Raw genomic sequence first — 46,703 nt, 5'->3', positions numbered from 1 at the left:
CGCGACGCTCACACCGCGATCCTTGATCAGGCGAACCGCCTCGATCTTGAACTCACGCCCAAATCGTCTTCGCTGCATCTGCCACCTCCGGCTTCATGAAACACCCAATCTCGGTGTCCACGAAACCGGCAGCAGGCCAGTAGGGGCAGTGCAGGACGCTGACCCCCCAGCGCTCGCGGAGGCCGGGCAGCGCGGGCAGTTGATCGACGACGCCGGTCGCCAGAAGCAGTCGCGTGCCCGTCTCCGAACCGCCCTCCCAGGACACGGTGAAGCCGGACGGGCCCGGCTCGACAGCGGTGACCTCGGCTTTGAGACAGGCCACGCCGGGATAGGCGAGTAGCTGGGCGCGGGCCTCGGCGATCATGGCGAGGGGATCGCGACCATCCTGTCCGAAGAAACCGTGCGAGGCCTTGGCGAAGCGGTTGCGGGGCGAGCCCGCATCGACCACGAGCACGCGGCGCCGGGCCCTGGCGAGATAAAGCGCGGCGGACAGGCCGGCAAAGCTGCCGCCGATGATGATGGCGTCATGAGGCATCGCGAGATCCATGCGAAAAGGAGAGGGGCGGGACGGGGCGTGGCAACCGTCGGGATGACCGCAGGCGGCTCAGCCGCCCCGGCCGGTGAGGGATGTGGCGCTGCGGCAATCCTCGCATTCGCCCTGCAGCTCGATGCTGTGCCCGCGGCTGCGGAAGCCATGCGCTTCGACGGTTGCCGCCAGTGACCGGGTCACGCCGGGAAGCACGGCCTCGTCGACATCGCCGCAGCACTGGCAGATCATGAAGACCAGCGTCTCGTCCTGGGCATGGTCGTGATCGCAGACGACGAAGGCGTTCTGCGTGGCGAGGCGATGGACGATGCCGAGTTCGATCAGGAAATCCAGGCTGCGATAGACCGATATTGGAGAGATGCGCCGGGTCGGTGTGCTCAGCCGCTCGACGATCTCGTAGGCCTTCAGTGGCCGTGTGCTGGCGGCAAAGGCGGCGAGCACCTCGCGGCGCAGAGCCGTCAGCGAGCGGCCCGTCGCCGCGCATTGCGCCAGCGCGCGCGTGAACAGCGTCTCGGGAAACGCCTCTCCGAGTGCCGGGTCCTGATCGACATGCGCCGTCGTCACGTTCGAAGCCATCCCTCAGGTTGACAAGATGGTTATGTTATATCGTAACATAAACTGAAATCAATCCTGGACGGACCCTCATGACATCCGATGCCCTTCTTACCGACCGCCGCCTGCCGGTGACGGTCCTCTCCGGCTTCCTCGGCGCCGGCAAGACGACCCTGCTGAACCACATCCTCAACAACCGCGAGGGCAAGCGCGTCGCGGTGATCGTCAACGACATGAGCGAGGTCAACATCGACGCCGACCTGGTGCGCGAGGGCGGGGCAGGGCTGTCGCAGACGGAGGAGAAGCTGGTCGAGATGAGCAATGGCTGCATCTGCTGCACGCTGCGCGACGATCTCCTGAGCGAAGTCCGCCGGCTCGCCGCCGAGAAGCGCTTCGACTACCTACTGATCGAGGGCACCGGCATCGCCGAGCCGCTTCCGATCGCCGCGACCTTCTCCTTCCGCGACGAGGACGACCAGGCGCTGGACGATGTCGCGCGGCTCGACACGATGGTCACCGTCGTCGACGCGCTCAACCTCCTGGCCGATTACGACAGCCGCGACTTCCTGGCCGATCGCGGCGAGACGGCGGGCGAGGGCGATGGCCGGACGCTGGTCGATCTCCTGGTCGAGCAGATCGAGTTCGCCGACGTCGTCGTGATCAACAAGATCGGCGAGGCGACGCCCGAGCAGCGCGAGAAGGTCCGCCAGGTCGTGCGCGGCCTGAACGCCGATGCGCGGATCGTCGAGGCCGAGTTCGGCCGTGTGCCGCTGTCGGCCGTCCTCGATACGAAGCTCTACAGCGAGGAGCGCTCGCAGGAGCATCCGCTCTGGCACAAGGAGCTTTTCGGCTTCAAGGACCATGTCCCCGAGACCGAGGAATACGGCATCCGCTCCTTCGTCTACCGGGCGCGCCGCCCCTTCCACCCGCGCAAGCTCTACGATCTCCTGGAGCAGCGCCTGCCCGGCGTGATCCGCGCCAAGGGGCATTTCTGGCTGGCGACGCGGCCGCGCTGGGTCGGCGAATACTCGCTCGCCGGTCGCATCACCCGCACCGAGGGCATGGGCAGTTGGTGGGCCGCAGTGCCCAAGGAGCGCTGGCCACGCTCGGAGGAATTCGCCTCGCTGATGCGCAAACACTGGTCGCAAACCTGGGGCGACCGCCGCCAGGAACTGGTCTTCATCGGCACGCAGGAGATGGACGAGGCCGCGATTCGCGCCAGGCTCGACGCCTGCCTCACCGGCAGCCCCGCGACGGGGATGTCGAAGTCGTTGTCGTCGCTCGAGGATCCGTTTCCGGCCTGGGACCGGCAGGCGGCGTGAGGCTGCAATGCGCCCGCGCTTGCGTGCAACCCTTGCCGACCTCGGCCCCTTCGGAGAGTGTGTCGGCGACCATGCGATCTGATCACCTTGCCTTCAAACAGCCGGCGGGCCTCGGTCGGGCGATCATCCTGATCGCGCGCTCGGCCATCGCGGCGGCGCCGATCGCGGAGATGGAGCGGCTGCGGAGCCTCGCCGCCGCCCGTGCGGATGGCGCCTGGGTCGCCTATGCCTTCACCGAGCAGGGCGCGCCGTCGCTGCGCGAGGTCGTGCTCGGCCTGCTGAATGAGCCGATTACCGAGATCCTGTTCGTCCCGCTGCTGCTGCCGATGGAGCCGGCCTTCGCCGCATGGCTGACCAAGACGCTGCAGCGTTGGCGTGCCGAGCATCCCGGGCCCTGGCCTGTGCTGCGGATCGGTGCCGGCCTCAGCCAGGGCAGCGCGATCGCCGATCTGCTGACCGAGCAGATCGATGCGGCCCGGGGCGCCGCCCCGGTTTCGCATCCCCAGAAGGCGCCCCAGGCGGGTTCGCTCGTTCCGGCCCAGAAGCGGCGCGTGCTGGTCTGCCAGGGCGGCCCCTGCATGGCGGCCGGCGCGGATCTGATCTGGGGCCATCTGCGCAACGAGCAGGCACGCCTGGGCCTGCGCGAGGCCGGGGAGGGCACGATGAGCGCCAAGACGAGCTGTCTCGGGCCCTGCAATCTTGCGCCCGTCCTCCAGGTTTGGCCGGAGGGCACCGTCTATGGCGGGGTCGATGAGGCCGGTGTCGATCGGATCATCGCCTCGCATCTCCAGTCCGGCGAGCCAGTGCGTGATCTTGCCTACGAAGCCACAGGCAGGAAGCAGACGTTGCGTCCGAAAATCCTATCGGCGACCTGAGGGCATGGGTCGCGGGCGGCCATGCACAACGGTTGCAGCACCCCTGACCTTCGAAGCCTTGACGCCACAATCTCGCCATTTAGTTTGAAGGCGTCAGGGTCCTCGGATCGCATCCGAGGCTAAGAGGGAATCCGGTGCGGCGACACGCCCATGCCGGAGCTGCCCCCGCAACTGTATGCGGCGAGTTTTCGACCACCATGTCACTGGCGTTCGCGCCGGGAAGACGGTCGAGAGCGACGACCCGTGAGCCAGGAGACCTGCCTTGACGGTCTATGATGTCGCGCGGGCGGGGTGTCCGGCGGGTCGTTGATGCGTCGCGGCGGCTCTTCGGGCCCGCCTTCGCGCGTTTGCGCCTTGCTACATGCCTCTCCCGCGACAGCGAGGGGCTGAGGCGATGAACGCAAGCTGTTCCACCATTGAACCATTCCGCCTGAGACGCGCATCGTGCCGCAATCACGAGCCACCATCGGGAAAGAGATATTGCAATGTTATAACATTGCATTCATGAGACTGGGCCGATGAAGCCCATATCCTCAATCCCCTCTGGCCCGGCAGGCGGCCTTGCCGACCGTAAGCCCGAACGCGATCCGCTGGGGCTCTACGCCTCTGCGATCGACACGTCGGACTATGTCGCGCGCGTCGCGCCGCTCATCCGCCAACTCGTGCCAGATACCGGCGATCTGATCGACATCGGCGCCGGTGCCGGACAGCTCGGTGGAGCACTGGTCGATCGGGGCAGGCGCTGGACGGCGATCGAGCCCGCGCCGGTCATGCAGGCGCGGCTCCAGGCACTGCCGAACCCGCCCGCGCTGATTCCGCTCGGCTGGGATGATCCCGGTCTGGTCTGCGCGCCGGCCGCGACCGTCCTTGCGGCGACCATGCCCGGCTATCTGGCCGATCCCGCCGCCTTTCTGGCGTTCTGTCGCAGCCTGGCGCGGCATGCGATCATCTGGGTCGTGCCGGCCCAGCGCGGGCCGCGCGGGCTGATCCTAGCCGGTTGCTTGCCATCCGCCTGGCATGGCGAGGACGAGACACCGGCGATCGATCTCATCCTGCCGCAGCTGCGCGGCGACCGGCCCTCCGTCCTGGCGGAGACGGACTGGACCTTCTCGCTGGTCACCCGCGATCTGCCGGGTCTCGGCCGCTATCTCGCCGACCGTCTGGGTTGGCTTCCTGACGATCCGCGCCGAGCGGATCTGATCGCCGATCTCGCCTCACAGGCCGAAACCGTCCCTGGCGGCCTATGTCTCTCCGTTCACCGCCGCTCGGCCATCCTCGTCTGGAACCTGTCATGATCCGCCTGCCTGTCCGCACAACCAACCTGCTCGCCGCGACCTGCCTCGCCAGCGCCACCGCCACGCCCGTTTCTGCCCAGACCGAGATCAAGCTCGACGAGCTCGTGGTGACGGCAACCGGGCGGCCCGAACCGCGCAGCAGCATTCCCGGCACCGTCCAGGTGATCGACGCCGCCCAGATCGAGCGCTCCTCGGCCAAGTCGATCACCGATCTGCTCGCTGAGAACGCGGTCGGCTTCTTCAGCGAATGGACGCCCGGCCAGACCTCGATCAACATCCGCGGCGGGGCCAGCGACGGCCAGGGCAAGGATTTCCGCAGCCAGGTGCTGGTGCTGATGAATGGCCGGCGCGCCGGCACCGCCAACCTCTCCAAGCTCTCGGCAGCCGATGTCGAGCGGATTGAAGTGGTGCGCGGTCCGTCTTCGGTGATCTATGGCAGCCAGAATATCGGCGGCGTCATCAACATCATCCTCAAGACCGGCCGTACCGCGCCCGGCACGATGATCGAAGGCAGCGGCGGTTCCTGGGGCCTGCTGCAGGGCAAGGCCCAGACCGGCGGCCTATATGACAGCATCGATTATTATGCCGGCATCTCCGGCGGCCAGCGCGACGACTACCACTCCGGGCGCGGCGGCTCGACTATGGCCAATACCGGCTGGAAGCGCTTCGGCCTGACCGGCGCGCTCGGCCTCCAGATCAATCCGTACCATCGCATCGAGACGACCCTGCGCACCGACGGCGTCTATGATGTCGGCTTTCGCGGCTCCGGCGCCAACACGATCAGCCAGGAGGACCGCTACAACAACTCCTTCGATGTGACCTATCGCGGCCAGATGCCGGGCGGGCAGTACCGCTGGATGCTGCAGGGCTATGCCGTCCAGGATGTCGACAATTTCCGCTGGGCCTCGCCGATTATCCGCGGCAGCACCGGCCTGCCGGCACTGGGGACGGCGGCGGATTACAACCGTCGCGAACTCAATGTCGTGGGAACCCGCTTCCAGCCCAGCGCGACGCTCTGGGCCGGCAACGATCTGCTCGCCGGCTGGGACTGGGAGCGCAGTACCCTGCGCTCGACGCGCGACCGCATCGGCGTACCTGGCAACCCGCTCGCGCAGGTCTCGCCGCAGGACAATAATCAGTCCGAGACGGTCAACGCGCTCTATGTCGAGGATTCGCAGAAGCTCTGGGACGACCGCATCACCCTGCGGGCCGGCGTGCGCCGCACCTTCGGCACGACGAGCTTCGAATACACGCCCAACCTCGCCGGCCAGGTCCCGCGTGACGTCGATTATCAAGCGACGACATACTCGACCGGCGCGACCTTCAAGGCCACCGACCGGCTGACCTTCCGTGTCGGTTACGCGACCGGTTTCCGCGCTCCGACCGCGACCGAACTCGCCGCTGATTTCAATACGCTGGGCGGCGGCCGCATCTTCGGCAATCCCGCGCTGAAGCCAGAAACCAGCGCGCAGGTCGAGGCGGGTGCGGCCTATGCCGGCGAGGGCTGGCGCGCCGATGTCGCGCTCTTCCAGAACGTCATCTCGGATCGCATCATCACCCGCGCCCGCACCGGCGTCGCCAACACCTCCGACTATGCCAACAACAGCGGCGATGTCGTGGTGCGCGGCGTCGAACTACAGCTCGACGCCGATATCCTGAAGCTCGCCGGCCATACCGATACGCGCTGGCGCTGGTCGCTGTTCGGCAACGGCGCCTACAATTTCGACATGGAGGACAAGGGCGCGGCCGCCACCGCCAACAGTCGCAAGCCCGAGCGCATGTACCAGTATCAGGCCGCGATCGGCACGCGCTTCGGCCAGAGCGGCGGGCAATATGACTGGTCGATCCAGGTCACCGGCATCCTGCGCGGGCCGATGTGGTACAACACCGAGGAAAACCTTGTCGCCAGCGCCGAGCCGAACCGCGACTGGATCCACCGCAAGAACCCGTTCTGGGTGTGGAATGTGCGCGGCGAGGTCGAGATCGCCAAGGGCATCAAGCTCTTCGCGCTGGTCAACAACCTCTTCAACAAGAACGAGAGCCCGATTTTCATCGGCCTCGACAAGAAGCCCTACAAGCTCGATTCCCGCTTCGCCAATGGCGGCTACGGCACCTCGATGCCGGGGCTCGAGGTCCAGGCCGGCGTGCAGGCGCGCTTCTGAGTGAAGGCGCTCGCGCTCATCGCCGCTCTAGCGTGCGCGTTCTCCTGCACGCTCGCCGGTCCAGCCGCGGCCGAGCCGATCCGGCTGACGGACGCGGTCGGCCGCGATGTCGAGATCGCGCGATCGCCGCAGCGCATCGTGCCGATCTTTGCCTCGAATGCCGAACTGGTGGCAGCGCTGGGGCTGAGCGAGCGCGTCGTCGGGGTGGAGGCCTATACGCGCTTTCCGCCGGAGCTTGCGCGCAAGCCGCAGGTCGGGGGGCGCCTCGGCTTCTCGGTGGACGCCATCGTCGCACAGAGGCCGGATCTACTGATCGTGACGCCCGCCCGCCAGGCGATGCATCAGCTCATCGACCCGATGACGCGGCTGGGGATCCCCGTCATCGTCCTGCTCGCCCGCAGCGTCGCCGAGGTGATGGACAATCTGCGCCTCGTCGGACAGGCAACCGGGGTACCGGAGCATGGCGAGGCCGTGGCGCGAGCGCTGGAGGCGCGGCTCGCCGCCGTCGCTGTGATCACGCCAGCACAGCCGCCGAGCGTGGTCATGATCACCGGCCGGCTCGGCAACGGGCTCGTCCTGGTGGCCAGGGCCGATACCTATACCGGCGATGCGATCGTCCGGGCCGGCGGGCGCCATGCGCTCCCGCGCAGCGTCGTCGCCCAGGTCTCGCCCGAGGCGATCATCGCCGCCGATCCCGACATCCTGCTCTTCGCCGGGATGCAAGCCGATCTCGATGCGCTGATTGCCCAGCCCGGCTGGCGTCTGCTCCGGGCGGTGCGGGACGGGCGCACCCATCTCGTCTCGCGCGCGCAATTCCTGATCCCGGGCCCGCGCACGGTCGACGGCATCGAGACGCTGGCCGCCTTGTTACGAAAGCGTCCCTCTTGAGACACCGGTTTCTCATCCTCGGCGCTTCGCTCGCTCTCGCCCTGCTGTTCGGCGCGGCGGCCGGCCATGACTGGGCCTCGCCGCTGAAACTGGCCTCAGCATTGTCGGGCGCCTCCGATATGGAGAGCCGGCTGCTGCTGGTCTGGCGCCTCCCGCGGGTGCTGGCGGCGGCGCTGGTCGGCGCATTGCTGGGCCTCGGCGGGGCGATCTTCCAGGGCGTCTTTCGCAATCCCCTGGCCGAGCCCTATCTGCTGGGGGCCTCGGGCGGTGCCGCAATCGGCGCGACGTTGGCGCTGCTCGTGCCACTCGGCCTGCCGGGCGGCCCAGCCCTGGCCGGGCTATCCTTCCTCGGCGCCTGGGGCGCGACCTGGCTGGTGCTGGCGGTCTCGGGGCTTCACGGCCGGCCCGACACCGCCGGGCTGCTGCTGGCGGGCGTCGCGGTGGCTGCCATGCTGGGCGCGCTGCGCTCCTTCCTGATGCTCGCCCTTTCCGATGACAGCGTGAACCTGCAGGTCGTGCTGAGCTGGACACTGGGCGGCATCCAGACGCCCGATCTCGCGGGGCTGGTTTTGCTGACGGTCCTCGTCCTCGCGGGCCTGCTGCTCTCGCTGTCGCTGGCGCGCGGGCTCGATCTGCTCGGGCTCGGCGACGAGCAGGCCTTCGCCTTCGGGCTCGATCCGGTCCGGTTTGCACGTCGTGCCGTGCTGGTGGGAGCGGGAATCGTCGCGGCGGCGGTGGCCTTCGGGGGGCTCGTGGCGTTCGTCGGCCTGATCGCGCCACATCTCGCGCGCTGGTGGATCGGGCCTCGGCACCGGGCCCTGATGCCGGCGAGCGCTCTGATCGGCGCCGCACTGGTGGCATTCTGTGACGGCATCGCCCGCGCCGTGCTGCCGCCGGCCGAAATCCCGCTCGGGCTGGTCACCGCGCTGATCGGCGGGCCCTTCTTCCTCCTTCTGCTGGCTCGGAGGCTGCGGCCATGATGCGCGTCGCATGCCAGGGCCTGGGAGTGAGCGCGGGCGACACCGTGCTTCTCGACAATGTCAGCCTGTCCTTTACGGCGCCGGCTCTCGTGGGCATCCTCGGCCCCAACGGCGCCGGCAAGTCGACCCTGCTGCGTCTCCTGGCGGGTTACCGCAAACCGGACCGCGGCGCAGTCAGCTGGAATGGACGGCCGCTCTCAAACTGGACGGCCACGGAGCGCGGCGCAGCCTGCGGCTATTGTCCCCAGCAATTCGAGCCCGCCTGGAACTACGCCGTGGCGGAGATCGTCAGACTCGGCCGCGACCGCCGCCCCGGCAAGGCGGCCCCGGTGGAGGCTATCCTCGCGAGCAACGGTCTCGCGGACCTGGCAGCCCGCAGCTGGAGCCAGCTTTCGGGAGGGGAGAGAGCGCGTACGATGCTCGCCGCGACCCTGGCAACAAAGCCGCCGCTCGTGCTGGCCGACGAGCCGGGTGCGAGTCTCGATATGCGCCACCGGCTGGCCTTGCTGGAGCGGCTCAAGGCTTATGCCGGCGCGGCCCTCGTCATCGTCGTCATGCATGATCTCGATCTGGCGCTGCGCTTCTGCGACCGCCTCGTCCTCCTTGATGGCGGCCGCCTCGCGGCCGACCGGGCGGCAGGTTTGATGCTGGATGACCCCGTCTTTACGGCCACCTTCGGTCTGCGCTTGCAAGCCGAGCCGCGCCGCGCTGATCGGGACTGGGTGATCGGTTTGGGATGAAGAGCCTGGCCAGATTCTAGCCGATATGGCCGCGAATTGAGGCACGCCGACGAGGCTATTCATTTCGCTTCAACACCGGGATCAATGAGGATGCCCGGTGTCAAAGACAAGCCGAATGGTCCGACTATCGAGACGCGGCGGCTGCCAGCGGGCAGCTACCCTCGGACAAGGGCCGGAAGGCATCGCCGAAGGGAACGGTCGCAATCTGCTCGTACAGATCCCAGGCGCCGCGTGACTCCCCCGGCTTCTTGACGCGAAACAGATACATGTCGCGTTCGATCCGCCCGTCGCTGCGAATTTTGCCGTTCTTCAAGGTCGCGTCATTGATCGGCAGGCTGCGCATCGCGGCGGCGACAGCCGCAGGGTCGTCGGTCCCGGCCGATTGCACAGCCTTGAGATAGTGCAGGGTCGCGCTGTAATCGGCCGCATTCATCATGTTGGGCATGAGCTTGCGGCGGGCGAGAAAGCGGTTGGCGAAGCCGCGCGTTTCGTCCGTCTGGTCCCAGTAGAAGCCCTCCGTCAGCAGCATCCCCTGTGCCGCCTCCAGGCCGAGCGCATGGACATCCGTGATCATCAGAAGAAGACTGGCGAGGCTCTGCTGGGTGGCGCCGCCGACGAGGCCAAATTCCCGCGCCGTCTTCACCGTGTTGATCGTGTCGTTTCCGCCATTCGCCATCCCGATGATCTTGGCTCCGGATGCCTGCGCCTGGAGCAGATAGGACGAGAAGTCCGTCGAATTGATGGGCGCACGGACGCGACCGATCACGCGCCCGCCGGCTGCTTCCACGAAGCGGGCAGCATCCCGTTCGAGCACATGGCCGAAGGAATAGTCGGCCGTCACGAAGAACCAGGAGGAGCCGCCGTTCTTGACCGTGGCGGTCGCGAGCGTTTTGGCGAGAGCATAGGTGTCGTGCATCCAGTGGAACCCGGTGGGCGAGCAGGCCGGCCCGGTCAGATCCGACGATCCCGAACTGGTCGCGATGTCCAGCTTGCCCTTCTCGCGGGCGTAGGATCTTACGGCGAGCGCGACTGAAGAGGCGCCCAGCCCGACGATGACATCGACGCCGTCCTGATCGTACCACCGGCGTGCAATGGCCGAGCCGAGATCGGGCTTGTTCTGGTGATCGGCGGAGATGACCTCGATTTTCCGGCCCAGCACGCTGCCTCCGAACTCCTCGGCAGCCATCTGCACGGCCATCAGGCTCGACTGACCGGTAATGTCGGCATAGGGACCCGACATATCGTTCAGGACGCCGATCTTGACCGTGTCTCCGGACAACTGGGCGACCGAAGGCGTCGCCGCATTGGCCCAGACGAGGCACGCAGCGACCAGCGTGGCGAATTTGGAATGCGTCATGAAGCGCTCCTGTGCGATGCGGATGGGGCTATGAAGGACCGGCGGAAGACAGCCGGTGAAGTCAGGTAGCCAGCGAAGACGCGTAGGCTTTTTGCTTTGGTGCTGTAGGGAAGGCGGCTTCGATCAGGTCCCGGGCCATCGCATCGGCGATGTCCGAAGGCGACCGCCCCGTCGCCTCAGCCCGGCCGAGGATGGCGGCGAGGCGGTCTGGAATGCGATGCACGCGAATTAGAACCTCGCCCTGATCCTGTCCGAGATACTCTGCCGCCACATTGATGATGCCGCCCGCATTCACGATGTAATCGGGCGCATAGAGAATTCCGCGGCTGTGCAGGCGTGCTTCATCGGCGGCCGTGGCGAGCTGGTTGTTGGCGGCGCCGACGATCATGGCGGCTCGAATGTCCGGGATGGTCTCCTGGTTAAGGCCCCCGCCCAGCGCGCAGGGCGCGAAGAGCTCGACCTCACTGCAATAAATCCGGTCCGTGGAGACGACCTCGGCGGGGATGGCGGCGAGCAGCCGGGCGACGGCCTCCTTGCGGATGTCGGCCACGACCAGCTTCGCACCGCGTTCGTGAAGTCGGCGGCAGAGATCCGCGCCGACATGGCCGAGCCCCTGGACGGCGATCCGACATCCTGCGAGCGGCAGTCCCCGCCTGGCCAAGACGGTCTCGATACAAAGGAACACCCCGAGTGCCGTCCAGGGAGACGGATCGCCTCCCGCTGCGGTGCCGACCGGCGGCAGACCGAACACGAAGGGCGTCGCGGACCGGACGCTTTCCATGTCGCGGGGAGACGTGCCGACATCCTCTGCGGCCAGATAGTCACCCTTGAGTTCGTTCAGGACATGCCCGTAGGAGCGGAACAGAGCCTCGCGGTCGAATTCGCCCTCCGGCAGCCGGATCACGGACTTTCCGCCGCCAAAGGGCAGCCCCGCCAAGGCGTTCTTGTAGCTCATGCCGCGCGCGAGACGCCGGGCATCCAACAGCAGGCTCTTCGCGTCGTCGTAGTGCCAGAACCTGCATCCGCCGGCCGCAGGGCCCAGCGCCAGCGAGTCGATCGCGATCACACCCGACAGGGCGCAAGCCGTATCCTCGAACCAGACGAGGCGCTGGCCGTCCTCCACCGACGTCCTGATCCGCCGCGTCATCACGGCGTTCCCTGGCTGGACTCGAAATGGCCGTCCTTCAGGCGCGCGGCCGCCCGCTCGCTCGACCGAAGCCGTTCCTCGAGCATCGGACGCGCGGCCGCACGGATCTCGGCCAGCATCGTGGCGGGCGCATTCTGTTCGGTGATGTCGAAGGGGGGCTTGGGATCATATTCGAGCATGAGCTGCAGTCGCTTGGCGACCTCGTCGCCGCACAGCTCGGCTGCAACCTGAAAGGCAAAGTCGATTCCCGCCGTCACACCGCCGCCCGATATCCGGTTGCGATCCACGACGATGCGCTCGGCGACGGGAATGGCACCCAGCACGGAGAGCTGATCGCGCGACAACCAGTGGCAGGCGGATTTGTACCCGTTCAACAGCCCCGCGCCCGCCAGAATGAAACAGCCGGCGCAGACCGAGGTCACATAGCGCGCGCTTTCGCCGGCGCGGGACACGAAGCTCATCACCTCGGGATCGTCCATCAACGCCATTTGTCCTGGGCCGCCACCCACGCAGAGCACATCAAGCGGTGGGCAGTCCTCGAACGCAGTCGTCGGCATCAAGGTCAGCCCGACATCGCTCGTGATCGGCTCGACGCGCTTCCACAGCAGATGGATTCGCGCGCCGGGCAACCGCGCCAAGACTTCGAAGGGGCCCGTGACATCGAGCTGAGTCATTCCGGGAAAGAACAGGAGCCCGATCTCCAGCGTCGCTTTACTCAAGGAAGCCCCCATCTGTGCTGAGGCTTCATCTTTGAGCATGACAGTCGGGGGCGGAAACGACATTCTGACCTCCTTTTCTGCCATGCGATCCATCGCGGCTGTGGAGGGCGGCTTGCCCCAGCGTCATGTCGTCTTCGTCATGTTTCCCGATGCGCTGTTGCTGGACCTGTCGGGCCCGCTGGCCGCATTCGAGCTGTCCTGCGAAACGGCCAGCGCGGAGGGGGCGCCCTACAGGCTGACGGTCGCGTCCGCGACCGGTGGACTGATCAGGACGTCCTCCGGCATCGAATTGATGAGCCGCTCGATCCAAGATTTGAGCGACGTCGATACACTCGTCGTCGTTGGAGGCATTGGCGTCCATGAAGCGGCGGACCAGCCGCTGCTTCTCGACTGGCTGGCGGCTCATGCCGGAGGCATTCGGCGTGTCTGCTCGGTGTGCACGGGCACGTTCGTCCTGGCCGCGGCCGGGCTCCTCATCGGCCGAAGAGTCGTCACGCATTGGGGCTCCTGCCGGCTGCTGCAGGATCGCTATCCGGACGTCACGGTGTCGCCGGATGCCATCTATGTGCGCGACGGCCCGATCTGGACGTCAGCGGGCGTGACGGCGGGCATCGACCTCGCGCTGGCTCTGATCGAGGAGGATCGCGGTCACGCCGAGGCGATCCGTGTTGCGAAGCGACTGGTTGTCTTCATGAAGCGGGCCGGCGGCCAAACGCAGTTCAGCGTGCCGCTGGTTCTGCAGGAGGCGGACGATCATGGCTTTGAGACGCTGCACAGCTGGATCCAGGATCACCTGGGCGATGATCTCCGGGTCGAGGCTCTGGCAGCGCGGGTTGCCATGAGTCCGCGCACCTTTGCGCGCTTGTACCTCGAACGGACGGGCCGCACGCCCGCCAAGGTCGTCGAAGAACTGCGGCTGGAAGCGGCTCGTCGCGCACTTGAGGAAACACGGCACAGCATCAAGGAAATCGCGACCCGCAACGGCTTTCTCGACGAGGAGAGGATGCGCAGAGCCTTCCGCCGCCGGCTTGGCGTCAGTCCGCAAGATTATCGGGCCAAATTCGGAGCGGGCGACGCCAGAGAACGGATCGACCAGGACACTGACCTCGGCGTCGCCCCTATAACCTGATCTAGTCCCGGCTGCGCTCGTCAGAAATCCCGTGACGCGCGGTGAAGCGGGCCAGAAACCCGTCGTGGCTGTGGTGGCCCAATGTTCGTCGTCGTCCGTACCTCAAGATCGCCACGACGCAGCCGTTTGTTAGCGCCGAAAGGCTATGGGGACAGACAGCGAAACTGAACCGCTCCCGCCTGTCCCCCCTGGCGGTGCCGGTACCGGGCTCGCGCGGCGGATCATGGCGACAGCTTCGTGATCGAGTGCGGGATCGCCTGAAGACGTAGCTAGACGCACGGATATGACGTTGCCAGCACGATCGATCGCGAACGCGACCTGGACCGTGCCCGGCTTGGCATCTCCCGGAAAGCGCTTGTAGCGGTTGAGGTGAGAGGCGAGCTGTGCACGCCAGCTCGCAGTCGAGATCGACGTCTGCGAGCTGGCGCCCAAAGAAGACGGGCTTGGGGCCAAGGCCTGCCGCGGCGCAGGAGCCGGAGCGGCCGCCTCGCGCTGGCGAGATCGTTCGACGCGTTTGCGCTCGACGACGAGTGGTTTAGGCAGCGGCTTGCGTTCGGGAGGCTTCGTGGCCGGCTTGGCCGGCGTAGGCGGTGGCGGCGCGAGGACGGCGAGCGCGTCGGGTATGGCGGGCAGCTCCGGCAACCTGATCTCATTTTCGGGCACCTGGACCGGCATTGGCTCGGGCATTGGCTCGGGCGGCGGCGTCTCCTTCACCGGGTCGGGTGGCGCGTCGGACTCGATGCGCTCAGGAGCCAGCGGCAGGGTCTCGGCCGGGGCCTCGGGCGCTACGGAGACGGCCGCGAGGTCGATCATGATCGCGGGTTCGGGTGCGCCCGCGGCCGCCTCCGCGCTCGCCGGCTTCCAGTTCAGCGCGACCCAGCCCGCGCCGCCATGGGCCGCGGCGACGACCAGCGCGGCCGCAGCCCAGCGCAGCGCTCCATTCCAGCGGTACGGCTCGACCGTCGCCATCATGGTCGGTTAACCCCGGCAGCCGCAGCCGGGCCGCCTTGGCCAGTATCCTCGAGCCCGACTAACGCGATCTTGAGGTAACCCGCATTGCGAAGAAGGTTCATCACCTCCATCACCTCGCGATAGGCGACGGCTCCATCAGCGCGCAGGAAAATGCGTTGCTGCCGGTCGTTGCTCGTACGTTGGTCGAGCATCGCCGGGAGCGCGTCGCGCAGTACGGGCTCGTTGCCGAGCGCGAGAGACAGGTCGCCCTTCACTGTCAGGAAGACCGGCGTATCGGGCCGGGCTTGAGGCTGTGCGTTGGAGACCGGGAGGTCGACCGCGATATCCACTGTCGATAGCGGAGCCGCGACCATGAAGATAATCAGCAGAACGAGGATCACGTCGATGAACGGCGTGACGTTGATGTCGCTGACCTCCGTGAGGTCGCCATCCTGCGGACCCTTGAGCGAGACGGCCACAGCGCTACTAAGTCTGGACGAGTGGCATGCTGCCGGTTGCCGAAAGGAACGGCTGAGCAGCTTGTGGCTCGGTAGCCTGTAACTGCGGTCGCGCAGCCTGTGATGGTTGGCGGCTCCGCCGCTCCAGATCGCGCGAAAGATGGCGCAGAATCTCGCCCGATGCATCCGACAGCATGGCGCGATAGCCGGCGATCGAGCGCGCGAAGACATTGTAGATGATGACGGCAGGAATGGCGGCGACGAGGCCGATCGCGGTCGCTAGCAGCGCCTCGGCAATGCCGGGCGCGACCACGGCGAGATTGGTGGTCTTCGCTTGGCTGATGCCAATGAACGCGTTCATGATGCCCCAGACCGTGCCGAACAGGCCGACGAAGGGCGCGGTCGAACCTATCGTGGCCAGCAGCCCAGTGCCACGCGCCATCACCCGCCCGGACCGGGCCTCGATGCGCGACAGAGCGATCGAGACCCGCTCCTTAATGCCCTCCTCCCCCAGATCGGCGGAGCGCTGCGTCTCATCGAGCGCCGCACCGAGCAGGATCGCGACGTCCCCTAGCAGGCGGCCCGTCCGGCCTGCCCCCGCCTCTGCGGCCTCGACGAGACTGCCCGCCGCCTCCAGCCGGCGCAATGCCCCCCGCGCCGCCGCCTTGGCGGAGGCGAGTTCCAGCGCCTTGGCCACCCAGATCGTCCAGGTCACGACAGAGGCGAAAGCCAGCCCGATCATCACCGCCTTCACGAAGATATCGGCCGCCATGAACATGCCCCAGGGGGACAGGTCGTGAGGACCGGTGATCATGGCGAGTTTCGCTTATGAGGGCGCACGGTCCGGCTCATTTGGGCCGAGCCGCCGCTGTCGTGACGCCGGCCAGGAAACCCACCATCATGTCGCTCATCATCTTGACGACCGGCTCGGGGGCGGTCGCCGGCGTGCCGGCATTGAACGGAGGCTGAGGAGCATATTCCGCAAGCAATTGGACGCATTCGGCATACTCCCGGTCGCGTAGCTCGCCGACCAGCGTCAGCCCGAAATCGATGCCTGCGGTGACGCCGCCACCGGTCACCCTGTTGCGGTCCTGCACAATACGGCCCTCGGTCGGGATGGCCCCAAACAGCGGCAGCACCGATGTCGCAGCCCAATGCGTGGTCGCCTTGTAGCCGTCGAGCAGGCCCGCCATACCCAGGATGAGCGAGCCCGTGCAGACCGAGGTCACGCGTTTCGCGCGCGAGCCTCGGTCCTTGACGAAGGCGATCGTCGCCTCGTCCAACATCGCGGCCAGCGATCCCTGCGCCCCGCCTGGAATGCAGAGGATGTCGAGATCACGCGGACACTCGTCGAAGGTGGCCGAGGGTGTGAAGACCAGGCCTTGATCGCTCTTCACCGGCTCCTTCGTCTTCGCGACGAGATGGACGGTCGCGCCCATCAGGCTCGCCAGCATGTGATGCGGGCCGACCATGTCGAGCGCTGTGAACTCCGGATAGATCAGGAAGGCGATCTGTTCCTTGCCGACCCAGTGGGCCGGCATGGATGACATGTCATGCTCGATGGCGGGCGGGGCCGATGGCTGGGCCCGGGCCGCGCCCGCCGCACCCTCCTTGGCGAGCGCCAGGGCGATGGTCGAGGTTGCGACGGCGGCGGTGGAGAACTGCCTGCGGGTGATGGTCATTTGTCCGCCCTCCTCACTTGAAGATGTAGCTGAGCTCGGCATAGACGGTCCGCGGCGCGCCGGGAGCGACCTGTCCACCGAGCCAGGCATAGGGGGTGTAATAGCGCTCACCGGTCAGGTTCTTCACGGCGAGCGACGCCTTCCAGTTGTCGCGCTCATAGGCGATCTTGGCGTCGACGGTGAAATATGCCGAAGTCTTCCACTTGTTGGCCGGATCGACATATTGGCTCGACGCCGCATAGACACCTGCGCCGAGGCTCAAGCCAGCCAGCGTGCCCGTATCGAACTTGTAGTTCGCCCACAGACGGCCAGAACGCTCCGGCACGAAGGGCAGCTTGCTGCCGGTGGGGACCGATCCGCCGTTGTAGTCGAGGAGGGGCGAAGCGAAGGTGGCGTCCGTAAAGCCGTAACTGGCGAGGAAGCTCCAGTTGGTGTTCGGCTGCCAGATGACGTCGGCCTCAAAGCCTTGCGACTTCTGCTGAGACAAGGCGGCGACGCCAAGCGCGATCGACACCGGCACGTTGTCGCGGTGGATGTTGAAGTAGGCGAGCGTTCCCGACAGCGCGTCGCCGAGCTTGAACTTCAGGCCTGCTTCGGCCTGGCGCGACGTCTCGGGCGCGGGCCGCGTCACCGCCGTCGAAAACCCGACCCAGCGCATGCCCTCGGTGTAGCTGGCGAAGGCGGACAGGCCCTGCCACACATCGAGGACGACACCTGCACGCGGCAGCAGCTTCGTCTTCTCGGTGGTGATGCGCGCGGCCGGCGTGAGCGCATACTCGTCATATTTGATGTCGATGCTCGCGAGCCGGGCCCCGGCGAGGAGATGCACCCGCTCGAAGACCGTCGACTGGATCTGGGCGAAGGCGCCCTTGGTCACGTAGTCGTTGCGGTAGTCGAAGAACGCCGCGTATTCGCCGACGCCGCGGGTCGGTCGCGTGAATGGCGTCGTGTAAGCCGGCGACTGCAGATCGACTGTCGTCGGCGGGCACAGCACCGGATCGAAGGTCGCCATGTAGCAAAGGTTGCCCAGGTAGTCCCCGGTCATGAACCCTTTGTCTCGCACCTTGGTATAGTCCAGGCCGGCCAGGACCACGTTCTTCGTCGGGCCGAGATCGAACTTGGCCTTGACCGTCGGGTTGATGGTGAACTCCTCCTGCTTCTGGAAGAGCTGGAGGTTCTGCAGGAACCAGGTCGAGGGTCCGAAGGCAGGGACGGCGCCGGTCGCATCGCCGCCGAAGATGTTCTGGGAGAGCTGATCGAACTGCGTCTGGCTCCAGCGGGCCTTCAATTTCGCCGACCAGATATCGTTGAACTTATGGTCGAGCGTCGTCGCGATGCCGTGGTTGCGCGTATAGCTGTCGGGCAGGGTCCGCGGCCCGACGAAGGTCTCGGGTCGCAGGCGGAAGTCGCCCAGGATCGTGCCGTAAACCGGCAGGCCCTGATAGGCCTGCTGCTGCTGGCGGGAGAGGAAGCCCTGGATCGTCAGCGTGGTGCTGTCGTTGTTGGTCAGGGTCAGCGTCGGATTGATGTTGTAGCGCTTTGAATCCAGCGTATCGATGAAACTGCGGTTGCCGGTGAATTCGCCGGTCATCCGGAAGAGCGCGGAACCGTCGGCCGTCAGCTTCCTGTTGATGTCGAACCAGGGATTCCAGTAGCCGTAGCTGCCGAACCGCAGACCGCTCTGCACGAAGTTCTCGTTGCGTGGCAGCTTGGAGACGACGTTGAGGACGCCGCCGAGGGGCGAACCGACGCCGCCGCCATAGAGGATCGTGCTCGGTCCTTTGAGCACCTCGATCCGCTCGACATTGGCGAGCCCGTCACGGTCGCCGGCATTGTACAGCGTGACCAGACCGTCGCGCCACTGCTCTGCGGGAAAGCCGCGGATGCGCAAGGGGGCGATGTCCGTATTGGCGATCCCGAGCGGGTTGGCCGGCTGGGCGTTGCTGACGTTGGTGAGCGCTTCGCTGATGGTCGTCGTCGCCTGCTGCTCGATGAGCTGGCGCGGCAAGACCTGGATCGACTGCGGGAGCTGCTCGATCGGCGTGTCGGTCCGGGTCGCGGAACCCGCGGTCAGGGCGCGAATGCCTTGCACCGGCCCTGCCGTCGTATCGGTGATCCTGGCGCCGTCGCGCGGTCCCTCGACCGTGATCGTATCGAGCTGAACGGCATTGGGCTGCTGGGCGAAGGCCGGAGCTGCGAGCGGGCTAAGGCACGAGAAAGCGACTGCGCATGATGCGCCGGCTGTGGATTTAAAAGTCATGGGTGTTCCCTCGAAGGCTGAAAATCGTTGCGACGGATTTCAGGCCAGCGAGGGCGGAGCTCGGGACGGGGGCGGCGACTCGGGAACATCCGGCGGCGCGCGCTGCAAGGCGGCGGAACGGAAGCGGATCGCCGTCGATGTGCGATGCCGCGACGGCATCCATTCGATTGTCGCGATCGTGGTCAGCGGCGCGTCGAAGGCCGCCCGTTGCAATGGCAGGCAGCACGGCAGCGCATGGTCTGCGTGAGTCTGGTCGCCGGTTGGCGTGCCGCTGCTGCTGCACAGCACCATCAGGGCCTGATCCAGCGGCGACGGCGCGCGCGCGGATGCCAAGTTCAAGCTGCCCAGAATGGCCTGAAACAGGATCGCGTAGGCGAGACTGACAACGGCACAAACTCTGGCAGCGCTCATAACCGCAACATCCAGGCGCCCTCGAATGGGATGGGCAAGAAGCGCTCATGGAACGCGCGCAGTGAGGATACGGGATCGATGTCGGCGAATTGCTCGGGATAGATCTGCTTGGCGATGAACTGCAGCGAGATCCAGTCGGTCAGCGAGCGCACCAGCGAATGCTCGACCGTGTAGACGTTCCCGGTTCTGACCGCGGGCAGCGCGTCCCATCCGGGGCGACCAAGATAGGGCCGCAAGCTGGCGCGCGCCGTCTCGGGATCGACATCGTAGCCGAGGCGCACCGCATGCGGCCGGTTGGCCCAGGACGAGCCGGTGATGAAAATGTGCTCCGGCGCCGCGGCCAGCACCTTCTCGGGCGCGATCGGCACGAAACCGGCCGCCTGCGCCAGCGCCGCATTGGCGATGTTGTCGGCACCGATCGTGTCGAGCATGCGGCCCCACATCGTGTTCTTGTAGGTGCTGCCGAACTCGCCGGCGCCGAGCCAGCCGATCTCGATATAGACCTTGGGCTTGGGCCCCTTGGCCAGGGCAGCCCGACGGCGGATGTCGGCGATCTGCGTCTCGTAGAGCGAGGCCAGTTCACGCGCCCGCGCCTCGGCACCGATCGCCTGTCCGATGGCGATGGTGCTGGCGATGTGCTTCTCGAGGCTCTGCGAATTGTAGTCGGCGACGAGGATGGGAATGCCGGCCGCCTCGATCGCGGCCGTAACCGCGCTCGCCCCGGTCATCGCCCAAGGCGGCACGATCACGAGGTCGGGCCGCAGCGCGAGCACCTTCTCCGGCACAAGCACCTCGTTCTCGCCCAGCCCGACATCGGGCAGCGCGGCAAGGCGCGGGATTGCCGCGACGAAGCGCTCATAGGTCTTGGCGCGGTTGACCGCCCATTGATGCTTGCGGAAGCCGACGACGCGCTCCCAGCCGGCCGCGCCGCCTATCGCGGTGAACTCCTCCAGGTAGAAGGCGATCACGACGCGCTCGGCGGGTTTAGTCAGCTCGACCTTCCGGCCGACGGCATCGGTGATGCTGATCGCCGCCTGCGCGGGCCTTGGCAGTGTGGCGACCAGCGGGAGCGCCAACGCGGCGCGGCGGGTCAGTTGTGCGGATGGGGTGGACATAAGGGGCCTCTTCTCGGCGAAACTTGCGACAGCTCGCGGTTCAGTGCTGTGGACATCCGTCCCTTCGAAGGCGTCCTTCACGGCCGGATCTCGACTGTCTCGGTGAGGCGGATCATCTCGAAGTCCGAGATCAGAATGGCGAGCTCGACGCTCCAGCGGCCATGTCGCGGCAGGCTGAGACCCTCGATCCGCCAGACACCGTCTGCACCACGGATCGCTGGGCGCTCGATCGCCTCGATGCCGGCTGTGGGGTTGGCGAAGGAGAGCGTCAGCTCCTTCGCCGGCAGCGGCCCGAAATCGCCGTTCATCAACACGATGGCGACTACGATGGGCCCGGCTCGCCCCGGCGTCAGGGTGACGTCGGCCATCGCGGTGAGCGTGTGGATATGGATGTTCGCCGGCTGGGCGGCTGCGATGGCGAGCGCGCGCGGCGGCGGGGTGAATCGCCACAGCGCCGCCGTCCCTAAGATCGCTAGCATCAGCACGAGTTCGACGGCGACGATGCGCGCCATGAGGTGACAGGCGGAAAGCCGTCCCGCCTGGACCTGGGACGTCAGCCGCCAGCGGTTGAGGGCAGCGAGCCCCAGCACGAGCGCGACCAGCCCGAGCTTGGCCAGCAGCACGCGGCCGTAATCCGTGTCGATCAGCGCGGCGGGCCGCTCGACCTGCACCACGGCGAGCACGAGTCCGCTGCCGAGCAGCATCGCGACGATGGCGGGGATGCGCCAGGAAAAGCGCCGCAGCGTCGCGGCTGCGTCGGGCTGACGGAGGGCCCGGATCAGCGGCAGCAAGGCGCCGGCCCAGAGCGCGATGCCGGCCGCATGCAGGAACACCGCCGGCCGCATCAGCGCTTGCGGACTGGCGGCGCTGGCATGGCCGCTCGACGCTAGCGCGAGACCCGCCAGACCGACGCCAAACAGGCCGGCGATCTTTCCGAGGCCTCCTGCCAGCCGAAGCGCCAGGAGGCAGCTCGCCAGCGCGGCCGCCGCGATTGCGAGTGTCGAGGCAAGGCTGGTGCCCAGCGCCGCCCGCCAGACCGGCGGCTGGAACAGCGCCCGCAGATCCGCCCCCAATGCGTCGAGACCCTGCGCGGCCAGTGACAGTGGCAACGCGACCAGGCCTAGCAGCAGGGCGGCGGTGACGGGGCCTCGCGCCCTCGCCGGAAGCGGCGCAACCCAGGCCGCGAAGGCGGCGCCGCCACAGCCGATGAACAGGCCGAGATAGAGAGCGACGCGGCTGGCCCAGAGCAGCACCCGCACCATCGCGTCTGTCTGTGTCCCGGCGGTCGGCGCCGTCGGGCTCGGCGCGCCGATCGAGAACAGCACCGACCCGCCGACCGGGTGGCCATCGGCCGAGACCACCCGCCAGCTCAGCACATGCGTGCCCTCACCGAGGCCGGCAGGCGCCGCGATCACCAGCGTCCGGTCCCTGAGATCGGCGCGCTCCAGCGGCGTCGCCTGGCCGTCCGGCCTGATCAGCCGCAGCGCCAGCGGCGAGACCGGCTCGCTGAAGGTCAGCGTCAGCTCCGACGGTGCGGAGGGAAGGACGCTGCCATCAGCCGGGCTTGCGCCGTTCAGCGCCGCATGCGCGAACGCGCGGCTGGCCGGTGCGAGGGCAACGGCGAGCAGTCCGATCAGGACGAGGATGAGGCGAAGACGAGCGGCCATGACGGTTCCAGGCGGCCGGGCCCGAGGGCCCGGCCAAGACGAAGGTCTCGCAGCCGGGCGCTGACGCCCGGCTGCTTGGGTCGGTTCACTTCTTGGGGGTGAGCTTCAGGCCCGGAGCCGGGAACTTGTAGTCGTCGGAGACCTTGCCGGCTGCGGGGATCTCGATCCAGCGCTCGACGCCTCCGCCCTCGCATTCCTGAACGATCGGGACGTAGAGCGTGGTGTCGGGCTTGAGATCGGTGGTGAGGTAACCGCGGAAGACGAACTCGTCGTAATGCTCATCCAGGAGCTTTCCGCCGCTCCAGACCACCTCCTTGACGCCTTCGGAGGTCGGCGTGCCGTAGTAGTCGTAGGACTTCACGTAGGCGCCCTTGACGGTTTCCAGCGTCCAGCCGGCCTTTGGCATCGGCTTGACGGCGATCACCCCTTCCGGGATCTGCACGCGGACCTTGATGGTGGCGGCGCCCTTGCAGCCATGGGGCACGCGCGCCACGGCCTTGTAGGTCGAGCCGACGGGTGCCGACGGCGTCTCCAGCGTGACATGGGCGAAGGCGGGGCCGGCGGCCAGCGCGGCGAGGGTGGCGAAAACGGTACGGATCGACATGGGGATGTCCTTCGAGTGAAGTGGCCCAGAGGGGGGCGGTGTAATCAGGGCTAGAGGCCGCGGCGCGTAGGCGCCGCGGTGGATCAGTCGCGCAACAGCGCGGGCAGGATGTGCGACAGCGCGATGGCGGCGTTTCCGCCGAGCCAAAGCCACGCGATCTTGAGCTCCATTTCGAGCGGCAGAACGCGGTCGACTGCTATCAGGGCGACGGCTGCGATCAGCAGACCCGTCGCAAAACACGCACAAACGCGCGTCAGCGGATGGAAGGGCACAATGGCTGTCCATGCTACTCGGCACGGCTCGAGGTTATGATCGCGGGAGGATCAGCCTGGCGCCGGCCTTAGTTCTTGGGCTTGAGCGAGCCTGCGGGCATCCTCATGGATGCGCGCGGGCAGGATCAGGCTTTGGACGGCGGCGCGCGGGGATTAGCCGGCCAATGGCCGGCGACGTAGCCATGTGGCGCATCGAGTCGGCGCGCGAAGGCAACGAGATCGACCGTACGATGGATGACGGGAAGAAAAGCCGCTGGGGCGGCCGATGCGCCGCTGCCGAAGAACGCGCAACCTAGGACGCAGCACGTCATCTGATCGTGTCGCGCGCTACCCTGGTCCGATCTGCTGCCCGCGGGCATTTCGCCCGGTGCGCACAGCGTCATCGCCAGGGTCCGGTCGAGGCTCATGCTTCCGGCATGGGCGCCGGACGCCAGACCCGCAAAGACCGCCTGCAGCACGAGCAGATAGGCCGCGATGATCGCGACCCAACGGCGAGATGCTGCGCTCTGGCGGAATGCGGACAAGGATGGTTCTCCCAATGTGCTTCCTAGCACTGGGACGATTTCTGTCAAAGAGACCCTGTAGCTGACTGTAATGCTGAAATGAGCTCGCTGCTGAGAGGTCTACAGTGCGACTCACTCTCGCATCTGTCGGCTGCAGGTCCACACGGTGACCGAGGTCTATCGCCTGCGGCGATCGCGTTCATAGACAATGCTATCATCGTCGCGGCACGCAAACCCGACTAGCCGGCAACTCGATAGATGCGCCACTTCCTGACATTTGTGCTCCACCAAAGAGCGGACGTTCAGCGCACCGCGAGCATCCTGCTCTGTGGCGGAGATAACTGAATTTGCGGTGCGCTACGGCGCGGCGGGAGCCGCCGCGCCGTTTCGATCAGATATCCGTCTGCTCAGACAAGATCAGAGCGTCATCGACCTCGATTCCCAGGTAGCGGACTGTGCTCTCCAACTTGGAATGGCCGAGCAGGAGCTGGCAGGCTCGTAGATTTCCGGTGCGCTTGTAGATTAACGCAACCTTGGTCCGTCTCAGGCTGTGCGTCTCGTACAGAGCAGGATCGAGACCGATTAGCGAAACCCAGTCATCGAGCAGACGCCCATATTGGCGGGTGGTGACATGCTCGCCTTTATGGCTGCGGCTGGGAAACAGCCAATCGGCATCGATTGATGGTCGACGACGGAGCCAAGTGGTCAGCGCTTCGCGCGTCGGATCCGTCAGTTCGAAAGGCACCGGTCGGCCCGTCTTCTGCTGGATGATCGAAGTCCGCAGCCTCACCGTGCCGCCGAGGACAACATCGCTGATGCGAAGGCGAACAAGATCGCAGCCGCGCAGCTTGCTGTCGATCGCGAGGTTGAACATGGCGAGATCGCGTACGCGATGATCGTGCTGAAGCCGCGTTCGGATGGCCCAGATGTGACGCGGCTTAAGCGGAGGCTTGGGGCCAATCAGGCGTCCCGTATTCCAGGCGGGACGCTGAGCAACATTTTCCTGCTCAATCGGCATCGTGCATCCTCCTCAGGAGGCCGCATCCAGCCGCATCATATCACATCGCGCTCACGCTGCAGCGTGAGTAGACTGCCGATCGTGACAAGCACCTGCAGCCCATTCCGGCGCGTTGTCAGAAAACGCATAGGTCAATGGGAGATAATCAGGCTGCACGCCCACGCGCCGCTATTTCGCGGGCGAGAGTCAGGAAGGCCTTCATGCCCGCCGACAGGTTTCGGCGACCGGGGTAGTAGAGGCAGAGCCCGGGGGAGGGCGGCGTCCAATCATCCAGGATGCGGATGAGATCGCCGCTTGCGATGTCTGCGAGGACGTCTTGCTCCAAGAAGAAGCCGATGCCGATGCTCTCGCGCACGGCGATGCGGGCAAGGCTGCCTTCGTCCAGAATGATCGGGCCGCGGACATCCAGTTGGGCGATCTCCCCGTCCTTCTCGAAGCGCCAGCGAAACAACCCGCCATCCGGTAGCCTCACGCGGATACAGATATGACGGAGAAGGTCGGGCGGGACCCGAGGCTTGCCGTGGCGCTCGAAATAGCCCGGTGATCCGACGACCGCATACCGCTGCGGGCGCCCAAGTGGCACGGCGATCATATCGCTGGGCACGAGCCCTGCGACCCTTACGCCCAGATCGAATCCGTCGGCGACGACGTCGACCAGCCTGCCCTCGGTGACGATGTCGATGGTCATGTCGGGATAGCGTCGCAGGAACGCGATGACGAGCGGCGACATGATCTCGCGCGCGGCGAACGGCGCGGCGTTGATCCGGATCGTGCCCGATGGTGTCGCGCGATGCGCTCTGACGCCCTCCAAAGCGCTGCGCATGTCCTGCAGCGTCGGGCCGACCTGCTCGACGAAGAGGCGGCCTGCCTCGGTCAACGAGACGCTCCGGGTGGTTCGATTGAACAGGCGCACACCCAGATCCGCCTCAAGCTTGCTGATCGCATGGCTCAGCGCTGTGGCCGACAGGCCGAGATCGACGGCCGCCGCACGGAAGCTGCCCCTTCGCGCGATCGCCAGAACCGCCTCCAGATCATTGACAGCCAATCGATCCATTGTCCCGATCCATTCATCTCGTCATCCGATAATATCCCGATTATTAAAACAATCGTCGAGGTCTATCTTCAGTCGCATCAGACCATTGTTGGTCAAGAGGAGGACAAGATGGACCTGCCGAACTGCATCCAGGCCTATTTCGAGGCCGACAACCGCAACGACCTTGAGGTGTTGATGGCGACCATGTCACCCGAGGCGATCGTTGAAGACGAGCATCGGCGTCATGCCGGGCCTGAAGCGATCCGCAACTGGTGGATCGAGGCGAAGCGGAAGACCCCGCATGTCAACGCGCCGATCGACGCAACGACGACCGGCGATGTCACGCAGGTTCGCACCCGGGTCAGCGGCGACTTTCCCGGCAGCCCGGTGACCCTGCTCTTTACCTTCACCGTCGCAAACGACGCGATCGCGCGTCTGGAGATCGCGTGATGACCGACTTCATCTCCTTTGCTGGCAAACGCGCGCTGATCACGGGGGGCACCAAGGGCGCTGGTGCGGCCACGGTCGCACTGTTTCGCGAACTTGGCGCGAAGGTGCTGACCAGCGCCCGCACCCGACCCGATACGCTCCCCGAAGACCTTTTCGTCCCGGCCGATCTGACGACCGAAGACGGCGCGCGGACTGTCGCCGAAGCCGTTGCCAAGCGCCTCGGCGGCGTCGACATCCTCGTGCATATGCTGGGAGGCTCGTCCGCCCCGGCCGGTGGCTTTGCCGCGCTGACGGAGGCGGAGTGGCAGAAGGAGTTGGCCCACAACCTCCTGCCGGCCGTTCGCCTCGACCGCCTGCTCGTGCCGGCGATGGTGGCAGGCGGTGGCGGCGTCGTCGTCCATGTCTCGTCGATCCAGCGTCTGCTGCCGCTGCCGGAATCGACGACGGCCTATGCAGCGGCCAAGGCTGCGCTGTCGGCCTACAGCAAGGCGATGTCCAAGGAGGTCTCGCCCAAGGGCGTCCGTGTCCTGCGGGTCTCGCCCGGCTGGATCGAAACCGAAGCCGCCACACGTCTTGTCGAGCGGTTGGCGCAGGAGGCGGGCACCGATTACGAGGGCGGAAAGAAGATCATCATGGATGGGCTCGGCGGCATCCCCTTGGGACGCCCGGCGCGGCCGGATGAGGTCGCCAGCCTGATCGCGTTCCTGGCCTCCGATCGCGCCGGCGCGATCACCGGTTCCGAGCACATCATCGACGGCGGAACCGTGCCGACGGTCTGAGGTGATCGCGGCCTCGCAGGCGAGGCTCACCGGCGGCCGATGCTCACGGCCACCATGAGGCTCCGCCTGCCGACCTAGCGGCTAAGGGCCGAAGCCGAGCGCCTAGCGCGACAGCGCCGTCCGCAGCGCGCCGATCTGATCGGTGAGGCTGCGGGCTTCCTCGCTGGAGAGGTTGGTCGCCTCGAGCACGCAGGGTGGGACCTGGCGAGCCTTGTCGAGCAGGGCGCGGCCTTCGTCCGTTAGCCGCAGGCGCACCTGTCGCTCGTCGGCCGGGTCACGGCTGCGCGAGACCAGCCCCGCTGCCTCCATCCGCTTGAGCAGCGGGGTCAGCGTGTTGGATTCGAGGAAGAGTCGCTCGCCGATCTCGCCGACAGTGCGGTCGTCACGCTCCCAGAGCGTCACCATCACCAGATACTGCGGATAGGTCAGGCCGAGTTCGTCGAGCAGGGGCTTGTAGAGCCGGTTGAAGGCGTGGCTGGCGGAATAGACCGCAAAGCACAGGAAGTCGTCGAGCTTCAGATCGGATGGCGGGGCAGGGGCGGTCATCGGCTTCTCCTCGGTATCGCCTTAAAATAATCGCGCACGATCCAATCGCAAGGGATTGACAGCGGTGTAGCGTGCATTTAATCAATCGCTCACGATCTAATCGTGAGCGATTGCAGATCGGCCGACGGTCCTCCGCCGGGCCAACCAAACCAGAAGGAGACGAGATCATGTCGAACGCCAACGAAACCGCCGCCAACGCTCCCGCCCGCCGCGACCTGCTGACCGGCATCGCGCTGGCTGCCGTCACCGCGACTGCCGCGTCGCTGCCCGCCAGCGATGCCGCCGCCCAGGCGCGCCCCGCCGCGAAGGCGCCCGCCCGCCGGGCCAAGCCGGTCGTCGATGGCGACTACATCGTCACCCGCGAAGGCGTGCGGCTCTACTTCAAGGATTGGGGTCCCAAGGATGGTCCGGTCGTGACGCTGAGCCATGGCTGGCCGCTCTCCTCCGACAGCTGGGAGAACCAAGCCTTCTTCCTCGCCAATAACGGCTTCCGCGTCATCAGTCATGACCGCCGCGGCCATGGCCGCTCCAGCCAGGTCTGGGATGGCAATGACATGGACCACTACGCCGACGATCTGGCTGAGGTGATCGAGGCGCTCGACCTGAGAGGCGTCTCGGCCTTCGGCTTCTCGACCGGCGGCGGCGAGGTGGCGCGCTATGTCGGCCGCCACGGCACGGGTCGTGTTGCCAGGGTCGGCTTCATCGCCGCGGTGACGCCGATCATGCTGCGCACGCCGAGCAACCCCGACGGCGTGCCGATGGAGGTCTTCGACGGCATCCGCAAGGGCTTCCTGGCCGACCGCGGCCAGCTCTTCCGCGACATCGCGGCGGGCCCCTTCTTCGGCTACAACCGCCCCGGCGCCAAGGCGAGCCAGGGTGCGATCGAGGCTTGGTATGCGCAGGGCATGCAGGCCGGCTTCAAGAACACCTACGACTCGATCAAGGCGTTCTCGGAGACCGATTTCGTTGCTGATCTGAAGAAGGTCGACCGGCCGGTGCTGATCGTCCATGGCGACGACGACCAGATCGTCCCGATCGAGACCACTGCGCGGGCCGTCAAGCGGCTGCTGCCGAGCGCGACCCTGAAGGTCTATGAGGGCGCCCCGCATGGCCTCTCCGAGACCCACAAGGACCGCCTGAACCAGGACATGCTCGCCTTCCTCAAGGCCTGAGCAGCCTGAACGTGCAAGCACACGCGGGGGCGCTGGTGCCCCCGCAGCTCGCCTCAGCGCCGGTCAAAGATCCAGCCGATCGACGCTTCCCGTCATCACCGTCAGCGCGATCCGGCAAGCGCCCGTCGTCGGACCCGAGACCTTTCGATCACCTGGGGATCGCCCCGCTGGAGCCGTGTCGTGAAGCACATTCTTCTGATCGATGACGATCCGACGATCCGCGATCTGCTGTCCGATTATCTGTCGCAGCACGCGTTCCGCGTTACCGCGATCAGCGACAGCCGGCCGCTGGCGCGGATCGTCGGCACCGATCCGGTCGATCTCGTCGTCGTCGACCTCAATCTCGGCCATGAGGACGGGCTGGAGATCGTCCGCCGCCTGTCCAGCACGTCGGACGCGCCGATCATCATCATCAGCGGCGACCGGCTGGACGAAGCCGACAAGGTCGTGGGGCTCGAACTCGGCGCCATCGACTACGTCACGAAGCCCTTCGCGATCCGCGAGTTCCTGGCGCGTGTGCGGGCCTCCCTGAGGGAAAGGCCGGCGCACAGGAAGCGCAAGGAGCGCAAGACGTACCGCTTCGGCGGCTTCGAGCTCGACATCGATACGCGAAGGCTCGCCGACGCCGATGGCGCGGACATCAAGCTCACCGCAGGCGAGTTCAAGCTGCTCACCGTCTTCCTGAAGGCGCCCCAGCACGTGCTGTCGCGTGAACAATTGCTGACGGAAACGCGCAGCCACAACGACGATGTGTTCGATCGCAGCATCGACGTCCTGATCCTGAGGCTCCGGCGAAAGCTGGAGGCGGATCCGGCGCGGCCGAAGCTGATCCGGACCGAGCGCGGGGCGGGCTATGTCTTCACGAGCGATGTCACGGTCAACGACGTGCCGAGGGCCCGGACATGACCCGCGCACGTCGGAGGGTTCGGCGGGTGGCGAGCGTTGCCGCGGCAAGCGCGGCTGCGATCGGCATCGGCCTGGCAGGCCTCGTGCCGTTGGCGTGGCGAGGGAGCGTCGCCCTCGCCGAGGTGCAATCGCCTCTTTCGCCTTTACCCACGCCACCCGCGCTCGATCCGGCCCGGGTCAAACTCGGCGAAGCGCTTTTTCACGACCCGATCCTGTCGAGCCGGCAGGCGCTGGCCTGCAACTCCTGCCATGATCTCTCACGCGGCGGCACGATCAAACGCGATCGCAGCGTCGGCTATGATGGCCGCGTGCACGAATTCAATGTCCCGACCCTGTTTAATGTCGCCAACAGTTATCGGATGGGCTGGCGCGGCCAGCTCACCTCGCTCTCAGACAAGACCGACCAGGTCCTGACGGCGCCCAACCTGATGGCGAACGACTGGGAGACGCTGCTGCCGCGCCTTCGCCGCTCGCGCGCGTATGGGGTCCGCTTCATGGCAGCCTATGGCCGCCAGCCCGATCGGGAGGCCGTGCTGGACGCGCTTGTGACCTTCCAGCGGTCGCTGGCCACGCCCAACGCGCCCTTCGATCGGTTCCTGAAAGGCGATGAAAGGGCGATCACGCCGCAGCAGCGGGCCGGCTACGACCTGTTCCGGAGCTATGGCTGCGCCTCCTGCCACCAGGGCTCCAATGTCGGGGGCAACATGTCCCAGATCTTCGGCGTGTTCGGGGGCGTGGAAGGCCCTCGGCCCGACTCCGTGCAGTCCCACCCAGCCGGACCGCCGGCTGCATCGCTCGCCGACGCCTCGGACGAGCGCCATGTCTATCGCGTCCCGAGCCTGCGCAACGTCGCGGTCACCGCGCCGTATTTCCACGACGGCCGAACCGACAGCTTGAGCGAGGCCGTCGACATCATGGGCCGCAGCCAATTGGGCCGCATGCTCAGCGAGACGGACATCGCCGCGATCACCGCGTTCCTCGAAAGCCTCACCGGAGAATACGATGGCAAGCCGCTCGTGGCCGCTCCCGTCGAAGATCGCCGCTGAGCCCTTCGTCATCGTGATGACGGCGGTGCTGGCCATGGCGCTGGCCTTCGTCGCCATCGGCCGCGACTTCAGACGCGTGACCCATGAGGCCATCCTGACGACGTTGCGCAGCGTCGACGCTCATCATGCGCTGCTCCAGCGCGACGTTTTGCGAGCCAGGGCCGGGTTCCTCACCTCCTACGATCCCCTGGTTGCGTCCATCGTGGCGCTGAAAGAGGCGCCGACGCGGCTGGCGGTGCGGATCCGCGAAGAGACACTCGACGAGGATGGCTACCTGGCTCAGCCGCTCGACCGCCTGACGTCCAGCATCGACGCCGATGAGAGGTTGATTGAGCGATTCAAGACGATGAACGCGCTCCTCCAGAATTCAATCGCGGTCTTCGGCCAGACACTGACGACGCTTCACGACTCACCCAACCCGAATGTTCGGATCGCGATGGCGGGGGTCGGCGATCTCGGCACGCTCATGATGCGCTTCGCGATGACGACGGACAGAGCGCTCGAAGCGGAGATCCGCCAGCGGATCGAGCAGCTTGCGCGGTCCGTCGTCGGGGTGTCCGATGTCCAGACCCTAAGCGTCCATGCCGGCGTGGTGCTGGCGATGCTGCCGGCCGTGGAAGCCACCATCCTGGCCATCGGCAGTTCGCGCACCCTGTCGCATGCGGAGCAGTTGCAGGAGCGCTACCTTGAGATCGTCGGCCGTGCCGCCAGCCAGAATACGATCAGCCGTGCGATTCTGGGCGCGACGGCGATCATCCTGTGGTTCTGCGTTCTGCTTTTCGTTGTCCGGCTGCGCCGACAGACCGACGAACTGGAACAACGGCTGCGGCTGGAGAATGCCATCGCCGGCATCAAGAGCCATATCCATGGGGCGCCGGCCGAAGCCTTCGACAAGCACATGCGGGACGGGCTTTCGCTGCTCTCGCGCCAGTTTTCTGTCGAGACCATCCACCTCGCCATCGTCGAGGCGGAACGGGGCGCCATCTCCGAGCTCTATGGCTCGGACGGCGCGTTCGGCATGGATCCCCAGCGGCGTCAGGAACGAGACGCCGATCTGCGGCCGCCCGCACTGGACGAGGCGCTCGCGGAAGCTCGCTTCCGATGCGCCGCTGACCGCCCGCCCGAAGGCCGCGTCTGGAGCCGGGAACTGAGCTCCACCCATGCGGTCGCCTTTGCGGCGCTCCCGGACGCACGCATCGCGATCCTGATAGCGCAGTTCGTCGATCCTGAGGCGCGTCCCGGCGCGTTCCTCTCAACCATCCTCGAGACTGCCGTCGCTCCGCTGGCCGAGTTGGTCGCGAGCAGCCATGCACGACGCGAGAAGCTCGTCCTCGAACAGCGATTGCAGCAGGCCCAGAGACTCGAAGCGCTGGGGACGCTCGCCGGCGGCATTGCTCACGAGTTCAACAATATCCTCGGCTCCATCCTCGGTTACAGCGAGATGGCCCTGCAGATCCTGCGGCGATCGTCAGCGGCGCGCCTTTACGTCGAGAAGGTCCTGGCGAGCGGCGATCGGGCCAAGACGGTCGTCGATCAGATCCTGGCGTTCAGTCGCAAGCGGGATCGCCCCAGCAGGCATTTCGACATGGTCGAAGCGATCGCGGACTTCCAGCCGTTGCTGCAGGTTACGCTCGCCGAGAAGGTCGACCTGCACATGTCGCTTCCTGCTCATGCCGCGACGATCGAGGGCCATCCGATCGAGTTCCAGCAGGTTCTGCTCAATCTCTGCAAGAACGCGATGGAAGCGTCGGCCAGGGGGCAGCCTGTCGAACTGGGCGTTCGGGCGGTCGATGTCGATCGTCGGACCATGCTGTCCCATGGCGAGATTGCGAGCGGCAGCTATTTCTGTCTGGCGGTCCGTGACCGTGGCCTGGGCATCGACACAGCGAAGCTGCCCCACATCTTCGAGCCCTTCTACACCACCAAGTCGGGCAGCGGGGGCTCCGGGCTCGGACTGGCCGCAGTTCATGGCCTTGTCGCCGGTCTGAAAGGCGCCATCAACGTCGCCGGCGGCGGCGGGTCGGGCACGACCTTCGAGATTTACCTCCCGGCGAGCGACAAGCCCCCCGTGCCGATCAAATCCTTCTATGGCGATCGTTCCACGCCGATCGGGAACGGGCAGCGCGTCGCCATCCTCGAGGGCGATTCCTTCCTGCTGGAGATGTATGAGGAGAAGATCGCCGCATTGGGATATGAGCCCATGGGCTTCGCGAGCGCCGACGAGATGCTTGCGGCGCTGGTGACCGCGGACGATCGCCCGGACATCGCCCTGCTCGATCAGGAGACCATGGGCGATCCGCCCGGGATCGCCCGCATCAGCGCAGCTCTGCAGGACATTCCCATCATTGTCGTGGCCGACAGGGCTCGTGGCGGAGACATGACCCGCATTGCGCAGGGGGACGGTCGTATCCTCGGCAAGCCGATCAATTCGCGAGCGCTGGCGCAAGCCTTGTTTGACGGCTTGCAGAACTGAGAAGCAACGAGGACAGGTTGTCGTTTAAATGCAGCCCCCCGTCAGACCGACAAGAGGAAAATGCGACAGCACAAGTCGTAGGAGCTCTGTTTCGAATATTTCATCCGTAACAACAAAGGCTGATCTGCTCGTGTCCATGTAACACGGCCCGCCGATAACGGCTCCATCGCAGACGACGGAGCAGAACATGAAGTACCGCGATCTCGAAGCCGTGGCCGACTGGGGCGATCATTTCCCGCAGCGAGCCGCCCCTGACATGAACGTCATCGCGTTCCGGCACTGGCCGGCCAGCCAAGGGCGGCCTCGGCTGCACATCTCCCAGGACCGGGCATCGAATGCTCCTGTGACCGCAGCGCCGGAACCGGCGAGGGCGCGCGCGCCCGCGTCTCGCCTCTCGTGGATCGAACGGCTCGCCATGGATTTCGGAATCGCTGGGAATGCACTCGCCTTCGGCAGCACATTCGAGCCCTACCCACCTCAGCCAGTTCCCACTCGGGCGAAAGCCGTCCTGCCGCGACGCTCGACGCTGTCGGGCCGGCTGCGGGCCTCCGTTGCAGGCGTCTATCACGGCTTTCTGCGGGAGATGGCGGTGCGAAGAGCCGTTCAGGACCTGCGCAGGCTCAACGCGGCAATGCTGCGCGACATCGGCATCTTCGACGCCACCGCGATTGAGTTCTTCGTCCGCCACGGCGGCGAACGCTGAGCCACGCGAGTCCACGCCGGGCACACCCCGTTGATAGGGGCGCACCGCCAACCAGCCGCTTCATCAACCGGACCCACGATCACCGCAGCAACACGGGGTCGTGCCGTCCGGCACGGAGCGCCGTGACGGGAGCGTCGTGATCGTCCGTCCGCCCCATCGCCGCAGCACCGGCCGCTCGCTCGCGCTCTTGAAGCGTCCGACGGGCCGGCCGCTCCAACCAACACAACGGAGGCCCCCATGGACCATTCGACAGACATCACAGTCAGCCCTCATCGCGATGATCGGTCTGCCAAGCGGCAGGGCGATCCGGAGTGGGACAGCTTTGATTTCATTGTCTGCGGCGCAGGCTCCAGCGGCTCCGTGGTCGCGGCCCGCCTGGCGGAGGACGGGAATGCAAGCGTCCTCCTGCTGGAGGCCGGCGAAGACGACGAATCCGAGACCGTGTCGGACCCCGCCAAGTGGCCTCTCAATCTCGGCAGCAGCCGCGACTGGGGCTTCGTCGGCGAGCCGTCGAGCGGCCTGGGCGGTCGTCGGCTGGCCCTGAGCATGGGCAAAGGCCTCGGCGGTGGCTCCAGCATCAACGTCATGGTCTGGGCCCGCGGTCACAAGGCCGACTGGGACCACTTCGCCGAAGAGGCCGGGGACGAGGCTTGGGGTTACCAGTCTGTGCTCGGCTATTATCGCCGGATCGAAGACTGGCGCGGCGCGCCCGATCCGCTGCGTCGCGGGTCGGGTGGCCCTGTCTACGTCGCTCAGCCGCTGGCGCCCCAGCCCGTCGCGCGCACCCTCGTCGAGGCCGCCGGCGCGATGGGCATTCCCGTCTTCGACACCCCCAATGGCGAGATGATGGAGAGCGCAGGCGGAGCCGCGATCGCGGAGCTGCGGGTGCGCGGCGGCAAGCGTGAATCGGTCTTCCGCTCCTATGCCCATCGCATGATGTCACGGCCGAATCTGACGGTCTTGACCGGCGCGCTGGTCACGCGCGTCCTGCTGGACGGACGGAAGGCGATCGGGGTCGAGATCCTCCACGAGGGCAAACGGCGACAGATCCGCGCCCGCTGCGAAACCGTGCTGTCGCTCGGGGCGGTGCAGACTCCGAAGGTGCTGATGCAGTCCGGGATCGGCCCCGAGGCCGAACTGAAGGCCCATGGCATCGACCTGGTCCAGCATCTGCCGGGCGTCGGCCGCAATCATCAGGACCATATCGCCTTCGGCTGCACCTGGGCCTATCGCAAGCCCCAGCCCATCGGAGCGGGCGGCTGCGAAGCGAAGATCTACTGGAAAAGCGATTCCCGCCTGCCGGCGCCGGATATCCTGCAATGCCAGCTCGAATTCGCCGTGCCTTCACCGGCGGAGACAGGCATCGAGACGCCGGCCCATGGCTGGACGATGTTCGCAGGCCTCGCCCAACCGAAGAGCCGCGGGCGGCTGCGCCTGTCCGGGCCGAATGCCGACGACCCGATGCTGATCGAACCGAATGCGCTCAGCGCACCGGAAGACGTCGAGGCAGCGATCGCGGCCGTCGAACTGTGCCGCGACATCGGCAACGCCAGGGCCTTCGATGATCTGGTCGCGCGCGAGACGGCGCCGGGCCTCCGCGATCGCGCCGGGATACTCGATTTCATCCGCAAATCGGCCGTGACCTACTGGCACCAGTCCTGCACCGCCAAGATGGGGCGCGACTGGATGTCCGTGGTCGACAGCCGGCTCAAGGTCTACGGGATCGACGGGCTGCGGATCGCTGATGCGTCGATCATGCCGCGCATCCCGGTCGGCAACATCATGGCGCCCTGCGTCGTCATCGGCGAGCGCGCGGCGGACATGATCCGCCAGCAGCACGGGCTGTCGCATGCCGGGTTTTCGAGCTCGGCGACCCGGGCAGCCGTTGAGGCCGACCTCTGAAACGCCGCCACAAGCCTGCCCTCATGAGATCAGACCGCTGGCGAACCGGCCGGGCTGTCGCATCCGCATCAACGACCAGGAACCAAACACCATGCTCGACACCATCCAAGACGTTCCCGTCATTCCGTCCGCCGATCTCGAAACGGATCCGCACGGCACGCTGCGTCGCTATCGCGCATCCCACCCGTTCGCAGCCCTCGAAACAGGGGGCTACATCGTCCTGGGTTATGAGGATGTCAGTCGGCTCGCCAGCGATCCCCGGCTTCAGGCAACCGAAACCGCCCTGCCGGCGCAGGCCGGCCTGTCGCAAGGCGCGCTGTTCGACATCTTCGCGCACGGCATGCTGACGGCAAACGGCGGGGTTCATCAAGATCGCCGCTCACCGATGTCGAGGGCGCTCATCGGAGAGGTCGCCGAGCAGTACCGGTTGCATGTCCGGCGCAGCGCGCACGCATTGATCGACCGTTGCTTTGCCGACGGCGGGATGGAGCTGGTCGGCGACTACGCCGCCCCGTTGCCGGCGCGCGGCCTGGCGGGTCTGCTGGGGGTGCCCGCTGGCGAGATCGCTCCGTTCCTGCGCGACATCGATGCGATGAACGCGTTCTTCCGCCCCGATGCAACAGCTGCGACCGTTGCGTCCGCCGAGAAGGCGGCAGCCAGGGTTCGAAGCGCGATCATGCTTCTGCTCGATTGCGACGGTGACGATCAGGCCGGCGGCTTCCTGCAGCACTATGCTCGGTTGGCCGAAACCGAGCTGCGGCATGCGCGGGTCGAAACCCTCATGCAGATCGTACAGCTCATCATCGGCGGCACGGAATCGGTGCGAACCGCGATCGTCGCGCAGACGGCCAACCTGCTGGCGAACCCGCTGCAGTGGCAGGCGGTCTGCAAGGATCCCGAGCGCGTTCCCGCCGCCGTGGCCGAAGCCATGCGCTTCGAGCCGGGCATCGCGGGCCTGGTCCGGGTGTCGGCTGAAGACATCGATATCGAGGGCCGCAGATTGCCGGCAGGACAACTGGTCGTGCTGTCGCTCCTATCGGCCCTGCGAGACGAGCGGATCTTCGATCGTCCCAACGTGTTCGACATCTTCCGGCTGAACCCCGGCCCCTCCCATCTCGGCTTCGGCGGCGGCCCACACCGATGCGTGGCAGACGCTTTGGGGCGGGCAGCGCTTCAGGAGGCTCTGTCGGTTCTGACAGAGCGGCTTCCGCATCTGCGGCTCGATCAGCCGCCGGTGTTCTCCGGCCACGTCTTCGTTCGGGGCAACACCGAGTGCCGCGTGACCTGGTGATGATGCCCCATCGAGCGAAGGAGATGCGGATCCTGATCGTGGGCGCCGGCATTGCCGGGCTGGCCACCCACCGCGCCTTGTCGCTGCGCGGGTTCAAGCCGACCATCGTGGACCGACATCCGGGTCCGGGAGAGGGAGGCGCCGGGCTCTTTCTGCCGGGAAACAGCGTCAGGGCGGTGGAGCAGCTCGGACTGCTCGATGCGCTGCTGAAGCACTCCCACCCAATTGCACGGCAACGGATCTGCGACGAGAACGGACGGCTGCTGAGCGAGATTGACACCGCTGAATTCTGGAGCGCAGTCGGGCCCTGCAGAGCGACCCGGCGATCGACGCTGTGGCAGTTGCTGAGGGAGGGCATCGATACGGAGCTGATCACGACATCGGTCGAGGCGATCGATGATCGAGACGATCATTGCCGCATTCGTTTCGACGACGGCGAAATCGAAGACTACGATCTGGTCATCGGTGCAGACGGCGTTGGATCCAGTGTCCGCAGGCTGACCTTCCCGGACTGTCGCCAGCCCGAATATGTCGGCAACATCTGCTGGCGTTTCATCGTTCACAACGTCGCGGGCGTCGCGGACTGGACGGTGATGCTGGGCCGCGATCGCAGCCTGCTGTGCAAGCCGATTTCACTGTCAGAACTCTATGTCTACGCGGATCTCGCGGTTCCGAAACATGAGGTTTCCCGCTATTCAGCTGCGAGGCGTCTGGAGCCGCTGTTCGCTGGCCCGTTGCGGCCGGTACTGACGCTGGCGGCGTCGGCGAATGTCCACTTCGCCGAGCTCGTGCGGTTGCGGCTTGATCGCTGGTATCGCGGGTGCGTGGTGCTCGTTGGCGATGCCGCGCATGCGGGGCCGCCCAGCATGGCTCAGGGCGCAGGCCTGGCCGTCGAGGACGCACTCGTTCTTGCCGACGAACTGGCTGCAAGTCCAAGCCTGACGGTCGCCCTCGCACGGTTCGAGGCCCGCCGGAAGCCGCGCGCCGATTGGGTTCACCGGCAGAATGCGTCGCGCGACAAGGCGCGCCGCCTTCCCCGGATTGTCAGGAATGCACTGTTTCGCTTCGGTGGGGAAATGCTCTACCGGCATTCCTATGGGCCTCTCGCAGGGCCTCTCTGAACGCTAGCCCGGCTGTACGCGATGGGGCTGCCATCCTGTTGCATCAGCGCTGCGATGACGCGGCACGGCCATCGACCGTGCCGCTAAGGAATGATTGCGATGGGCCCGGCAGGCGTTCACTTCGCCTTGGCCAGAGCCCCTTTCGCGGCGGCCTCGATAACATCGGCTACCGCCTTGGGCTGTGTCAGGAAGACGACGTGACTGCCCTTGACCTCGGTCGTGGCCGCGCCGATGCGTCGCGCGGTGCTCCGCAACAGCTCGGGCGCGATGGCGCCGTCCTCAGTCGCTACGACGTACCAGCTCGGCTTCGTCTTCCAGGCCGTGACGGTGACGTTCGCCTTGAGCGCGGCCAACGCGATCGGCACCTGGGAATCGCGCAGGAAGGCGGCGTCCTTCGCGCTTGTATCGGCCGCGAACCCGGCCTGGAACTTGGCGCCGTTCAGGTAGGCGAAACCGTCGGGCTGCTCCTCGGGAACGAAGTTTGCCGGCGGCGCAACCTCTTTGTATTGGTCGAGCGTCGATTGTCCTGCCTCTGGCGCAAATGCAGCGACGTAGACCAGGCCGGCGACCTTGGAACTGGCGCCGGCTTCGGTGATGACGCTGCCGCCATAGGAGTGTCCGACGAGGATGGCCGGCCCATCCTGCCGATTGAGGACGCGTTGCGTGGCGGCGACGTCATCGGCAAACGACGTCAGCGGGTTCTGGACAATGCTGACCGAGAAGCCCTTGGCGGTCAGTTCGTCGTAGACGCCCCGCCAGCCCGAACCATCGGCGAAGGCGCCATGGACCAGGACGATGTTCTTGACGGTCTGCGCATGCGCAGAGCCTGAAAGTGAGCCTGTGACGGCAGCGGCAGCGGCAAGGGTCTTGAGCGCGGTGTTCATGATCGGTGTCTCCTGATGCGGTGAGCAAGCTCTACAGGAAAGGTGTCCGAAACGACGATTGACGGCATCGTTTGGACCGATCGACAAGGTCGGGGAGACAAGCGCTGGCAGGGGCTAAAGCGGCCGCGCCCTGGATTCGTTGATCTGATCTTGCAGCCGGTTATTAGCTGCGGGGCAACCAGCCGAACCGACAAGCGAGACAGGTGACCGTGGATATCGATCATGGACTGCTGATGGCTCTCGACGCGCTTTTGAAGGAGCGCAATGTCACCAAGGCCGCCCTTAATCTCGGCATTACCCAGTCAAGCCTCTCGGCGCGATTGACGCGCCTGCGCGCGGTGTTCGCGGACCCCCTGTTCGTGACGGCGACGTCGGGCCGCGGCGTGGTCCCGACTCCGCGGGCGCTGGAACTTCAGGAGGACCTTGCGGGTCTTCTGGACCACATCGATCGAATGGTGGTGGGGCGCCGGTCGTTTCACCCGAAGGACGCAAGGAGGACCTTCGTCATCGCCATCCGCGAGAACCCGGCCTACATTCTCGCGCCGGGTCTTGTGGCCCGCATCATGGAAGTAGCACCGAATGTGCGCCTGGCTTTCGTTCATCCGACCTGGAACACCCGCGAAAAACTCGAAAGCGGTGAGATCGACCTGTTGATCTCCGGTTCGGAGGGCGAAACCGTCGACTTAATGAAGCGGCGGCTCTTCCAGGACCACTTCATGACGGCTCAGAGAAACGGGCACCCCCGCGGTGATGGCCCTCTCGACCTAGATACCTACTGCGACTTGACCCATCTCGTCATCTCAACCGACGGCGGGGGGTTCAGCGGACATGTTGATGGCCTGCTTGCGGCTCTCGGCCGAACCCGCAAGGTCATGGTGTCGATCCCCAATTATGCTTTGGTGCCGACGATTTTGTCCAACAGCGACTGCCTCTGCACTTTGTCGAGCCGCCTGCTGCTGCGGTTCTCACACGACCTGGATCTGTTCGATCCGCCTCTCGATCTGCCACCGCTTGAGCTCTCGGCTCTCTGGCATCGGCGCAATCACGAAGATGGCGGTCATATCTGGCTTCGGGAGCGCCTTTACGAGACAGTGGCCAATTTGGGATAGCATCGGTGCCGTGCATTACGATGAGAGCACCGCGCCATTTGCAGACATTCGAAGCGCGCCGAAAAGCAGACCTTTGTGGGCCGACAGTATTTGGCGTTTAAGCCGCCCGGCTCGGCCGTTATGAAGGGCCGTTTTTGCGCGCAGAGCTGACATAGCCCGTTCGCATCACGGTTGAAAATGCTTCCAGACCGATCTTATTTCAGCCCGGTTACCACGACCTCCGTCAAGATCGAGCGGCCGTCTGAAGTGACAACCGTCAACGGGATCCCCGCAGAGGCAACGTCCTGCACAACATAGGTACCGGGATGCTGCCACGTATTGTAACGAGCCGCCGAAGCGACGCAAAAAAGCGGTTGGATGTGATCAAGAAGTTCTGGATCGAAATTCTCGACTGATCCGTGATGAGGTAGTGTGAGTGTGCAGACGCGTTTGAGCAACGCGCCGTAGTGATCGAGGAAATTTTTCCGTCGCTTGGTTGATCTGAGTTCAGCGTCGCCAGTAGCCAGCCACCCGATGCGCTCATGCGACAGCCTAAACCATGTCGGCTTGTCGCCGATCCCCACGTATCGGACGCCAACGCTGTCGTGCGGTGGCATTGGCCCGGAGAACAAGCAAAGAGAAGTGAGATTCAGGTCGCCCGCCACGCTCCGGTAGGCACGCTGAAGGTCAGGGAGACGATTGGCGATGATGTCCCGCAAGGGTTTGGGGTATCTCAGGCGCCAGATATTCAGTCCGGTGATCGTGGCGAACGCCTTCGCGAACTCGGATCGCTGCGCCACGATGCCGGGATCGACATATGGCCCCAACATCCACTTCGATCCCGAAATACCTGGTGACACCGCAATGGCGCACGTATCCGGCAGAGTCGTTAGCGTGCGTCGCGCACTATGGGGCGGCTTTGCGACTACCCTCTTGCCCTTCGTGTCGCCGACTATGGTCCAGTTTCGGTCCGGATCCGGCGGGGTGTCCTTTCCGGCTCCTTCGGTCGGTGGCGACGGACGCGGCTCCTCCCCGTCCGCGCCGGGCGCATTTCCCGATCCACGCCGGATCTGGATGACATCCTGCGCGCCCAGATCGAACAGCGCCTGCGCAGGGTCGACCGTGAAGCTCACGTAAAACGGATCGTTCACGACCGTGATGTCGTCCATTGCCGAGCTGACGAAGGCCAGGAGCCTTTCCTCCGGTGTCAGGAATGGCATCACGACCGTTTTTGGCGGCCTCCCGTCTATTAGCCTGGGCACCCCTAAGACGTGGTCGTCGTGAGCATGTGACAAAAAGAGAATGTCGAGGGGCGCCGGATCGGCAAGGAAGGCATCGATCGCGGCGTCGCGCGAAGTGGAGAATGTCTGCTTCGACCCGCAATCATAGACGTAGCGAAGCTGGATCGACCCGGACGGTGTGTCGCGACATTCGGCGCTGTGGAAGAAGCCTTGGCCAACGGGATGCTGTGTGCGCGTATGCCAGATAACCATTCCGTTCCTTGCTGCAAGGTGATGTTTTGGCGCCGCGCCGTATCGCTGTTACGAGCCAGGGCGATGACGAGGACGCCGAAAGGTTACATAGCCCCTGCTACCTATACTTCGCTTCGATCCTCTTCGCGGCGCGATCGATCTCGGGAAACAGTGTGCTGTCCGTTATGCCGAGCAGTTCGAGCGACCTTCTGAGGTCTGGCTTTGAGGCCTCGGGAACGATGAACTTGGTTTCCTTGAATTCCTCGGCGAACTTTATGGAGCGGGGTGGCTTCAAGCCATAGACGATGAAGCCACCGGCTTGCGCCAGGATGCGGCGATTGCTCATTTTCGGATGGACATAGAAGGGCTTGAACAGGTCGATCGGATGGATAAGCGGCAAGAAGTAGGATTTCTCCGCCCTGATGAACTGGTGCAGTTTCTTATAGACGTCTTCGGCGTTGGACCGGGCGATCTCTCCTTGCCATGTCGCGCCCTTCTTCCTCTCTCGCCTAATCTCGACGATATCGTCCTTCTCATCTTTGTCGAGATTGGCGAGGTTAGCGATGCAGCTGACGGCATCGCTATCGTAGTATTTCTCCCTGCTTTCCGGCACTGCGAAGGCGGTGACGACGCCGTCCGATGCCTTGCCGTCCGGGCCCGGGTCTGTTGCGAAATAGAGCGCGACGAGCGGGTTGAGGGAGACGTCCATCAATCGTGTCGGAAGGCCGAAATGCTGCATCCTCACAAGCCGATCGAACATCGTCTGATCAGTTGCGAACTCATGTGGATGGACTGCCATCAGATCCCGTGTGGCCCGCCGTTCATTCGACTCTAGGCGGCTGAGGTCATGGCGAAAGAGCCCCGGCACATTCTCCCATGACGTATCGCGCTGGCCCCGGTAGCATTTGAGATTCTGGCCTCTGGCGGCATACCGGGTCACCTTCGAGATGAAGGCCGTGAGCGTCTTAATCACCGCTCCGGGAACCGAATTTGTCATTTTCTTAATCGTCCTCGCCGCGATGCTAGCATAGGTTGAGAACGGCCGTGCCGACAAGCTGCCATCGGATCGTGGGGCGCGACTAGAATAGAAGTCGTTTTGGGGGTTTTGCGCGCCGACCACGGTGACGGCTTGGGGTAGGTTCGTTAACGTTCCGCCACCCGGCGCCGGGGAATGAATCCGATCGAGCCGCGATAACCCAATCCACGCTGAGAAGGCTGGATCCTACGCCAGGATGGCTTTGGCCTTATCAACATCCATTCCGGCTTCGATCAGTTCCCTCACAAGCTGGCGTTTCCAGGCGCCACGGTCATCATATTCTTCCCAAACCATCCCAATGATATCGGACGGAAGCTCGACGCTTCCTTTCTTCAGGGCTGTTACGCGCGATCGGCCCAGCCGCCCGATGAAATATCCCCATTCCAGAATAACGTTTTGTCGTGCGCGGGCGTGATTTACCACCGGGCTCGGATCATCGGGCGACAGCAGAACGACGGCATAGCCGACGTCCGCGTGCGTTTCGAACTTCTCGATGATCGTTCTACCTGCGTTGACCTGCTCGGCGAGGATGATTGGCTCAAGGCCCATCCTCGTGAGGAAATGCGCCACATTCGCCTTCATCTCCCCCTCATGGCCGTGGACAACGAAAACTCGCCGATTCGACCTCGCCGCCGGCGCCGCAGGCGAACGGGCAGTCGTCGGCGCTGAAGGAGCGAGTGCAGATCCCGACCTAGCCATCTTGAATGCAGATCCGTCAAACACCCTAGCCGGATTTTGCTCCGGAGGTTCTTCAGTTTGTTCGTCCAGTAAACCGTCTGCGGCTGCGCTAGTCCGGAACGCTTCACGCTCCGTCTGGGTGATATTCTCGCGTCTGTCGCCGCGCCAAACCCGAGCCGCCGCCTCCACTATCGTGGCACCTAGGGGTTCACCTTCTGCAGTTACAGCTTCGGGGTTCGCAAGAACATACTTCGCCAAGGAGGTCGTACGAGCCTGCAGACCAGTGCCGGTTCCCGCGACGTCTGGCAGGTCCAGTTCCAATAGAAAGTGACTAAAGCCGCTATGTCCGAGGGCTTTGAGCAAGGCCACCCCAGCAAGGATAGTCCTTCTCGACGGCGATGGCCGCGTGGAGTCCGACATCGGTTTTTAATTTCCCCCGTTCGCCACCTTATCCGGCAGATCGCCCCGCAAGATGCGGTCACGCGCCATCACCGGAACATAACGGGAGCACGATGTGAGCGTCGATCCGTTGGAATCGGGCGTTAGCCACGATAAACAGATATCGGCGGTGAAGGGAGATCAGCTTGTATAACTTGTTGGTAATGGGAGCGGGTTGGCCCGAGAGCGAGAGCACATTCACTACCAATCGCATCTTCGAGTATACCGATGATCCGCTGATCGTGACGCACCGCCGCGATGGCGAAATCGATTTCGACAGGCTGATGCGATACCCCTGCCTGTTCATGCCGGAAATCGGTGCGGACGATGAAGTGGCTAGGGTTGGACACATCACCCGCGTGACGCCGCATGGTCGCGGCGAGGTGCTAATCGAGTACACCTATGACACGCAGGTCCCGGCCATCGACCTAGAAGCCCTGGCTCGGGTGAAGCGCGAACTCCAGATTGCGGACTTCGAGTTTACCCGGACCCATTGGGCATTGAAGAAAGTCGATCTTTTCCGTGCGATGGTTCGGTCATTGCCGCCGCGCCGTAACCGACCGGTGGTCTTCCAAGTCAACGAGCCTCCGCAGATTGACGACAACCAGATGTCGGCGATGATGCCGTTCCATCCTGCCTTCAACGAGGTCTACCAGACGATCCAAGCGGTCGGCGCGGCGGTAGGCATGCAGGTCAATCGCGCCGATGACATCTGGATTGAGCACGCGATCATCCAGGATATCGTCCGGCTGATCGACCGCTCGCGCATCATCATCGCCGACTGCACGGGCAAGAACCCGAACGTGTTCTACGAAGCCGGGATCGCCCACGCTTTAGGCCGCGAGGTCATCCTGATCGCGCAGCATATCGACGACATCCCGTTCGATCTCAGGCACCTTCGAGCGGTGACCTATCACAACAATGGCGAGGGTCGGAGCGTGCTGCAGACCAAGCTGGAAAAACGGGCTCGGACGATCCTTGGGCTACCGCAGATCGGTTGAGGAGACGCTGACGTGGCAGACGCGGCGAAGAAAACAACCTACGATGTCGGCACCGAATACGAGCAATTCGTGCAGGTAGTCTACCAAGCGCTGGTGGAGGCCGATGGCGTCAGGAACGTCAACGTTCAGCACAACATCAAGCTGCGCGGGAAATCCGGCTGCGATCACCAGATCGATGTCTATTGGGAATTCATTGTCGCCGGGCAGACATACCGGACTGCGATCGAGTGTAAGGCGTTCAACACGGCAGTCTCGATTGGGCGCATTCGCGACTTCTACGGTGTCCTGTTGGATGTGCCCAATCTCAGCGGTATGTTCGTCACGTTGGTTGGATATCAGAGCGGGGCACGAAATTACGCGGACCACTACGGCATTGCGCTCAGGGAAATTCGGACGCCAACCGATGCAGATTGGAACGGCCGGGTCAGAACCGTCGTCCTTCAATTCCATATCGTGGACGTGAAGATCACGAAGCTGGAGCCAATTTTCACCCAGGCGTTTCTTGAATCGATTGATCCCGAAAATCCGCTTAAAGTCAGCGCCAGCTATTTGTCGGACACCAAGATCATCTTCGACGAGAACGGTAAGGCCGTCCTGTCCCGAGACGATTTCCGCGAGGATGTCCCAGACCCGACTGAGAGCGTGACCGGCCAGAAGCTCACAGTGAACCTGCCTAACCACACGATCAAACTTGGCGGCACCAAATACCCGATCGACGGCGTAAACGTGTTTTACGACGTGAACATCGAGACGGAAGAGCGTCGGATAGATGGCGCGGCGTTGGTTCGAGCCATGATCCGGGACGCGATAACAGGCGAACTGAAAGTCGTGACGAGCTCCGGCGAGGTGCGGACACCAAGCTCGGAGTGATCAGCGCCACAAGCCGACAAAGGGATCGCTCTCGAAACCTGAAGTGGCCATAGGCCGGAATGAGCGCATCTAGAGTTCTTCGACGTGCGGAGCAGGCCTGAGCCGCTCCAAGATCATTTGGCGACGGGCCCAACCGCTTCCTCTTTTGTGGAGGCGGGTGCGGCGGCGAGTTTCGCCCCGACCGGCTTGACGATCAAGTTCAGGCTGGCGTCGCCGCAAGCACAGCAAAGCTGCTCCTTCGGCTTGTACTCCGGTGTGACCCAAAGCAGCTCCGAGCAGTTCGCGCATTCGAAATGCGCCGCAAACGCCTTGTGGGCTTCGACCACGTGTTTAAAGTCCTCGCGCATCAGGTCAGCCCAGGGATTGTAGTGGACGCCGGCGTTTAGCTGCCACTGATCTACCTTGGCTGCCTCCCTTGCGGTGGTGAAGGCGGAGGCCCGCTCTCCGATGACGATTACCACCTCCTGCTTGTTCCAAGAGTTGGCTGAAGCCTTGGCCTTCTTGTAGGCGTCGGTAAGGGCGTTGGCGGCGCCGGTGATCAGGTCGCCGAAGCCGAAGTTGCCGTCGCCCCGGTACTCGACGACGCCGCGCAGCCGGTGGCACATCTCTCCGGCGAAGTGTTCGAGATAGTGGCGCAGCGCCGCCGCCGCCGGCTGGACGTCTCCCTGCGCTAGATGGGCGTCGATCTCCTCCCAAATTCCGGCGTTCGTCCACTCGGCCGGGCCCGTTGCGACGCTCCAGTGCTTGAAGTGAGCGAAGCTCTTTCCCTTGATCAGACCCTCAGCCTTCATATGTCGCAGCCATACCTCGTCGTGGGTGGTCAGGATAAACTGGGTATTGGGGAAGCGCTTCTTGAGAAGCGCGCACACCTCTCGGCGATGCCCCCGGTCCACCGACATCAAAACGTCGTCGAGGACCGCGAAGGTGAAGTTGGCGCCGAGCAGGTGGCTCATCAGCGCCAGGTACAGGCAGAGTCCCATACCGTCTTGATGGCCTTCGCTGTGGAAGGCGCCGGGCGGGATGGCCTGCTGCCGGTTTCGTGGACACCGAGATTGGGTGTTTCATGAAGCCGGAGGTGGCAGATGCAGCGAAGACGATTTGGGCGTGAGTTCAAGATCGAGGCGGTTCGCCTGATCAAGGATCGCGGTGTGAGCGTCGCG

At 65.2% G+C, this 46,703-nt stretch carries 45 protein-coding genes and 1 riboswitch; of the genes, 21 read left to right on the top strand and 24 right to left on the bottom strand.

Going from position 1 to position 46,703, the window contains the following annotated elements; genetic code table 11:
* Positions 1-52: 52 nt before the first annotated feature.
* Positions 53-535, bottom strand: coding sequence for an NAD(P)/FAD-dependent oxidoreductase (locus tag Q8S38_RS19015; protein ID WP_371125921.1), 483 nt, complete (start codon positions 533-535; stop codon positions 53-55).
* Between the two features lie 69 nt (positions 536-604).
* The gene (locus tag Q8S38_RS19010) at positions 605-1,111 is read right to left on the bottom strand and encodes a Fur family transcriptional regulator (RefSeq protein WP_305681912.1); all 507 of its coding nucleotides are present in this window, start codon (positions 1,109-1,111) and stop codon (positions 605-607) included.
* A gap of 80 nt (positions 1,112-1,191) precedes the next feature.
* On the opposite strand from Q8S38_RS19010, the gene zigA reads away from it, so the two are divergent.
* The 7 genes from zigA (at position 1,192) to Q8S38_RS18975 (ending at position 9,361) form a co-directional block, all read left to right on the top strand.
* Complete coding sequence (zigA, locus tag Q8S38_RS19005; RefSeq protein WP_305681911.1) at positions 1,192-2,421, top strand: zinc metallochaperone GTPase ZigA; 1,230 nt, start codon at positions 1,192-1,194, stop codon at positions 2,419-2,421.
* A gap of 71 nt (positions 2,422-2,492) precedes the next feature.
* Complete coding sequence (locus Q8S38_RS19000) at positions 2,493-3,296, top strand: (2Fe-2S) ferredoxin domain-containing protein (RefSeq protein WP_305681910.1); 804 nt, start codon at positions 2,493-2,495, stop codon at positions 3,294-3,296.
* Between the two features lie 79 nt (positions 3,297-3,375).
* Positions 3,376-3,575, top strand: a riboswitch (cobalamin riboswitch).
* 239 nt (positions 3,576-3,814) lie between these two features.
* Positions 3,815-4,591, top strand: coding sequence for a hypothetical protein (locus Q8S38_RS18995; protein ID WP_305681909.1), 777 nt, complete (start codon positions 3,815-3,817; stop codon positions 4,589-4,591).
* Entirely contained in the window at positions 4,588-6,753 is a 2,166-nt protein-coding gene (locus Q8S38_RS18990; protein ID WP_305681908.1) for a TonB-dependent receptor, read from the top strand. Before Q8S38_RS18995 ends, Q8S38_RS18990 begins: the two co-directional genes overlap by 4 nt.
* Positions 6,754-7,641 carry an ABC transporter substrate-binding protein gene (locus Q8S38_RS18985; protein WP_305681907.1) on the top strand — a complete coding sequence of 296 codons (888 nt, stop codon included), beginning with the start codon at positions 6,754-6,756 and terminating at the stop codon, positions 7,639-7,641.
* Positions 7,638-8,621 carry a FecCD family ABC transporter permease gene (locus tag Q8S38_RS18980; RefSeq protein ID WP_305681906.1) on the top strand — a complete coding sequence of 328 codons (984 nt, stop codon included), beginning with the start codon at positions 7,638-7,640 and terminating at the stop codon, positions 8,619-8,621. The genes Q8S38_RS18985 and Q8S38_RS18980 overlap by 4 nt, the downstream gene beginning before the upstream one ends.
* Positions 8,618-9,361, top strand: a complete 744-nt coding sequence (locus Q8S38_RS18975) for an ABC transporter ATP-binding protein (RefSeq protein WP_305681905.1) — start codon at positions 8,618-8,620, stop codon at positions 9,359-9,361. Before Q8S38_RS18980 ends, Q8S38_RS18975 begins: the two co-directional genes overlap by 4 nt.
* Positions 9,362-9,485: 124 nt before the next feature.
* Here the strand turns inward: Q8S38_RS18975 and Q8S38_RS18970 are convergent, their stop codons facing one another.
* The 3 genes from Q8S38_RS18970 to Q8S38_RS18960 all read right to left on the bottom strand — a co-directional run bounded on the left by Q8S38_RS18970 (position 9,486) and on the right by Q8S38_RS18960 (position 12,647).
* The gene (locus Q8S38_RS18970; RefSeq protein ID WP_305681904.1) at positions 9,486-10,718 is read right to left on the bottom strand and encodes an ABC transporter substrate-binding protein; all 1,233 of its coding nucleotides are present in this window, start codon (positions 10,716-10,718) and stop codon (positions 9,486-9,488) included.
* Between the two features lie 61 nt (positions 10,719-10,779).
* Entirely contained in the window at positions 10,780-11,865 is a 1,086-nt protein-coding gene (locus Q8S38_RS18965; RefSeq protein WP_305681903.1) for a Leu/Phe/Val dehydrogenase, read from the bottom strand.
* Positions 11,865-12,647 (bottom strand): DJ-1/PfpI family protein, encoded by a 783-nt coding sequence (locus tag Q8S38_RS18960; protein WP_305681902.1) that lies wholly within the window; start codon positions 12,645-12,647, stop codon positions 11,865-11,867. Before Q8S38_RS18960 ends, Q8S38_RS18965 begins: the two co-directional genes overlap by 1 nt.
* 19 nt (positions 12,648-12,666) lie before the next feature.
* Between Q8S38_RS18960 and Q8S38_RS18955 the strand changes: the two genes are divergently transcribed.
* Positions 12,667-13,713, top strand: coding sequence for a GlxA family transcriptional regulator (locus Q8S38_RS18955; protein ID WP_465247601.1), 1,047 nt, complete (start codon positions 12,667-12,669; stop codon positions 13,711-13,713).
* Between the two features lie 129 nt (positions 13,714-13,842).
* Here Q8S38_RS18955 and Q8S38_RS18950 read toward each other — a convergent pair whose 3' ends face one another.
* The 13 genes from Q8S38_RS18950 to Q8S38_RS18890 all read right to left on the bottom strand — a co-directional run bounded on the left by Q8S38_RS18950 (position 13,843) and on the right by Q8S38_RS18890 (position 25,708).
* Positions 13,843-14,685, bottom strand: a complete 843-nt coding sequence (locus Q8S38_RS18950) for an energy transducer TonB (protein ID WP_305681900.1) — start codon at positions 14,683-14,685, stop codon at positions 13,843-13,845.
* Positions 14,682-15,143: a TonB system transport protein ExbD gene (gene exbD, locus Q8S38_RS18945; protein ID WP_305681899.1), complete on the bottom strand. Its 462-nt coding sequence runs from the start codon at positions 15,141-15,143 to the stop codon at positions 14,682-14,684. Before exbD ends, Q8S38_RS18950 begins: the two co-directional genes overlap by 4 nt.
* Positions 15,144-15,150: 7 nt before the next feature.
* On the bottom strand, positions 15,151-15,936 hold the full coding sequence (gene exbB, locus Q8S38_RS18940) for a tonB-system energizer ExbB (protein ID WP_305681898.1): 786 nt from the start codon (positions 15,934-15,936) through the stop codon (positions 15,151-15,153).
* A gap of 34 nt (positions 15,937-15,970) precedes the next feature.
* A complete protein-coding gene (locus Q8S38_RS18935) occupies positions 15,971-16,804 on the bottom strand; it encodes a DJ-1/PfpI family protein (protein WP_305681897.1) in 834 nt (277 codons plus the stop codon).
* Positions 16,805-16,817: 13 nt separating this feature from the next.
* Positions 16,818-19,064, bottom strand: coding sequence for a TonB-dependent siderophore receptor (locus tag Q8S38_RS18930; RefSeq protein WP_305681896.1), 2,247 nt, complete (start codon positions 19,062-19,064; stop codon positions 16,818-16,820).
* Positions 19,065-19,103: 39 nt separating this feature from the next.
* A complete protein-coding gene (locus Q8S38_RS18925; RefSeq protein ID WP_305681895.1) occupies positions 19,104-19,475 on the bottom strand; it encodes a hypothetical protein in 372 nt (123 codons plus the stop codon).
* Positions 19,472-20,590 carry an ABC transporter substrate-binding protein gene (locus Q8S38_RS18920; protein ID WP_305681894.1) on the bottom strand — a complete coding sequence of 373 codons (1,119 nt, stop codon included), beginning with the start codon at positions 20,588-20,590 and terminating at the stop codon, positions 19,472-19,474. The genes Q8S38_RS18925 and Q8S38_RS18920 overlap by 4 nt, the downstream gene beginning before the upstream one ends.
* Before the next feature lie 77 nt (positions 20,591-20,667).
* The gene (locus Q8S38_RS18915; RefSeq protein ID WP_305681893.1) at positions 20,668-22,257 is read right to left on the bottom strand and encodes a copper resistance CopC/CopD family protein; all 1,590 of its coding nucleotides are present in this window, start codon (positions 22,255-22,257) and stop codon (positions 20,668-20,670) included.
* An 85-nt stretch (positions 22,258-22,342) separates the two neighbouring features.
* Entirely contained in the window at positions 22,343-22,861 is a 519-nt protein-coding gene (locus tag Q8S38_RS18910) for a YcnI family copper-binding membrane protein (RefSeq protein WP_305681892.1), read from the bottom strand.
* A gap of 83 nt (positions 22,862-22,944) precedes the next feature.
* On the bottom strand, positions 22,945-23,133 hold the full coding sequence (locus Q8S38_RS18905; protein WP_305681891.1) for a hypothetical protein: 189 nt from the start codon (positions 23,131-23,133) through the stop codon (positions 22,945-22,947).
* A 125-nt stretch (positions 23,134-23,258) separates the two neighbouring features.
* On the bottom strand, positions 23,259-23,657 hold the full coding sequence (locus tag Q8S38_RS18900; RefSeq protein ID WP_305681890.1) for a DUF2946 family protein: 399 nt from the start codon (positions 23,655-23,657) through the stop codon (positions 23,259-23,261).
* A gap of 370 nt (positions 23,658-24,027) precedes the next feature.
* A complete protein-coding gene (locus Q8S38_RS18895; RefSeq protein WP_305681889.1) occupies positions 24,028-24,654 on the bottom strand; it encodes a tyrosine-type recombinase/integrase in 627 nt (208 codons plus the stop codon).
* Between the two features lie 145 nt (positions 24,655-24,799).
* A complete protein-coding gene (locus tag Q8S38_RS18890) occupies positions 24,800-25,708 on the bottom strand; it encodes a LysR family transcriptional regulator (RefSeq protein WP_305681888.1) in 909 nt (302 codons plus the stop codon).
* On the opposite strand from Q8S38_RS18890, the gene Q8S38_RS18885 reads away from it, so the two are divergent.
* Together Q8S38_RS18885 and Q8S38_RS18880 are read left to right on the top strand one after the other, a co-directional pair.
* Positions 25,598-26,137, top strand: coding sequence for a nuclear transport factor 2 family protein (locus tag Q8S38_RS18885; RefSeq protein ID WP_305681887.1), 540 nt, complete (start codon positions 25,598-25,600; stop codon positions 26,135-26,137). The genes Q8S38_RS18890 and Q8S38_RS18885 overlap by 111 nt on opposite strands.
* Positions 26,137-26,916, top strand: a complete 780-nt coding sequence (locus Q8S38_RS18880; RefSeq protein ID WP_305681886.1) for an SDR family oxidoreductase — start codon at positions 26,137-26,139, stop codon at positions 26,914-26,916. The genes Q8S38_RS18885 and Q8S38_RS18880 overlap by 1 nt, the downstream gene beginning before the upstream one ends.
* A 102-nt stretch (positions 26,917-27,018) precedes the next feature.
* Here Q8S38_RS18880 and Q8S38_RS18875 read toward each other — a convergent pair whose 3' ends face one another.
* Positions 27,019-27,462: a MarR family winged helix-turn-helix transcriptional regulator gene (locus tag Q8S38_RS18875; protein ID WP_305681885.1), complete on the bottom strand. Its 444-nt coding sequence runs from the start codon at positions 27,460-27,462 to the stop codon at positions 27,019-27,021.
* 167 nt (positions 27,463-27,629) lie between these two features.
* Between Q8S38_RS18875 and Q8S38_RS18870 the strand changes: the two genes are divergently transcribed.
* From Q8S38_RS18870 to Q8S38_RS18835, 8 genes are all read left to right on the top strand, one after another.
* Positions 27,630-28,634, top strand: coding sequence for an alpha/beta fold hydrolase (locus tag Q8S38_RS18870; RefSeq protein WP_305681884.1), 1,005 nt, complete (start codon positions 27,630-27,632; stop codon positions 28,632-28,634).
* A 180-nt stretch (positions 28,635-28,814) separates the two neighbouring features.
* Positions 28,815-29,540 carry a winged helix-turn-helix domain-containing protein gene (locus Q8S38_RS18865; RefSeq protein WP_305681883.1) on the top strand — a complete coding sequence of 242 codons (726 nt, stop codon included), beginning with the start codon at positions 28,815-28,817 and terminating at the stop codon, positions 29,538-29,540.
* Positions 29,537-30,586 carry a cytochrome-c peroxidase gene (locus Q8S38_RS18860; protein WP_305681882.1) on the top strand — a complete coding sequence of 350 codons (1,050 nt, stop codon included), beginning with the start codon at positions 29,537-29,539 and terminating at the stop codon, positions 30,584-30,586. Before Q8S38_RS18865 ends, Q8S38_RS18860 begins: the two co-directional genes overlap by 4 nt.
* A complete protein-coding gene (locus Q8S38_RS18855; RefSeq protein WP_305681881.1) occupies positions 30,543-33,059 on the top strand; it encodes a two-component system VirA-like sensor kinase in 2,517 nt (838 codons plus the stop codon). The genes Q8S38_RS18860 and Q8S38_RS18855 overlap by 44 nt, the downstream gene beginning before the upstream one ends.
* Positions 33,060-33,246: 187 nt before the next feature.
* Positions 33,247-33,762: a hypothetical protein gene (locus tag Q8S38_RS18850; protein ID WP_305681880.1), complete on the top strand. Its 516-nt coding sequence runs from the start codon at positions 33,247-33,249 to the stop codon at positions 33,760-33,762.
* A 237-nt stretch (positions 33,763-33,999) separates the two neighbouring features.
* Positions 34,000-35,664 (top strand): GMC family oxidoreductase, encoded by a 1,665-nt coding sequence (locus Q8S38_RS18845; protein ID WP_305681879.1) that lies wholly within the window; start codon positions 34,000-34,002, stop codon positions 35,662-35,664.
* 91 nt (positions 35,665-35,755) lie between these two features.
* Positions 35,756-36,955, top strand: coding sequence for a cytochrome P450 (locus Q8S38_RS18840; RefSeq protein ID WP_305681878.1), 1,200 nt, complete (start codon positions 35,756-35,758; stop codon positions 36,953-36,955).
* 23 nt (positions 36,956-36,978) lie between these two features.
* Entirely contained in the window at positions 36,979-38,076 is a 1,098-nt protein-coding gene (locus tag Q8S38_RS18835; RefSeq protein WP_305681877.1) for an FAD-dependent oxidoreductase, read from the top strand.
* Between the two features lie 116 nt (positions 38,077-38,192).
* Here the strand turns inward: Q8S38_RS18835 and Q8S38_RS18830 are convergent, their stop codons facing one another.
* On the bottom strand, positions 38,193-38,960 hold the full coding sequence (locus tag Q8S38_RS18830; protein WP_305681876.1) for an alpha/beta fold hydrolase: 768 nt from the start codon (positions 38,958-38,960) through the stop codon (positions 38,193-38,195).
* A gap of 203 nt (positions 38,961-39,163) precedes the next feature.
* On the opposite strand from Q8S38_RS18830, the gene Q8S38_RS18825 reads away from it, so the two are divergent.
* Positions 39,164-40,069 carry a LysR family transcriptional regulator gene (locus Q8S38_RS18825; RefSeq protein ID WP_305681875.1) on the top strand — a complete coding sequence of 302 codons (906 nt, stop codon included), beginning with the start codon at positions 39,164-39,166 and terminating at the stop codon, positions 40,067-40,069.
* Positions 40,070-40,263: 194 nt separating this feature from the next.
* Here the strand turns inward: Q8S38_RS18825 and Q8S38_RS18820 are convergent, their stop codons facing one another.
* The 3 genes from Q8S38_RS18820 to Q8S38_RS18810 form a co-directional block, all read right to left on the bottom strand.
* A complete protein-coding gene (locus tag Q8S38_RS18820; RefSeq protein WP_305681874.1) occupies positions 40,264-41,541 on the bottom strand; it encodes an MBL fold metallo-hydrolase in 1,278 nt (425 codons plus the stop codon).
* A 97-nt stretch (positions 41,542-41,638) separates the two neighbouring features.
* Positions 41,639-42,517 carry an FRG domain-containing protein gene (locus Q8S38_RS18815; RefSeq protein ID WP_305681873.1) on the bottom strand — a complete coding sequence of 293 codons (879 nt, stop codon included), beginning with the start codon at positions 42,515-42,517 and terminating at the stop codon, positions 41,639-41,641.
* Between the two features lie 225 nt (positions 42,518-42,742).
* Entirely contained in the window at positions 42,743-43,255 is a 513-nt protein-coding gene (locus Q8S38_RS18810; RefSeq protein ID WP_305681913.1) for a nucleotide-binding protein, read from the bottom strand.
* A gap of 563 nt (positions 43,256-43,818) precedes the next feature.
* On the opposite strand from Q8S38_RS18810, the gene Q8S38_RS18805 reads away from it, so the two are divergent.
* The gene (locus Q8S38_RS18805; protein WP_305681872.1) at positions 43,819-44,673 is read left to right on the top strand and encodes a hypothetical protein; all 855 of its coding nucleotides are present in this window, start codon (positions 43,819-43,821) and stop codon (positions 44,671-44,673) included.
* A 12-nt stretch (positions 44,674-44,685) separates the two neighbouring features.
* Positions 44,686-45,543 (top strand): restriction endonuclease, encoded by an 858-nt coding sequence (locus Q8S38_RS18800; protein WP_305681871.1) that lies wholly within the window; start codon positions 44,686-44,688, stop codon positions 45,541-45,543.
* Positions 45,544-45,656: 113 nt separating this feature from the next.
* On the opposite strand, the gene Q8S38_RS18795 is transcribed toward Q8S38_RS18800, so the two are convergent.
* The gene (locus Q8S38_RS18795; protein WP_305681870.1) at positions 45,657-46,496 is read right to left on the bottom strand and encodes a hypothetical protein; all 840 of its coding nucleotides are present in this window, start codon (positions 46,494-46,496) and stop codon (positions 45,657-45,659) included.
* Between the last annotated feature and the right edge of the window lie 207 nt (positions 46,497-46,703).

Source organism: Allobosea sp. (genome assembly GCF_030695125.1).
GTDB lineage: Bacteria > Pseudomonadota > Alphaproteobacteria > Rhizobiales > Beijerinckiaceae > Allobosea.
Note: the sequence above shows the minus strand (reverse complement) of the source record. Positions and strands in the feature narration are given on the sequence as shown.

Excerpts from the sequence above, each read along its gene's own strand:
- Q8S38_RS19015 (WP_371125921.1), bottom strand. The coding sequence starts at position 535 with ATGCCTCATGACGCCATCATCATCGGCGGCAGCTTTGCCGGCCTGTCC.
- zigA (WP_305681911.1), top strand. The coding sequence starts at position 1,192 with ATGACATCCGATGCCCTTCTTACCGACCGCCGCCTGCCGGTGACGGTC.
- Q8S38_RS19000 (WP_305681910.1), top strand. The coding sequence starts at position 2,493 with ATGCGATCTGATCACCTTGCCTTCAAACAGCCGGCGGGCCTCGGTCGG.
- Q8S38_RS18995 (WP_305681909.1), top strand. The coding sequence starts at position 3,815 with ATGAAGCCCATATCCTCAATCCCCTCTGGCCCGGCAGGCGGCCTTGCC.
- Q8S38_RS18990 (WP_305681908.1), top strand. The coding sequence starts at position 4,588 with ATGATCCGCCTGCCTGTCCGCACAACCAACCTGCTCGCCGCGACCTGC.
- Q8S38_RS18975 (WP_305681905.1), top strand. The coding sequence starts at position 8,618 with ATGATGCGCGTCGCATGCCAGGGCCTGGGAGTGAGCGCGGGCGACACC.
- Q8S38_RS18970 (WP_305681904.1), bottom strand. The coding sequence starts at position 10,718 with ATGACGCATTCCAAATTCGCCACGCTGGTCGCTGCGTGCCTCGTCTGG.
- Q8S38_RS18965 (WP_305681903.1), bottom strand. The coding sequence starts at position 11,865 with ATGACGCGGCGGATCAGGACGTCGGTGGAGGACGGCCAGCGCCTCGTC.
- Q8S38_RS18960 (WP_305681902.1), bottom strand. The coding sequence starts at position 12,647 with ATGTCGTTTCCGCCCCCGACTGTCATGCTCAAAGATGAAGCCTCAGCA.
- Q8S38_RS18955 (WP_465247601.1), top strand. The coding sequence starts at position 12,667 with ATGCGATCCATCGCGGCTGTGGAGGGCGGCTTGCCCCAGCGTCATGTC.
- Q8S38_RS18950 (WP_305681900.1), bottom strand. The coding sequence starts at position 14,685 with ATGATGGCGACGGTCGAGCCGTACCGCTGGAATGGAGCGCTGCGCTGG.
- exbB (WP_305681898.1), bottom strand. The coding sequence starts at position 15,936 with ATGATCACCGGTCCTCACGACCTGTCCCCCTGGGGCATGTTCATGGCG.
- Q8S38_RS18935 (WP_305681897.1), bottom strand. The coding sequence starts at position 16,804 with ATGACCATCACCCGCAGGCAGTTCTCCACCGCCGCCGTCGCAACCTCG.
- Q8S38_RS18930 (WP_305681896.1), bottom strand. The coding sequence starts at position 19,064 with ATGACTTTTAAATCCACAGCCGGCGCATCATGCGCAGTCGCTTTCTCG.
- Q8S38_RS18925 (WP_305681895.1), bottom strand. The coding sequence starts at position 19,475 with ATGAGCGCTGCCAGAGTTTGTGCCGTTGTCAGTCTCGCCTACGCGATC.
- Q8S38_RS18920 (WP_305681894.1), bottom strand. The coding sequence starts at position 20,590 with ATGTCCACCCCATCCGCACAACTGACCCGCCGCGCCGCGTTGGCGCTC.
- Q8S38_RS18915 (WP_305681893.1), bottom strand. The coding sequence starts at position 22,257 with ATGGCCGCTCGTCTTCGCCTCATCCTCGTCCTGATCGGACTGCTCGCC.
- Q8S38_RS18910 (WP_305681892.1), bottom strand. The coding sequence starts at position 22,861 with ATGTCGATCCGTACCGTTTTCGCCACCCTCGCCGCGCTGGCCGCCGGC.
- Q8S38_RS18895 (WP_305681889.1), bottom strand. The coding sequence starts at position 24,654 with ATGCCGATTGAGCAGGAAAATGTTGCTCAGCGTCCCGCCTGGAATACG.
- Q8S38_RS18885 (WP_305681887.1), top strand. The coding sequence starts at position 25,598 with ATGGCTCAGCGCTGTGGCCGACAGGCCGAGATCGACGGCCGCCGCACG.
- Q8S38_RS18890 (WP_305681888.1), bottom strand. The coding sequence starts at position 25,708 with ATGGATCGATTGGCTGTCAATGATCTGGAGGCGGTTCTGGCGATCGCG.
- Q8S38_RS18880 (WP_305681886.1), top strand. The coding sequence starts at position 26,137 with ATGACCGACTTCATCTCCTTTGCTGGCAAACGCGCGCTGATCACGGGG.
- Q8S38_RS18875 (WP_305681885.1), bottom strand. The coding sequence starts at position 27,462 with ATGACCGCCCCTGCCCCGCCATCCGATCTGAAGCTCGACGACTTCCTG.
- Q8S38_RS18870 (WP_305681884.1), top strand. The coding sequence starts at position 27,630 with ATGTCGAACGCCAACGAAACCGCCGCCAACGCTCCCGCCCGCCGCGAC.
- Q8S38_RS18860 (WP_305681882.1), top strand. The coding sequence starts at position 29,537 with ATGACCCGCGCACGTCGGAGGGTTCGGCGGGTGGCGAGCGTTGCCGCG.
- Q8S38_RS18855 (WP_305681881.1), top strand. The coding sequence starts at position 30,543 with ATGGCAAGCCGCTCGTGGCCGCTCCCGTCGAAGATCGCCGCTGAGCCC.
- Q8S38_RS18850 (WP_305681880.1), top strand. The coding sequence starts at position 33,247 with ATGAAGTACCGCGATCTCGAAGCCGTGGCCGACTGGGGCGATCATTTC.
- Q8S38_RS18845 (WP_305681879.1), top strand. The coding sequence starts at position 34,000 with ATGGACCATTCGACAGACATCACAGTCAGCCCTCATCGCGATGATCGG.
- Q8S38_RS18840 (WP_305681878.1), top strand. The coding sequence starts at position 35,756 with ATGCTCGACACCATCCAAGACGTTCCCGTCATTCCGTCCGCCGATCTC.
- Q8S38_RS18835 (WP_305681877.1), top strand. The coding sequence starts at position 36,979 with ATGCGGATCCTGATCGTGGGCGCCGGCATTGCCGGGCTGGCCACCCAC.
- Q8S38_RS18830 (WP_305681876.1), bottom strand. The coding sequence starts at position 38,960 with ATGAACACCGCGCTCAAGACCCTTGCCGCTGCCGCTGCCGTCACAGGC.
- Q8S38_RS18820 (WP_305681874.1), bottom strand. The coding sequence starts at position 41,541 with ATGGTTATCTGGCATACGCGCACACAGCATCCCGTTGGCCAAGGCTTC.
- Q8S38_RS18815 (WP_305681873.1), bottom strand. The coding sequence starts at position 42,517 with ATGACAAATTCGGTTCCCGGAGCGGTGATTAAGACGCTCACGGCCTTC.
- Q8S38_RS18810 (WP_305681913.1), bottom strand. The coding sequence starts at position 43,255 with ATGGCTAGGTCGGGATCTGCACTCGCTCCTTCAGCGCCGACGACTGCC.
- Q8S38_RS18795 (WP_305681870.1), bottom strand. The coding sequence starts at position 46,496 with ATGAGCCACCTGCTCGGCGCCAACTTCACCTTCGCGGTCCTCGACGAC.